Source organism: Pelomicrobium sp. (genome assembly GCF_036803785.1).
Classification (GTDB): Bacteria; Pseudomonadota; Gammaproteobacteria; order Burkholderiales; family UBA6910; genus Pelomicrobium.
Genome location: NZ_DAIRTR010000004.1, coordinates 1 through 50196, shown reverse-complemented (window position 1 = coordinate 50196; position 50196 = coordinate 1). Strand labels below are relative to the sequence as shown.

Sequence of the window (50196 nt, the reverse complement as noted above, 5' to 3'; positions counted from 1 at the left end):
CCCCCCAGCGTTCCCCCGGTCCCCAAGATGCAGGCCGAGGATGCTCCGCCGAAGCTCTTGCGTGAAGAGCGCCGGGCGCTCGAGCAGGCAAAAGAAGCCGCCCCCGTGCGGGAGGAGCGCGGGCGCGACATGCGCGAGCGAGTCGAGCGAGAGTCGCGCTGAGGCGGGACTTGGTCTATTTGACTGACTTGACGGCGGCCTGGCTCGCCTCCCAGGCGTGCTTGATGGCCGCTGCTTCGTCACCTCGGGCCGCGGCCTCCTGGGCCTGCTGGTAGGACTTGCGGGCGGCGGTCGTGTCGCCCTTGCGGCTTTCGGCGAACTTGATGTCCTGCTCCGCTTGAAGCAGGGCCATCTGGGCCTCTACAGAGAGCGCGGGCTTGTCCTGGGAGAGAGGGCTCGCGCACCCGGCTAGGCTCAGGGTGCCCGCCAACATCATCGCAACGAACGGCTTCTGCATGGTCTCCTCCTTAAGTCGAGATTGCCCGGGACGCCAGCCGTCCCGCGGGCGCCGGCGACGATAACCGCCTGCCGGCCAGCCGTCATTGACCTAGGTCAGGTGGGCGGTGAGAGGGCGGGTCAGCCTTTGACCCGGGTGATGCGGGCCACTTCGGGGATGCGGCGCAGGCTGCGCATCACCCTGGCCAGGTGGACGCGGTTCTTCACCTGTAAGGTGAAGTTCATGGTGGTGTAGGCCCCTTCCCCATCCATGCTCACGTTCTCGATGTTGCTGCCTGCTTCGGCGATCTCCGCCGCCACCTTGGCGAGCACTCCGCGCTGATTGGCCACCACCAGCCGGATGGTGACGCCGAAGGAGCGGGTGATACCGGGGTCCCATTGCACGTCCAGCCACTTCTCCGGGTCCCCCTTGGTCTTGCCGATCATTGGGCAATCATGGGTGTGGATGACCAGGCCTTGGCCCTTCTTGATCAGGCCGATGATGGGATCGCCGGGAATGGGCCGGCAGCAGCGGGCGTATTGCACCGCCATGCCCTCGGTGCCGAGCAGCGTGATGGCGCCGGCGGAAGACGTCTCTCCCCGCTGCGCTTCACCGCCAGGGGCGACCAGCATGCGGGCCACCACGACCGCCAGCCGCTTGCCGAGACCGATGTCGGCCAGGATCTCCTGCTTGGACTTGGCGCTGGTCTCACGCACCAGCTTGTCCCACTGCTGGTCGGTGATGTCCTCCAGCTTGCCGCCCAGGGCGGTCACGGCCTGAGCCAGCAGCCGCTCGCCCAGTTCAGCCGACTCCTCGTACTGCATGGTGCGCAGGAAGTGGCGGATCTCGAAGCGGGCTTTGCTGGTCACCACATAGTTGAGCCAGGAGGGATTGGGCTTGGCGTGGCTTGCGGTGATGATCTCCACCTGGTCCCCGTTCTTGAGCTCGGTCCTGAGCGGCATCAGCTCGTAGTTGATCTTGGCCGCAACGCAGCGGTTGCCGATGTCCGTGTGCACCGCGTAGGCGAAATCCACTGCTGTCGCCCCGCGCGGCAGCGCCAGGATTTTGCCCTTGGGAGTGAACACGTACACCTCGTCCGGGAAGAGATCGACTTTGAGATGCTCGAGAAATTCCACCGAGTCGCGAGACTCGGAGAGGGACTCCAGCAGGCTCTGCAGCCACTGGTGGGTCTTCTGGTGCAGCTCCTTGAATTCGGCATCCGAGGTTTTGTACAGCCAGTGGGAAGCCACCCCGCTCTCGGCGATGCGATGCATGGTGCGGGTGCGTATCTGCACCTCGATGGGGGTACCCAAGGGGCTGAAGACCGTGGTGTGCAGTGACTGGTAGCCGTTCGCCTTGGGAATAGCGATGTAGTCCTTGAACTTGCCGGGAATGGGCTTGTACAGACCGTGGAGCACGCCCAGGGCGAGGTAACAGGAAGGGATGTCCTTAACGATGATCCGAAGGCCGAGAATGTCCAGCACTTGGCTAAAGGACAGGGACTTCTCTCGCATCTTCTTGTAGATGCTGTAGAGGTGCTTTTCCCGTCCATGCACCTCGGCGTCGATACCGGCCTCCTTGAGTTTCTGCTGCAACGTGGCCTGGACCTTGTGCACCACCTCGCGCCGGTTGCCCCGGGCGGCCTTGACTGCCTTGGCGAGCACCTTGTAGCGGTTCGGGTACAGATGGCGGAAGGCGAGATCTTGTAGCTCTTGGTAGATGGCGTTGAGCCCCAATCGGTTGGCAATGGGGGCGTAGATCTCCAGGGTTTCGCGGGCGATGCGGCGGCGCTTTTCGGGCTCCACTGACTTCAGGGTGCGCATGTTGTGCAGCCGGTCGGCCAGCTTGATGAGGATCACGCGCACGTCCCGGGAGACGGCGAGCAACATCTTGCGGAAATTCTCCGCCTGGGCGTCCTCTGCGCTCTGGAACTCGATGCGGTCCAGCTTGGAGACTCCATCCACCAGCTCCGCCACCGGGTTGCCGAAGATGGAAGCGATCTCGGCCTTGGTGACCTTGGTGTCCTCCATTACGTCGTGCAGCAGCGCCGCGGTGAGTGCCTGGGCATCCAGGCGCATCTGCGCCAGGATCTGGGTCACCGCGAGGGGATGGGAAATATAGGGGTCGCCGCTTTTCCTGAACTGGCCGTGGTGGGCAGCCTTGCTGAAGTGGTACGCGGACTCGAGCTGAACCACGTCCTCCGGTTTGAGGTAGCCGGAAAGCTGCTTGAACAAGAGCTCCGCTTCCGCCATGTCAACGCCCGCCCATCGTCCTCAACCGCCCAGCCGCTGCGCAGCGTCCCCCCTGCGGCCCAACAGCCCTTGGCAGCCGCCAGGACATGGGAGCTGCAGCGTACCTTCCATGAAACCCTGCCGGGAGTCGGTCGAACCTTGCGCGGAGGAGGCTAGAGGGGGAACGTCGAAGTGCTCGGCGGGGTCTACAACTGCCCCTTGTTGAGAACCTCCAGCCCCACCTTGCCGGCGGCGATTTCCCGCAGGGCGATGACCGTCGGCTTGTCCTTAAGCCCCTCGATCAGCGGGGCGGCACCATGGGCGATCTGGCGCGCCCGATAGGTGGCGGCCAACGTCAATTCGAAACGGTTCGGGATGTGCTTCAAACAGTCGTCGACCGTGATGCGTGCCATTTCTCTTTTGTCCTCAAAGTCTTACTTCGTGAGCGCCTCGATCAGCGAGCGGTGGCGCTCAAGCTGCCGTTCCCTTTTCAGCCGCTCGGCCCGCACCACCGAAGCCAAATCCTCAAGGGCCTCGTCAAACCGGTCATTGATAATAACATAGTCAAATTCGCCGACGCGGCTCATTTCCTCCCGGGCAGCCTTTAGCCGCCGCTCGATCGCCTCGGGCGTTTCTGTCCCCCGTTTTTCCAGCCGGCGCTTGAGCACTTCCATCGAGGGCGGAAGGATGAAAATGCCCACCGCCTCCGGCATCAGCCGCCGTACTTGGGCTGCCCCCTGGCAGTCGATTTCCAGGAGCACGTCGGTTCCAGCCTCGAGCGCCCTGCGCACCCAGGCCTGGGAGGTGCCGTAGCGATTGCCGTAGACCTCGGCGCTTTCCAGGAATTCTCCCCGCTCCAGCATTTTCTGGAACGTGGGCGGGTCCACGAAATGGTAGTGGTGGCCGTTGACTTCTCCTTCCCGGGGCAGCCGGGTGGTGTAAGACACCGAAAGGCGTAGGTTGCGGTCCCGCGCGAGGAGGGCGGCCACCAGGCTAGTCTTGCCGGCTCCGGAGGGGGCGGTGACGATGAAGAGAATGCCGCTCATCGCGCTTCAGGACACTGCGGGGTGCTGGTGGGCTCCAGAGGTACTAAGCTTGGGAGGAATCGACGACATGGGCTGCACGGCTCGCGGCTTCGGGCTCACTCGATGTTCTGGATCTGCTCGCGCATCTGCTCGATCAGCACCTTAAGCTCCATGGCGATGCGGGAAACCTCCGCGTCCACCGACTTCGCGCCCAAGGTGTTGGCCTCCCGGTTGAGCTCCTGCATGAGAAAGTCGAGGCGCTTGCCCGCCGGGCCGCCGCTCGCCAGCACCCGCTTCACTTCTTGGAGATGGGCCGTGAGCCGGCTGAGCTCCTCGTCCACATCGATCTTGCTGGCGAACAGCATGAACTCCTGGCGGATGCGCTCGTCCTCCAGATTGAGCATCGCTTCGCGCAGCCGGTGGGACAGTCGCTCCTGGTAGGCGGCGATGAGGGCGGGGATGCGGGGTGTGACCTCTTCCACCAGTGCCTCCATCCGGGCGACCCGCTCTTGCAGGAGCGCTCCGAGCCGCTCCCCTTCCCGGCGCCGGGCCGCCACCAGATCGTTGAGCGCCTGCTCGAGCAGCGCCAGGCACGGCTCCCGTACCGTGTCGGCGGAGAGGACCGCCTGGTCGAGGACGCCGGGCCAGCGCAACACGTCGCTCACAGTGAGCCCGCACGCCTGGGGGAAGGCGGTCCGCACCGAAAGCTCCAGGCTTTTCAACCGCTCCAGTGCCTCGGCGTTGAGGGCCGCGCCGTGCTGGAGTGCGGGCTTGGGCGTCAAGCCGATCCGGCAGTCCACCTTTCCCCGGGAGAGCTGGGCGGCCAGCAGCGCTCGGACCTCCGGCTCCAGGCTACGCAGCTCGTCCGGGAGCCGGGTCTGGATGTCGAGAAAGCGGTGATTGACCGAGCGCACTTCCACATTGAGGGTCGCTTCAGGCAGCTCCCGGGAGACGACGGCAAACCCCGTCATGCTGGCGATCATGCTTTTGCCGCTTGCGCTTTACTGGAGGAGTAGAAAAATTCAGAATTTTCAGAGCGCAACGATACCACAAGTTGGGCTTCCCACCGACGCCCGCCTGGAATGCCTTCCGATGCACGGCCTGGCCACAGGAGAATGCCCAGATGAACGTGGAAGTCGCCCAGGCAAGCCGCCTGGGAGGGCGCCGAATCAACCAGGACCGGGCTGCCTACGCCCGCAGCGACACTTCCCTCCTGCTGGTCCTGGCCGACGGGATGGGGGGAATGCCCCGGGGCGAGGTGGCGGCCCAGCACGCGGTGGACCGTCTCCTCGCTGCCTTCCGCGCCGCCGCTCAGCCCCGGCTCGCCGATCCGGCCGGGTTCTTCCGCCAGGCCATGACCGCGGCCCACGAGGACATTCAGGCTTATGCCCGGAAGCATCTCCTAGGAAATCCTCCCGGAACCACCTGCGTGGCCTGCCTCTTGCAGGAGGGGACGGCTCGCTGGGCCCACGTGGGGGATTCCCGCTGCTACCTGTTGCGGAAAGGCTCGGTGGTGGCGCGGACCCGGGACCACTCCTTGGTCCAGGAGCTGCTCGACCAGGGCCTTCTTCCCGCTGTCGATCCGCTGCGCTTTGTCGAGCGGGGGGTACTCACCAACTGCCTCGGCGGTTGGGAAACTCCTTCCGTGGAAATCGGCCCCCCCCTCTGCCTCCAGTCGGGGGACGTGGTACTGCTCTGCAGCGACGGGCTGTGGGGCCAGCTGGCTGAGGCGGAGTTCGCCGCGGCCCTATGCGACAACCCCCTGGAGCAGGCAGTGGCGGCGCTCGCGCAGGCCGCCGAGTGGGAAGGCGGCGCTGCTTCGGATAATGTGACGCTGCTTGCCGCCCGCTGGCTGGGATAGCGGCCCTGGCACGAAAGCTATAATGCGAGCTTTGCCAGTTGCGCGCCGGCCCATTCCGGTGCCTGCTCGAAGGCGATCGGAGACATTGCTGCCCCATGCGACCCAGTCAGCGCCGACCCGATGAGCTGCGCCCAGTGCGCATCACCCGCCGCTTCACCAAGCACGCCGAAGGGTCGGTACTGATCGAATGCGGCGACACCAAGGTGGTGTGCACCGCCAGCATCGATGAAAAGGTGCCGGCCTTCCTCAAGGGGCAGGGCCAGGGCTGGCTCACCGCCGAGTACGGAATGCTGCCCCGCTCCACCGGCACCCGCACCGATCGGGAGGCGGCTCGGGGCCGCCAGTCGGGGCGCACCCAGGAGATCCAGCGGCTCATCGGGCGGGCGTTGCGGGCGGTGGTGGATCTTTCCCGGCTCGGCGAGCGCACCCTCCAGATCGACTGCGACGTGCTCCAGGCCGACGGTGGCACCCGTACGGCCAGCATCACGGGGGCTTTCGTCGCCCTGTGGGACGCGATGGAGTACATGCGGGCGAAGGAGATGATCGATGCCTGGCCCATCAAGGACCACGTGGCGGCGGTGTCGGTGGGCATCTACCAGGGCGTGCCGATCCTGGACCTGGATTACATGGAAGATTCCGCCTGCGACACCGACATGAACGTGGTCATGACAGGGGAATTGAAGCTGGTGGAAGTCCAGGGCACTGCGGAGGGCGAGCCCTTCACCCGGGGACAACTGAACGAGCTCCTGGACCTGGCCCAGTCGGGCATCGAGCAGCTGGTTGCGCTTCAGAAAGAGGCGCTGCAGCAGGGTTGACGGGTCGCATCAGGCAAGGTGCATGGCCACGGCGCCCGCCGCCACCAGCCCCACCCCAGCCAGCGCCGGGGCGTCAACGGCTCCCGCAGCCAGCGGGCGGCCATCGCCACCCCGAACAGGATGGAGGTCTCCCGCAGGGCCGCCACCAGGGCGATGGGAGCCCGGGTCATGGCCCAGAGGGCGATGCCGTAGGCACCCAGAGTACAGGTGGAGCCCAGCAGGACTTGCCACTTGCGGGCCGCCAGCGAAGCAGAATTGCGGCCCCGCATGAGGCCTGCGTACAACGGCAGGAGGGCTGTTCCCGTCAAGGCGAAGAGCCAGGCAGCATAGCTCATGGCATTTCCCGAGGCGCGCACGCCGGCCCCGTCCACCAGGGTGTAGGCCACGATCACCACCACATTGGCTCCCACCATCGCCAGGCCGCGGCCGGAGGCAGCCCGCGCCTTAAGTCCCTCGCCGCTCAGCATGAGCACGCCCAGCACGATGGCGAGCACTGCCCCCCAACCGGCTGCCGACAGGGTTTCGCCATGAAAGAGGGCGGCTCCCGCCGCCACCACCGCGGGCGGCACACCCCGCATGAGGGGGTAGGCGATGCTGAGCGCCCCCGAGCGGTAGGCCAAGGCTACCAGGACGAAATAGGCCACATGCAGGGCGGTGGAGGCGGCCAGCATAGGCCAGCTCTGCGGCCGGGGCAGCGGTAGCGCGGCGAGGGCCGGCAGCGCCAGCAGCCCCGCTCCCATGACCACTGCCAAGGCCTCTGGCAGGGGATCGGCGCTCGCCTTGAGCCGGGCGTTCCACGCCGCGTGCAAGGCGGCGGCGAAGAGCACCGCCACCATGACGCCCAACGGCATTCGCGACTCCCTTGGCGCAGGCGGTCAGGCTTTCTCGCCCGCTTTTTTACTGGCGCCTCCCGGCGAAGCGGGCTTGTGCAGCTTCACCGGCTTTCCTCGGCGCGCCCGCACTCGCAAGTTGAGCATTTCCACGGCCACCGAGAAGGCCATGGCGAAATAGATGTAGCCCTTGGGGATGTGGAACTCGAAGCCCTCGGCAATCAAGGCCACGCCCACCAGCACCAGAAAGGACAGGGCCAGCATCTTGAGAGTGGGGTGCCGGTCGACAAAATCGCTGATGGGTCCGGCGGCCAGCATCATCACCAAGACCGCTAGCACGATGGCGATCACCATCACCGGCACGTGCTGGGCCATGCCCACGGCGGTGATCACCGAGTCGAGGGAGAACACGATGTCGATCAAGGCAATCTGCAGGAGCACTCCGCCGAAAGTGGCCGCCGCGATCTTTTTCTCCCCCTCCTCCGGCCCTTCCAGGGCGTTGTGAATCTCGTGCACGCTCTTCCACAGCAGAAATAGCCCCCCGCCCACCAGGATCAGGTCCCGGCCCGAGATTTCCTCCTCGAAAACCGTGAAGAGGGGGGCGGTGAGGGACATGACCCAGGCGAGGGACAGGAGCAGCCCGATGCGCATGCCCATGGCAAGCGCAAGCCCCAGGAACCGGGCCTTGCCCCGTTGTTCTGGAGGGAGTCGGCCCACCAGGATGGAGATGAAAATGATGTTGTCGATGCCCAGGACAATCTCCAGGGCGGTCAAGGTGACCAGGGCGATCCAGGCTTGCGGGTCGCTGATCCACTCGAACATGGCGCGAGAGCCCTCCCTTTGCGCAACGGCCCGGTTTCACCGGACCTGATTTTTAGGCATGGGGAGGGTATCATAGCCGCCCGAAATCCGCCTTTTGGAACCTGCCTTCCCCGCCGGGAAAACCCATGCAAAGGATCGTCCTCGCCAGCAACAACCCGGGCAAGATCCGGGAGATCCGGCGCTGGCTTGCGCCGCTCGGCTTCGAGATCCTGCCCCAGTCCGATCTGGGCATCCCCGAGGCGGAGGAGCCCTACGGCACTTTCATCGAGAACGCCCTGGCGAAAGCCCGGCAGGCGTGCCGCGCCGCGGGGCTGCCTGCCCTCGCTGACGATTCCGGCATCTGCGTGACTGCCTTGAATGGGGCGCCCGGGGTGCACTCGGCCCGCTTCGCGGGCGATCCCTGCTCTGACGAGCGCAACAACGCGAAGCTTTTGGCGTTAATGGAAGGAGTGACCGATCGCCGTGCCCACTATTACTGCGTCATGGTGCTTCTCAGGCATGCCAACGATCCCCAGCCCCTCATCGCCGAGGGGGAGTGGCACGGAGAGATCGTCCATGCGCCCCGGGGCACCGGGGGCTTCGGTTACGATCCGCTGTTCCTGGACCCCCGCCTGGGCCGCACGGGGGCGGAGCTGGCGCTCGAGGAAAAGAACCGGGTAAGCCACCGAGGCAAGGCCTTGGCGCGGCTGGCGGAGAGGCTGAGCCGCAGCGCGCCGGAGTGAGGCCGGGATCGTCTCACGCCGTCCCCTGGCGCAGTAATAACGCCCAGGCTTCTTCCTCCGGGACGTCATGCCAGCGGCGGTAGGCGTCCGCCACCGCGAAGCGGCGGCCAGCGCGCAGGTTGGCACAGTAGAGACGGTCCACGCGGGAGGCCAGTCGCTCGACGGCCTGGGCATGTCCCGTGGGCACCGCCACCGCGATCTCGGCCGCCGCGGCGCGCCTCAGGGCCTCGACAGCGCTCATTAGGGTGAAACCAGAGGCGAGCCCGTCGTCCACCAGGATCACCGGCCGCCCGGCAAGGGGGGGAGGCGGCCGTTCGGCGCGCAGACGGGCGAGTCGGCGCTCCACCTTGGCCCGGGTCTCGGCCACCCCCTGGGCCACCTCTTCTGCCGTCAGCCCCAACTGGTCCACCAGGGTCCGGTTCAGGCAAACGGTGCCGTCGAAGGCCACCGCCCCGTAGCCGGCTTCCGTGTTCCAGGGAAGGAGGATTTTGGACACCACCGCCACGTCCAGGGGCAGCCCCAAGGCGCGGGCCACTTCTGCCGCTACGGGCACGCCGCCGGCGGGAATGGCGAGCACCAGCGCGTCGCTCCCTCGGTAACCTTCCAACAGGCCGGCGAGCACCCGTCCTGCCTCGGCCCGGTCGGCGAACACCGGTGCCCGGTCCCGCAGGGATTCCAGCTCGACGATGGGGGCGGTCATAATCAGATGATCTGTAAAAGTCGAAAGGTGTTTGCCATGGCGCTCGAAGTGGAACGCTGGGACGAGGCGCGGGATGGGCCCCTCACCGAGGCGCGGCTGCGGGCCAAGATGGAGTCCCGGGGCTACCGGGTGACCCGCTACGTCTACCCTGCAGGAACTTATTTTCCACCTCATACCCACGAGGTAGACAAGATGGATGCGGTCCTTTCGGGTCGTTTTCGCTTGACGGTCATGGGGCGCGAGGTGGTGCTGGGACCAGGCGACCTGCTGTCCGTGCCGCGGGGGGTCCTGCACGAGGCGAAAGTGCTGGGAGACGAGCCGGTGGTGAGCCTGGATGGGGTAAAGGGCGCTCCGGAGCCTCGAGGCTCTGCCGTATAATGGGGGCGTCTACTTCGCCTGCGTCGTCTCTTCCCCATGTTCGCCGAGGATTCCGTGGCCGCCCGCGGGCTCACCATGGCCCCCCGGCCGCGGCTCGAGGCGCTCCCGCCCCTCGCCCTCTACATCCACGTACCCTGGTGCGTGCGTAAGTGTCCTTATTGCGATTTCAACTCCCATGCGCTGCGCGGCAGGATTCCCGAGCGGCGCTATATCGATGCCCTCCTTCGGGACCTGGGGCTGGCGCTGCCCGAGGTCTGGGGTCGGCGCGTCCACAGCGTGTTTTTTGGCGGTGGGACACCGAGCCTGCTTTCTGCCGAAGCGGTAGACGCGATCCTGTCCGCCATCCGGGCCCGCGTGCCCCTGGACGCCCACGCTGAGATCACCCTGGAGGCCAACCCGGGCACGGTGGAGGCGGAGAAGATTGCCGGACTGCGTGCCGCGGGCGTGAACCGCCTCTCCCTGGGTGTCCAGAGCTTCGACGACCGGATGCTGCAGGCCATCGGGCGGGTGCACGACGGGGCTCAGGCGTGCCGGGCCCTGGAGCTGGCCCTCGCGGTCTTCGACAATGTTAATCTGGACCTCATGTACGGGCTGCCCGGACAGACGCTAGAGGGGTGTCGGCGCGACGTCGAGACGGCGGCCGCCTTCGGGGTACCCCATGTCTCGGCCTACCACCTGACCATCGAGCCCAATACCTATTTCCACCGCCATCCCCCGGTGCTGCCCGACGAGGACACGGCTGCAGCCATGGAAGAAGTGGTAGAGGAAAGCCTGGCCGCCCGAGGCTACGTGCATTACGAAACCTCCGCCTACGCCCGGCCCGGCTGGGAATGTCGCCACAACCTCAACTACTGGCGCTTCGGGGACTATCTGGGCATCGGCGCCGGCGCCCACTCCAAGGTCTCGTTCCCCGACCGGATCGTGCGCAGCTGGCGCTGCAAACAACCCAAGGCGTACATGGAGCGGGTGGAACAGGGCGCGCCGGTGGAGGCGACCCAGGAAGTGCCGGTGGACGAATTGCCCTTCGAGTTCATGATGAACGCCCTGCGCTTGCACCAGGGCTTCGAGGCGGCCCTCTTCGAGGCGCGCACCGGGTTGCCCCTCGCCGTGGTGCTGCCTGTGCTGGGCCTGGCCGAATCGAAGGGCTTGGTGATATGGGACCAGGGCCGCTTTGTCCCGACGTTGCTCGGCCGCCGGTTCCTGAACGACTTGCTGGCCCTGTTTCTCCCCGGCAAGGCCCCCGAGGGCAAGCGCCATGGGCGCCCTCCACCCGGAGGAGGCATCCATGGAAACCAGGAACGCCTAGCTCCAGCGGCTTCAGACCCCGTGGGACCCGTGGGTGGCCGAGATCGACCGGCTCAAGGAGGAGCCGGGCCGGGCGAGCGAGGGCGCTCGGCACACACCGAAAGCCGGCATGGACAAGGGGTGGAATGAGCTGCACGGGGCTCTCAAGTCTTCCCTCCACCGCTTCAAATCACCGGTGGTCTGTGCCCGCGCGCAGCCGCGCCGGCGTTTGGCTGGCCGCGGCGGGCTGTGTCGGGGTGATGGCCTGCGCTCCTTCCCTCGGCATGGTGGACAAGGGGCAAACGATACGGGTCTACAGAGCCGACGGCTCGCGCCAATGCGAGCCGGATTCCGGCGCCCCGCCGACGGCGGGGCAGCGGACGCTCGCGGCTGCCGGCATTCCCGTGTTGGGTAGCGGGTGCGGCCACGACGGCCGGGTGCGAATAGCCCTGTGCGGCGTGGAAACCGGCGTCATCCACCTCTATGACATCCCAGCGAATCGCCTGGAGGAAGCCCTCGCCTTGGGGTTTAGGCCCCTGTCGGAGCTACCCGCGGCTACCGTCGGGCCCTGTCCCGAAGGACGGCGATGATCGGAGTGCTCGGGGGTTTAAGTCTTGCCGCTTTGGGCAATCAAGCGAGGCGTCACGCCGTCGTTGCCTCCGGGCGCGTCGCTAACGGTGCGCGGTTGCTGGACAACAGGGCCCCGATGTCCATCGCAATCGGCCCGGGGCCATTCGATGGGCGGCAGCCGCTTGCCGTCCCGCGAGGCGGCGAAGATCCGCAGGGTCAAGGGGCAGGCCACCGGGTCGACCGCTCTCGCAGGTCTCTTGGCCGAGGTGAACGGGGGGAGAGGGCAATGGAAATGAGTGCAGCCCGCATTCGAACCGCCAGGCTAGAGGACGCGCCATCCCTCGCTGCGCTCCTGCGAGCGCTGGGATGGTTTGCCGAGCTCGAAGAAGAGCCGCGAGAGAGCACCGAGCGGCGGGTGCGCCGCCACCTCTCGGCCTGCCTTGCGGACAACAGCCACTCGGTGTACGTGGCCGAAGCCGAGGAACGGGTGGTCGGCTACGCCGCGGTGCACTGGCTACCCTGCCTGTTCCTGCCCGGTCCGCAAGGCTATGTCTGCGAGCTCTTCGTGGAAGAGGCGTACCGGGGCCGGGGCGTGGGGCGCTCCCTGCTGGAGGTCATCGTCGCCGAAGCCCACGGGCGGGGCTGCGCTCGCTTGATGCTGCTCGCTGATCGAGACCGGGAAGCGTATCGACGCGGCTTTTACACGAAGGGCGGCTGGACGGAGCGCCCGGAGCTGGCCCACTTCATCCTCCGGCTGGGTTGAGAAAGGCGCCCGCAAGCGCGACGGGCCGGGTGCAGGAGGAAGGTGTAGCATATTCGAGCGGTTGCGCCCCTCCGCGGTCCGGATTGACCCATGGACATTCTCTTCAGACCCGCAACGCCCAAGGACAGCGCCGAGATCGCTGCCATGTCCCGCGACTTGATCGAAATGGGGTTGGGCTGGTCCTGGACGCCGGCCCGGGTCGCCGCCAGCATCCGCCACCGGGAGACCATGGCCCTGGTGGCGGAGGCGCAAGGCCGGATGGTGGGCTTCGCCCTCATGGAGTTCGGCGACGAGACGGCGCACTTAAACTTGTTGGCCGTGCGGCCCAGGTTCCAGCGCCGAGGCATCGCGCGCCGCCTGGTGCAATGGCTGGAAGCCTCCTGCCGCACCGCTGGGATTCAAGTGGTTTATCTGGAGCTCAGGGCGGTGAACCGGGGGGCGCGTCAGTTCTACCAGTCCCTAGGCTACCGGGAAATCGCCCGCGTGCCCCGCTACTATGGGGGGCGGGAGATGGCGATCCGCATGGCCCATGACCTGCTCTGCGAGGTTGCCCCCGATCGCTAGCCCGATGGAAACCTTCAAGGACGTCCTCGCCCGTCACCTGGTCCTGTCCCTGGCCAAGCAGCAGGTCCTGGCAGAGTACCTGGGGGAGCACCGTGGCCGGCTTCACCTGGAGCGGGGGGTCGTGGATTTCGGCCGCGGCCGGGTGTTTCCACTGCAGCTCCTCGGGACCGAAGTGGAGCAGGACAATACCTGGATCTGGGCCTGGGCTGATCCTTTGGGCGAATTTCCCGAAGAACTCCTGCTCGATGCGCAGCGACTGCGCGAATACGGCTTGCGGCAAGACATTCCCATGCTGATCGAGCCCCGACTGCCCCTGGCGGACATCGCCGGCCACGCCCTGGCTCTGGCCGCTTCCGGTGTGTGCGGGGCGGATGCCTATTACCGGGCCCCGGGCGCGGGCGGCGCCGTCTATTTCTTGCTCCACGAGGTGCCCCTCGACTTGGATTTCACCCGACGCCCCGATCTGATCGGGTCGTGCTTGAGGCGCGCGGTCCAGCTCTTCGAAGTGGATCATCGCGCCGTCACCCGCGCCTGGATGACAACCTTGTCTCAGGAGGTGGAGGAACTGCCCTCTCGCTTGCTCGCCCGTCGGCAGGGACGGCCCTTTCTCCTGGTGCGCTTCGACGAGGCGGGTCGCATTGTGGACATCGAGAGCATGGCCAGCGAATCCTAGCCTGGCCATTTCCCGGAGCACTCGGCCGCTGGTGCATGCCGATGGAGCACTTCAGACCGGTGCTGCCGGTAGGCCGATCCCTCCCAGGCTGCGATAGAGCAGGGATGCGCCGCTCACGAAAAGGACGACGGCGACGATGCGGGCGAGGACCCCCGGGGGCGCGCCCAAGTGGATCCGGTGCCCAACCCAAAGACCCAACCAAGCCACCGGCAGCAGGGCCGCGGCTGCCATCGCCAGGCCCCGGGCGGCGAACAGACCGGCCGTGGCGAAAGCGATCACCCGCAGGCCCACGCTCACAATGACCATCAAGACGATGGTGGCGCGCTGGGCCGCGGGCTTCGGGACGCGCCCGGTCACGTAGACGACATAGGGCGGGCCGCCCACGCCGAACAAAGCGCCGAAGAGGCCGCCCGCCAGCCCGAGCGGCGCGGCCCAGGCGCGGCTTAACGTGCGCGCAAAGGGCCGGCGGGAGGCCGCGTAGAGCGCATAGCCGCAGACGAAAAGGCCAAGTCCAGCGAGCGTGGCCTCCCGCGGCAGATTCACCAGCAGGGTGACCCCCAGAGCGACACCCGCCAGGGTAAAGGGCAGGAGCGCCAGCAGTTCCCGCTTCTCGGCCTCCCGGCGGGTGCGGTAGCCGAGTAGCGTGGCGGTGGTGAGATCGAGCACGCTGCACAAGGCGAGCACGAAGGGCAGGGGAAGGAAGTGGGCCAGGACCGGGATGGTAATGGGCGATGCGCCGAAGCCCGTCATGCCGAAGATCACGTAGCCGGCGAAGGTCACCAGCATTATCAGCGCAAGAGTTTCGAGCGGCACGTGCATAGGGCGTCCGCGCGCCCCGGGGCAGCGCGCGGCGCCCAGTATAATGCTCTTTCCGGCCTGGGCCTCTATGCAGCTGCCCGAATCCCTCGACGTCATCCGCGTTCTCGCCGATCAGGCATTCTCCCGCTCCGCGGGAGCACCCCTGGTGGCCGGAAACCGGGTGCGCGTGCTCTGCGACGCGACGGAGAACTACCCGGCGTGGCAGGCGGCCATTGAGGACGCCCGTCGCCAGGTGTGTCTGGAGATGTACATCATCGACGATGACCGCATCGGCCGCCGTTTCGTGGATCTCCTGGCGCGCAAGGCTCGCGAGGGCGTGGCGGTGCGCGTGCTCTACGACTGGTTCGGGTCCCTGCGCGCCGGCTGGAGCCGCCTGTTCCAGCCCCTCACGGAGGCGGGGGGCGAGGTTCGAGCGTGCAATCCGCCCCGGCTCACGGCAGCCTTCAGCGTCCTGTCCCGGGACCACCGCAAGCTCCTGGTGGCGGACACCGAAGTCGCTTTCGTCTCCGGTCTATGCATCGGGGAATCGTGGATGGGGGATCCCGCCCGGGGTCGGGAGCCGTGGCGCGACACGGGGGTGGAGATCCGCGGGCCCGCCGTGGCCGACCTTCTCTGGACCTTCGCCGAGGCCTGGGAGGACGCGGGCGGCAGCATCCCCGAGTCCCTCATTCCAGCGCGGGAATCGATCCCGGCCCGGGGCGAGGTGGCCCTGCGGGTGATCGGCGCCACCCCCACCACTGCCAACCTCTATCGTCTGGACCTGTTGGTGGCGGCCCTCGCCCGCCGCAGCCTGTGGCTCACCGACGCCTATTTCATGGCCACCCCCGTGTACCTGGAAGCCCTGCGGGAAGCCGCCCGGGACGGGGTCGATGTGCGCCTGCTGGTGCCGCGCTCGAGCGACGTGCCGGTCATCGCCACCCTGTCCCGTACCCAGTACCGGCCGCTGCTGGAGGCGGGCATCCGCGTCTTCGAGTGGGACGGCCCCATGATCCACGCCAAGACCGCGGTGGCCGACGGACGCTGGGCACGGGTGGGCTCCACCAACCTGAACTTTTCCAGTTGGTTCGGCAACTGGGAATTGGATGTGGCCATTGAGGACGCAGGCGTGGCGCAGGAGATGGAGGCGCGCTTCCTGCAGGATCTGCGCCGCGCGACGGAGATCGTTCTCTCGCCCCGGCAGCGGGTGGTGCTATCCAGTCCCCGCCAGCGGCTCAAGGCCATGCGCGAGCGGGCCCGCTCCAGCGCCCGGGGCGCAGTGCGCTATGCGGCCCACCTGGGCGGCGCGGCGGCTGCGGCGGTGCGCGGGCGACGCCCCCTGGACGCGGCCGAGGCCCGGGCCCTCGCCACCATCGGCGCCGTGCTGATGGCCCTTTCCCTCCTCGCCTGGCGCTATCCATACGTCATTGCGGCACCCGCGGTGGTAGTGCTCTTTTGGATCGGCCTCACCGCCGCGGCGCGCGCTGTGGGCCTGCTGTGGCGTCGCCGCACCGAGACCGGGCGCGGCGCGGACGGGGTTGCCTCCCGTCGGGCGGGAAACCCATGAGCCGGCCGCGGGTGGTGCTGGTGGGCGCCGGCCATGCTCACCTGCACGTGGCGCTGAACGCCCAGGCCTTCCGCGCCCGAGGGGCGGAGCTCATCCTCGTCGATCCTGGCCGGCTGTGGTATTCCGGCATGGCCACCGGCATGCTGGGCGGCCAGTACGCGCCGGAGGACGACCAGATCGATCCTTGCCCGGTGATCGAGGCGAACGGCGGCCGGTTTGTACTGGATCGGGCGGCGGGCCTGGACCGTACCGGCCGGGCGGTGATCCTCGCCTCCGGCGCGCGTCTCCCCTACGATTGGGTGTCCTTCAATGTGGGGAGCGAAGTGGCGGCCGATCCCGACTGGATGAGGTTCCACGACGTCTGGACGGTGAAGCCCATCCTGGGATTGGTGCACCTCAGGCGACGGCTGGAGGAGGCTTTCCGCTCTTCCTCCTCCAGGCCCCTGCGGGTGGTCGTGATCGGCGGCGGCGCGACCGGCGGGGAAGTCGCCGCCAACGTGGATGCGCTCGCGCGGCGCCGCGGCGGGCGGGTGCGGATCACCCTGGTGGAGCGGGGTAGGCACCTCCTTCCAGGCTATCCGCCCGGTGCCGGGCGGCTGCTATATCGGGTGCTCACCCAGCGGGGCATCGAAGTGCTGTTCCGCTTCCATGTGCGCACCGTGCGGCAGGGGCAGTTGGAGTCCGAGGACGGCCACAGGGCGGAATGGGACGTGCTGGTGGTGGCGACCGGCTTGAAACCCGCCGCCCTGGTTTCCCGGCTGGGGCTCCCGGTGGCGGACGACGGCGGGCTTCGAGTCTCCGCTTCCCTATGCTCCGTCGCCGATGGACGGGTGTTCGCCGCGGGCGACTGCGCCACGCTGGAACATCACCGGCTGCCCAAGCTGGGCGTATACGGCGTGCGCCAGGGCCCCGTGCTGCTGAAAAACCTCCTGGCGAGGGTGACTGGCGGCGCATTGCACCGCTACCGCCCGCAAGCCTTCGCCCTCTCGATTCTCGACCTGGGGGAGGGGGAAGCCCTCGCTGCTTGGGGTCCCTTGTACGGAAAAGGGCGCTGGTGCATGGGCTGGAAGGCGTGGCTGGACCGCCGCTTCATGGAACGGTACCGGCGCTACGCCCCTTAATGGGAGGCGGCCGCCTCCTCCCGTGCCCACCATGCCTTGCCTGCGGGGCTCAGGCTGTACGGGTCGTCGGTCCCGTCCAGGTTAAGCGGCATGGATGAGGCCTGCCACCTCCAGCCGGGTCAGGGCCTTCGTCACGGTTTCGCGCGGCAGCGTCAGGCGCGCTGTCAGTGCCCCCGCAGGAGCGGCTTGGAGGTGGGCAATCGTCGCTAGGAGCCGCTGCGCTTCCATCGCCGGTTTTTTTTTTGCCGATGTCGCCATTGTCCATGGCGTCGTGGCGCCCGAGGCGCGGCGCAGGCGAGGCTACCTTGGACCGCGGGGTGGGCGGTTGCCCCATCGCTGCCGCAGACGCCTCCATGCCGGGCCCAGCCACAGCTCGGCCCGGTCCAGCGCCCGCGCCACCGTAAGGGAAGTGCTGCCGAGCAGGGTGAGGCCCACGAGCGCCACCAGTAGGCCGGGTCCTGGCATCGCCATGAGGAGGAGCCCCACGAGGACCAGCAGCAGGCCGAGGAAGGCCGTCAGGACCCGGCCCCAGCCGTCGACCCGGCGGCGCTGAGAGCGGTGCCACTCCTGGAAGCGGTGGCCGGGCCTGCCCCGGCGCAATGCTTTCAAGCTTTCCATCCAGCGCTTCATCGCCCAGCCCTGCAAACCGCTTCGACAGGATACGGCAGAAGACGCGGGGAGCAAACCAGGCAGGAGGCAGCCGAGCGGGCTTCCTTCCTCAGAGCCGGTCGAGGGCGGCGGCGAAAGCCCACTGCAGCTCTTCGTAGTTGTGGGCAATGGGAAACTGGGGAAATTCCCGGGCCACGTTCTCGGGTGGGCGGTAGAAGATGCCGACGTCCGCTTCCGCCAGCATGGCGGTGTCGTTGTAGGAATCGCCGGCGGCCACCACCTTGAAGTTCAGGCCATGGAAAGCCCTGACCGCTTCGCGCTTGGCGTCTTTTTGCCGCAGCCGGTAGTCGACCACGCGTCCGTGGTCGTCCACCACCAGGCGGTGGCACAGCAGGGTCGGGTATCCCAGGCGACGCATGAGGGGCAGGGCGAACTCGTAATAGGTGTCCGAAAGGATCACCACCTGGCAGCGCTCCCGCAGCCAGTCCAGGAACGGACGCGCCCCGGGCAACGGCTCCAAGGTGGCGATCACTGCCTGGAGGTCGGGCAGTCCCAAGCGGTGTTGGTGGAGGAGCCGCAGGCGCTGGCGCATGAGCTGGTCGTAGTCGGGCACGTCCCGGGTGGTGGCGCGAAGCTCGGGAATGCCCGCGCGCTCGGCGAGACCCACCCAGATTTCGGGGACGAGAACGCCTTCCAGATCGAGGCACGCGATGTGCATGCAAGCGGCTCCCAAGGCGAAAAAACGGCCAGTATAAGCATTCGTGGTTCCTGCTCCAAGGCATTTACCCGACCGCCCGATGGCCTTCGGTGGGCCCATGGGGGACCGGCAGGGCCTCGATCCGCTCGCAGCTCACCACGTAGCGCAGCGCCCCGCCGGGGCCCGGGCTTGCGAAGGGATAGGGGCAGACCAGGGTAAGCCCCCGGGCGAAGGGGGCCAGATGCAGGGGCAGCATGCGCCGGTCGGCGATGAAATGCGCCTTGACCCGATAGCGTCTGCCTTCGCCCCCTGGGGTGTCCAGCCGGATCTCGTCTGCCGGCTGTAATGCCTGAAGGAAACGGAAGTGGTCACCGCCCCGGACCGTGAGCAGGAGATGGAGGCGGCGAGCGCCGGAACGGACGGCGTTTGGCGAGCCCCCCGCCTCTAGGCCCCACGCACCCATGTCCGCCAGGAGCAGAAGCCTTACGCCGAGGCGCGGGACGCTCAGTTTCGCGACAGGCCAAGCCTTGACCCAGGACCAGGGTTTCATGTTCCGGCCTCCCTTGCGAAGCGTTGCCGTGTGGGAGTGGCAGGGTGTGTTCCGCCGCCGGGCGGAAGGGACACCCTGCGAAAGCACGCACCCCCATTCGGTCGAACGACGGGCACACACCGTCGGCGGGGCCCGTACACAGCCGGTTCAGAGGGGTCCCGGAAGCAGGGTGAAAAGCAACACCAGGGTCCCCAGGACGAAGCTGACGGCGAGGCCGGCGAGAACGCTCAAACCCAAGGCAGACAAGGCATCGCGCAGGATCTCCGACCGCGGGAGCCGGCGGGTGGGAGGCAACGGTTGCATGGCGCTCATGGTCTTTTCCTCTTCCATTGATGGGGGCCGGCCGGGATGGCCACCGGCAGTAGATTCAACGCTGCCGGCATGGCGGCGCGGGGGAAGTAAAAATGGAATTCCCGGGGGCGATTGGGGCAAAAAAATGGCAAACCGCTCACCGGGATTTCCCGCGCTTGCGGGCCGCGCTATAGTCCCTGCAGACTTTCCCGAGTCATTACTGCCATGAGCCGACGCATCGCCATCGTGGAGGATGAGCCCGCCATCCGAGACAACTATGCGGACGCGCTGCGCCAGCGCCACTACGAAGTGGCTACCTACGCCAACCGGCGCGAGGCGCTGGAGGCGTTCCGGCTGCGACTGCCGGATATGGCCATCATCGATATCGGGCTCGAGGACGAGCCCGACGGCGGCTTTACCCTGTGCCGGGAGCTGCGCGCCCTGTCGGCCACCCTGCCCATCATCTTCCTCACGGCTCGGGATAGCGATTTCGACACAGTGGCGGGGCTGCGCCTGGGCGCCGACGACTATCTCACCAAGGACGTGAGCTTGCCCCATCTGCTCGCCCGCATCGCGGCCCTGTTCCGACGCAGCGACCTGGCGGGCAAGATGGCCGAGGCGGAGGACGTGCTGCGGCGCGGCCGACTCACCCTGGACCTTAAGCGCATCATGGCGCGCTGGAACGGGGAACCGGTGGACCTCACCCTCACCGAGTTCTGGATGGTGCATGCCCTCGCCAAGTTTCCCGGCCATGTGAAAAGCCGGGATCAGTTGATGGCAGAGGCGCGCATGGTGGTGGACGACAGCACCATCACCTCCCACGTGAAGCGCATCCGCAAGAAATTCGCGGCGCGCGACCCCGCCTTCGACTGCATCGAGACCGTCTACGGCATGGGTTACCGCTGGAACGACCCGCACGCCGCCGAGTGATCCCCTTCGCACCCACCCTCTCCATCCGCGCCAAGGTGCTGCTGGTGGCCGCGGTGCTGTTGACCATCCCATGGCTCGGCTACCGCTACGTGGTGGAGATGGAGAAGTTCCTGCGGGAAGGCCAGGAGCGGGCGGTGGCGGGCCTCGCCCGGGCGGTGGCCACCGCTCTCCACGACCGGCCGCGGCTGTTCCTGACGGGGCCGGTGGGCGAGAAGTCGCCAGCCGGGCTCATGGTGACCAATCTCACCGCGGCAATGCGGCTGGACGGCCAGGCCTCCGACTGGGAGCGTCAGGTTGTGCCTCTCCATCAGCGCAGCCTGGGAGAGCTATCCGCCGCGCCGGGAGGGCTGGTCTTCTATTCCCTGTCGATCGACCTGCGGGCGGGAAGGTTCGGCCGGCACCTCTATCTTTTCGTGCGCGCCACCGATGACCGGGTGGTGCGGCCCGCTGGCCGTGGCGATGACCTGGGGCGGGCGGATCATCTGTTGCTCGAGATGGAAGGAGTCGCCGGTGAGCTGCGCCGCTGGCGCCTGACCGGCGATCGGGGCGGGGAGCTTCGGGCCGAAGGGGAGCAACCCGGCGGCCGATGGGTGGCCGACCCGGGCGTGGAAGGCGTGTGGTTGTGGAGTGAGACGGGCTATACCGCGGAGCTGCGCCTGCCCTTCGACTTGGGAAGCGAGCGGGTGCGGCTTCTTGCCGTGGACGTGGATACAGGCCGCGGCGCCCGAGCGGGGGAATCGCCGGTGGAAGTGGCGAGCCTCGCTTTTTCCGACACGGAGATCGATCTCATCATCAAGGGCCTTGCCCGGTCGAGCTCCCGCATCTGGGTGCTCGACACCGCCCGTCGCGTTCTGGCCCAGGCCGGCAGCCTTCAGCCGCCCGCGCCTTCAGCGAGCGAGGACGCGACCGGCCTAGGGGCGCGCCTGCAGGAGCACCTGCTGCGACCCCTCTACGCCCTGCTGCTACAGCAGCCGGGCGGACCCCAAACCGAAGATTGGCTTGCGGAAGGCGGGCTCGAGGGACCCGAGGTGGAGGCGGCCCTTTCTGGCATCGCCACCACCGGTTGGCGTCACCTGCCCGACGAGCGAGCCGCCGTGGTCTCGGCGGCTCACCCGGTGTGGAACGAGGACCGGGTCATGGGGGTGGTGCTGGTGGAGGAAAGCACCCGGCCGATCTTGAGCGTGCGCAACGCGGCGCTGGAGGCCCTTTTCAACCTGACGCTCGCCGTTTTCATCCTGGGGGCGCTTGCCCTCTTTGTCTTCGCGCGCCATGTGTCGGTGCGCATCCGGCGCCTGCGAGACGCGGTGGACCGGGCCATCGATCCCCAGGGCCGGGTGCGGGGAGAAATCGAGACGCCCGCCTCCGGGGACGAGATCGGCGATCTCGCCCGCAGCTTCGTCGCCATGCTAGCGCGGTTGCGTCAATACACCGGATACCTGGAACAGATGGCGAGCCGCTTGTCGCACGAGTTCCGCACGCCCATCGCCGTGGTGCGCTCTTCCCTGGAAAACCTGAAGGGGCAATCCTTGCCCGCAGAAGCCCAGGTCTATCTCCACCGGGCCGAGCAGGGGCTCGCGCGCCTGTCCACCCTCCTCACCCGCATGACCGAGGCGACGCGCCTCGAGCAGGCCCTCGCCCGGGCGGAGCGGGAACGTTTCGATCTTGCCCAGGTGGTTTCGGGCTGCGTGGAAGGCTACCGCAGCGCCTATCCCGGACGCGAGCTCACCTTTTACCTGGGGGCGAGCGGACCGATGGGATTGATGGGAGTACCGGACCTGATTGCCCAGCTGCTCGACAAACTGGTGGTCAACGCCATGGACTTTGCCCGGCCCGGGACGCCCGTCACGGTGCGCCTGGAGCAGGAGGGAAACCAGGCGCTGTTGCGGGTGCTCAACGAAGGCCCGCCTCTGCCCGCCGAAATGCAGGGCCGGCTGTTCGAGTCCATGGTGTCGGTGCGGCCCAATACCAAGGAATCCGGCGAGCCCCACCTGGGGCTGGGACTGTACATCGTGCGCCTGATCGCCGAATTCCACGGCGGTGCCGCAACGCTAGCGAACCGGCAGGACGTGGACGGGGTAGTAGCCACGGTGAGGCTGCCCCTTGCCTGACGGGGCGCATGTGGCTACCGGCGGGCCAAAAGCCGGCGTACAATGCCCTGTCCTTTCGGAGTTCCTTCCCATGGGCCTTGGGGAGCGCATCCGCCAGCTTGGCTTCAGGCGCTGGTACGAGCGCCAGCTGATCGAGAGCCACGCCTATCTCGTGACCTGTTTCCTGTGCATGCTGGTGGTGGCGGCGACGCTGGAAGGCGTGAGCTTCCGAGAGCCGGGCGTGGAACCCTTCGCCCTGCTCACTCTGGCCTTCGGCGGTGGCGCCCTGAGCCTCTTCTCCTGGGGACGCTACAAGATCACCATGAGCCTGGCCGAGCGGCTGGCGGATCACGCGACCTGTCCCCGCTGCCGCGCCTATGGTGCGTTTACCGTCACGGCGTGGGGGCCCCACGGGGATTCGGCCTCGAGCGGAGAGCCAGAGGCCGAGGCGGCGCAGGCCTGGCTGCAGGTGCGCTGCCGCAAGTGCGGCCGCGAGTGGACCATGCACTGAGGGGCGTTTCATAGCCCTGCGCCGTGCTCACCCGCCCAGCCATTCCTTGAGCCGCCCAGCGAAGCGGGTCGAGGCCTCCAGAGTGAGATAGCACGTGTCGAGGGGCGCGGCACCGAGGGTTAAGCGCCGCACGAACAGCTCGTCGCGGCGAAAGCCGGTCACTTCCACGGTGTCCCCGGGCCGGTAGCGGGCGAGGCGCGCTTCCAAGTTGGAAGGGGTGATGCGCAAGCCATCCAGGGCGAGGAGGATATCGCCGGCGGCGAGGCCCGCCGCCTGGGCGGGCCCGCCGTCCAGCACGTGGGTGAGCGTCACCTCGGCCCCATTGCCGCTCGTGCGCGCCCCCAGGGTGACCCGCTCCTTGAGTTCGTTGGCCGGCTTCCCCGCCGGCTTGCCCCCCTTGTCCGTCGCCGACTCCGCAGGGCGCAGCGCCATCTTTACTCCGAAGCGGGCGAGCAGGTTTTTCAGGGGCAGCTCCTCGGTGGAGCGTAGCGCCCGGTCGAAGAAGGCCCCCAGCTTGAGCCCAGTCACCTCTTCTGCGAGCCGCTCGATCCCGTCTTCGGGCACAGGCACCCCAGTCAGGCCGTGCCTGCGCCACAGCGCCCGCATGACCTCGTCCAGACTCTTGCGACCGCGGGTGCGGTCGCGAATCAACAGATCCAGGCACAAGGCGATGAGGCTTCCCTTGGTGTAGTAGCTCACCACCGCATTGGGCGTGTTCTCGTCCTGGCGGTAGTACTTGATCCAGGCATCCCAGCTCGATTCCGCCACCGTCTGTTTGTGGCGGCCAGGAGTGCGCAGCAGTTGAGTGATCGACTGACCTAGGAGCTCCAGGTAGCCCTGGCGCGGAATCAACCCGCAGCGCACGAGGGCGAGATCGTCGTAGTAAGAGGTGAAGCCTTCGAACGCCCAGAGCAAGGTGGTGTAACACTCCCTGTCTAGGTCGTAAGGGGAGAAAGCGGATGGCCGGATGCGCTTCACGTTCCAGGTATGGAAGTACTCGTGGCTTGCGAGCCCCAGGAACCGACGGTAGCCTTCGGTCACTTCCCTGGCACCGGCGCGGGGCAGATCGTCCCGGGCGGTGAGCAGCGCCGTGGAAGCCCGATGCTCGAGTCCTCCGTAGCCTTCGCCCACCGCTGTCACCAGGAAAATATAGTGGTTGAAGGGAACCGGCTCGCCGAAAAAGCGTATATGATATTCGCATAAGCGCTGCAGGTCCCGAGTTAGCCGCTCCAGGTCCACGTCGCTCACTCCGGTGAGGGCCACCTCGTGGGGCACGCCGCAGGCGCGAAAGCGGGCGAGCCGGAATTCGCCCATTTCCACAGGATGGTCGATCAGCTCGTCGTAGTCCCGGGCTGCGTAGCGGCCGAAACCGTGCGCTTCGGCGCCGTCCCGGGCGAGGGAGGTGGCCACTCGCCAGCTCCGGTAACGGGCGCCTCGGGGCGGCGCGATCTCTACCCGGCAGGGTCGCCCTTCCTTTCCCAGCACCCGCAGAAACACGCACGGGCCGTTGAAAAAGCCATGGGTGGTGTCCAAGTGGGCGCCCCGCACCGACAGATCCCAGGCGTACACCTCCATGGTCACCGTGACCGGGCCGGGCGCACAGTCGCAGCGCCAGGTGTGCTTGTCCACCTTCTCGATGGTGAGGGGTTTGCCGCCGCTCGTGGCTCGGATCGTCACTACGTGTTTGGCGAAATCCCGGATCATGTAACTGCCGGGGATCCACGCCGGCAGGGCGAAATGCTGGCCCTCCGGATCGGGATCGTCCACCGTGCAGCTCACCTCGAACAGGTGGGCTTCGGGAGACTTGGGAAAGATGCGGTAGGCGATGGGTCGGGAGCGCGTCATGGTGCCGTAGCGGTGTAGGAGGTTCGCCGCATTGTAACTTCGGGGCTTGCGCGAGCCTACCGCGCAGGGGAATAAATCCCCATCCGGGTCTGTTTACGCTCATGAACTCGTTTTCGTGCGGGGGCGAGGCAGCGGGTGCCAGGGGCCCGCAAGCAGCCGGCGTGCCGCCAAGGCGAGGGACCATCGATGAACGAAACGGAAAAAATCGCGGCCCTCATTCCCCGGCTGCGGCGCTACGCCCGGGCCTTGCTGGGCGATGCCGTCGCGGCCGATGACCTGGTGCAGGACACGCTGGAGCGGGCCTGGCGTAAGGCGGCCTTGTGGCGGCCGGGCAGCGACCTGCGGGCGTGGCTGTTCGCCATCATGCACAACCTGTTCGTCAATCAAGTGCGGTCGCGGCGTCCGGATAAGGAGGCGTCCCTCGACGAGGGGGCCCTGGAGCGACCCGCCGCCGCCGATGCCTCGGCCGGGGTGCAGCTGCTCGATCTCGCCTCCGCTCTGGCCCGACTGCCCCCCGAGCAGCGGGAGGTGCTGTTGCTGGTGGGATTGGAGGAGTTGACTTACCGGGAGGCGGCCCAAGTGCTGGGCGTGCCCGTCGGCACGGTCATGTCCCGACTCGCCCGGGGACGGGAACGGTTGCGGCAACTGATGAACGGCGAGGGCGGCGCCCCTTCGTTGCGAGTGGTGAAATGAAGCACGATCCTGTCGTCGAAGCGGATTTGCACGCCTACCTGGATGGGGAGCTTCCCCCCGAGCGGCGCTCGGAGGTGCAGGCGCACCTCGCCGCCCACACCGAGGACGCGGCGCGGCTTACCGCCTATGCCGAGCAGAAGCGGGCGCTCCATACTTTGTACGATGGCGTAATGGACGAGCCCGTTCCGCAGCGGCTACAGCCACCTGCGGCCGGCGGTCGGCGCATCCTGGCGTGGCGGCCTGCGGCGGCCGCGGCCTGGTTGGCCCTGGGCGGGGTGCTCGGCTGGAGCCTGAAGCCCCCCTCCCCACCCGTCGCCTCGGCGCCGGAAATCCTGGCCCGACGGGCGGCGGTGGCCCATGCCGTCTACACTCCCGAAGTCCGCCATCCTGTGGAAGTGGGGGCGGATCAGGAACAACACCTGGTGGCCTGGTTGTCGAAACGACTGGGGGCGCCGGTCAAGGCTCCATCCCTGGTGGAGGAAGGCTACGCCCTGGTGGGCGGGCGGCTCCTCGCCGATGAGGCGGGGCCGGCGGCGCAGTTCATGTACGAAAACGCCGAGGGGCAGCGTCTGACCCTGTACGTGCGGCGGCGGGCGGAGGCGGCAGAGACGGCGTTTCGTTTCGCCCAGGAAGGAAGTGTGAGCACTTTCTACTGGATCGACCGGGATTTTGGCTACGCCCTGTCGGGCCATCTCGCCAAGGAGCCGCTGCAGCGGCTCGCCTTCGCGGTCTATCGCCAGCTGAGCGAATGAACCCTTCGGCCTTTTGTCTGGCAGGCGTGAGTAGCCGTCACGCTGCCGCAAGGGGCAGAGGGACGAGAACGACTCAGGCAGCAAGGGAAAGAGTGCCATGGTGATCAAACGACCGAGCGACGTTTTACCTTCAGAGATCACCCCCAAGGAGGTGTATCTGCGGCGCCGGGAATTCCTCAAGGCTGCCCTCGCCCTGGGCTTGGGTGAAGCCGTGGCGGTGCGCGCGGCGGAAAGTCGTGGCGCGCGGCTCCCCGAGGTGCGTCGATCCCCATTGAGCACCTCGGAGCCGCCCACTTCGTACAAGGACATCACCCGCTACAACAACTTCTACGAATTCGGCACGGACAAGAGCGACCCTGCCGAGCGCGCCCACCTGCTCAAGACCCGCCCCTGGACGGTGACGGTGGAGGGGCTGGTGCGCCGGCCCCGGGTATACGACATCGACGAGCTGCTCAAGCTCGCCCCGCTGGAGGAGCGCGTCTATCGCCTGCGCTGCGTGGAGGCCTGGTCCATGGTGGTGCCCTGGATCGGCTACTCTCTGTCCGAGCTCATCCGGCAGGTGGAACCCCTGGGCAGCGCCAAGTACGTCGAATTCACCACGCTACTGCGGCCCGCGGAGATGCCCGGGCAGCGCCTGCCCATCCTCGCCTGGCCCTATGTGGAGGGGCTGCGCCTGGACGAGGCTCTCCATCCCCTCACCCTCTTGTGTGTGGGCCTGTACGGTGAAGTGCTGCCCAACCAGAACGGGGCCCCGGTGCGCATCGTGGTGCCGTGGAAATACGGCTTCAAGAGCGGGAAGTCCATCGTGAAGATCCGCTTCACCGAGTCGCAACCCAGGACCTCCTGGAACCTGGCCGCGCCCCACGAGTATGGTTTCTATGCCAACGTCAACCCCACGGTGGACCATCCGCGCTGGAGCCAGGCCAAGGAGCGGCGCATCGGCGAAGGGTTTTTCGCCCCCAAGCGAGACACCCTCATGTTCAACGGCTATGCCGAACAGGTGGCCCACCTGTACGCCGGCATGGACCTGCGCCGCTATTTCTGAGCCCCCGGCACCATGGCGACCACCCTGGCCTACCTCCCGCTCGAGCGCGTGCGCCGCTTGAAGCGCGTCGTGTTCTTCCTTGCGCTCGCGCCTCTCGCGCGCTTGCTTTGGCTGGGATTCCATGACGGCCTGGGCGCCAATCCAGTGGAATTCATCACCCGCTCCACGGGCTTCTGGACCCTCACCTTTCTCACCCTCACCCTGGCAGTGACCCCGCTGCGGCGACTGCTCGGGTGGCCATGGCTGTTGCGGCTGCGGCGCATGCTGGGCTTGTACGCCTTCTTCTACGCCTGCCTGCATTTCTCCACCTATCTGGTCTTGGACCAGTTTTTCGACCTAGCGGCCATCGGACAGGACGTGGTGAAGCGCCCCTACATCACGGTGGGCTTTACCTGCTTCCTGCTTCTGATTCCCCTGGCGGTCACCTCGAGCGACCGCATGATCCGCCGGCTCGGTGCCCGCCGCTGGCAGCGGCTGCACCGGCTGGTCTATTTGATCGGCATCGGCGGGGTGATCCACTTCTGGTGGCTGGTCAAGGCGGACGTGACACAACCGGCGCTCTTTGCCGCGACGCTCCTCGTCCTATTGGGCAGCCGCGTGGTGCACGCCTTGCGCAGCCGCGCGCTTTCCCTGTGGCGCACGGGCGTCGAGGCGGAATGAAAAGGATGGGAGGCTGAAAACGACCCGGCAGACCGGGCAAGGGTCGAGGCTTGCCCCGGGCCGCCGGGGGACAGCCGTCAGGCGCCGAGCGCGCCGCTGGCGGCCACGCGCCTGCGCGCTCGGCTTTTCTTGACGGATTTCCTCGCGCTCGCTTTCCCCGCCGCGGGCTTTTTTCCGACTGCCGCTGCTTTCCTGGCGGGTGCCTTTTTCCTGGCGGCTCGTCGCTGCGGGTTGTTGCGGACCTTTTTCGCTGCCGGCTTCCTCACCGTCTTGCGGGCGGTGGGAGAGGTGGCTTTTCTCGCGGGCTTGTTGCGCGCGCCTTTCTTGGGTGCCGCTTTCCGGGGCGCTGCCTTGCGGGCGCTCTTTCTAGCGCTTGTCTTGCGCGCAGCAGGCTTGGGCGCGGGCTTCTTCTTCACGGCGCTTTTCTTCGCCGCAGGTTTCTTTCTGCTCACTGCCATCTCCATGCTCCTTTCTTCGGTCCAGGCTCCAGGTTGGGATGAATGCTGCGGGCTGCGCCGCACTTCCGAGCCCGCTGCGTCGCATTCGCTAGCGTCGAAGGACGCCCAATGGTGAATGAAAACGATCGACGCTCCAGCTCGGTAACCCGATTCTATGGGCTTGAGCAGCGACGCACAACAGCCAGCGCCGGCACAAGCGCTTGGAGCGCGCCACGACGTTGCATTTTCCCCACACCCACTGGATCAATCTGGCAGACGTCTTTCCAGAGCGATCAGCTGCTCGACGGTTTCGCGGCGGCGAATCAGGTGCACCTGATCGCGGTCTACCATCAACTCCGCTGCTCGCGGGCGCGTGTTGTAGTTGGAACTCATGCTCATGCCGTATGCACCGGCGGAGCCGATCGCCAGCAGATCGCCTTCCTCCAGGGCAAGTGTGCGATCGCGGGCGAGAAAATCGCCGCTCTCGCACACCGGCCCGACCACGTCGTAGGTGGCGCTCGCCCGGGCAATCTTCCGCACGACCGGCTGGACCTCGTGATAGGCGTCGTACAAGGACGGGCGCATGAGGTCGTTCATGGCCGCATCCACCACCGCGAAGTTCTTGGTTTCCCCGTGCTTCAGGTATTCAACCCGGGTCACCAGCACGCCGGCATTGCCCACCAGGGCGCGGCCTGGCTCGACAATGAGCCGCTCCCGGCGTCCGCGCAGCAGTCCGGTAAGCGCGCGCCCATACGCCTCGATCGACGGCGGCTGCTCGTCGCGGTAGCGGATACCGAGCCCGCCGCCCAGATCGATGTGAGCGAGGGCTATGTCTTCCGCGGCGAGTCGATCCACGAGCTCGAGGATCTTTTGTGCCGCTTCCACGAAAGGGTCCAGCTCGGTGAGCTGGGAGCCGATGTGACAGCTGATGCCTGCTACCGCGAGATGGGGCATGCGCCGCGCCTCCCGGTACAGGAGCAGGGCCTCGGCGAAGGGAACGCCGAACTTGTTCTCCTTGAGCCCGGTGGCGATGTACGGATGGGTCTTCGCATCCACGTCCGGGTTCACTCGCAGGCTTATGCTCGCTTGCGTACCCAGCGCTGCTGCGACCCGGTTCAGGCGCTTGAGCTCACTCTCCGATTCGACGTTGAAGCACAGCACGCCGGCGGCGAGGGCCTCCCGCATCTCCGTCTCGCTCTTGCCGATGCCGGAAAACACGACCCGGCGCGCGTCGCCGCCGGCTGCTAGCACGCGCTTGAGCTCGCCACCCGAGACGATGTCGAAGCCGCTGCCCAGGCGAGCCAGGAGATCCAGGATGGCCAGGTTGGAACTGGCCTTGACCGCGTAGCACACCAGGTGGGGATGCCCCGCCAGGGCCTCATCGAAGGCGCGATAGGTTTCGGTGAGCTGCGCGCGGGAATAGACGAAGCACGGCGTGCCGAAGCGGGCCGCAATTTCGGTGAGCGGCACATCTTCGGCATGCAGCACGCCGGCGCTGTAGTGAAAGGCGCTCATTCTTGCCGAGAGGGCGTGTCCTTAACAACGGGCGGCGCAGGCTTGCTCTTCTCTTCCGGCAGGTAGAGCGGTCCCTTGAAGCCGCAGCCGTTCAGCAACGCGAGAAAGAGAAGCAAGGGCAACAAAAAACGCCTGACCGGCGAGCGCATCATGACGGCAATGATAGCGGAAGATCGAAAGCGCGGGCTAATCCGCGAGCTAGCCGTACTGCCGCAGCGCCCGGCGCGCGTCGCGCCAGCCGGGGTAGACCTGCTCCACCAGACGCCAGAACGCAGGGGAATGGTTGAGCTCGATCAAGTGGGCAAGCTCGTGGACCACCACGTAATCCACCAAGGACGGGGGCAGTTGGATCAAACGCCAGTTGAAGAGAAGGCGGCCGCGGGAAGAGCAGCTGCCCCACTCGCTGCGGGAAGAAGAAAGGGCGAAGGGGGGCGGCGCCAAGCCCAGGGCGGGGGCGAGAGCGCTCACCCGGTTTGCCAGGTGGCGCAAGGCCTCTTCCCGGTACCAGTCCATGACCAGGGTTTCCATCACGGCGGGGTCATGACAGCGGGGATCTGAGACGAGGAGCCGGTCGGCGACCCGCTCCACCGGCCACAGCCGGGCTTGGGCCTCCACCGCCAGAATGAGAGAGATGCCCAGGTAAGGAAGCCGCGCGCCGGCGCGCCAGTCGGGTCGCCACATCACCCGCGCCGCCAGCGTCTCCAGTCGCTTCAGGATCCAGCGCGCTTTTTCTTGCAAAGTGGCCTCGATCCAAGCGGAGGAGACGCCATAGGGAGCGCTCACCCGCAGCCCCTCCCCGTCTACCCGCATTACCAGATGGCGCATACGCCGCCGACGCCGCAGGCGGTAAGGCACCGGCCGCCCCAGGAGCTGGGCGACCCGGAATTGATCCGCGGCCTGCTTCTGCCGGGCCATCTCTTTAGCGTTCCTGCGGTGCCGCGTCGATGCGCCGCATTTCCGCCTCGATCCATTCCTCTGCCCGGCGCAGCACCTCTTCGGGCTTCAGTCCCCGGGGGTCGATGGGCTCGCCGATGCTCACGGTCACTCGCCCGGGACGCTTGAGGAACGCCCGCCGTCCCCACAGGCGGCCTGCGTTTACCGCCACCGGAACCACGGGCGCGCCGGCGTGCACGGCGAGCCATGCTCCACCCACCTGATAGCGGCCCCGCTCGCCCGGATCGACCCGTCTTCCCTCTGGATAAACGATGACCCAGAATCCGGCGGCGAGCCGCGCCATGCCCTGGCGCAGCAGCTGCTTGAGGGAAGTGCGCAGGGACGTGCGGTCGACGACGATGGGGGAGAGCATGGCCAACCCCCAGCCGAAGAACGGGATGTAGAGCAAACTTTTCTTTACTACGATCACTTGGGGCGGGAAGATTTCCTGGAAGGCCAGGGTCTCCCACGCCGACTGGTGCTTGGAGAGCACCACCGACGGCCGCGTCGGCAGGCGCTCCCGTCCTAGCACCTGATAGCGGATGCCGCAGATCACCCGGGCAAGGAAGATGGTGATGCGCGACCACTGGGTGATGATCCGGTAGCGGGTGAGGGCGTCGAAGGGAAATGTGGCGAGCGCGATGAAAGAAAAGACCGGGGTGGTGATGGCGAGCGCCGCGGCGAAGAGGGCCGAGCGCAGCCAGATCATGGGAGGGCGTCGGCCGGGTGTGTGCCTTGCCCCGTCATCAGGACGAAACCAAGGCGTCCACCGCCGCCGCGAGATCGGGGAACACGGCGGTGCGGGGCGGCAGCTTCCCCTCCAGGCGAGTGCGCTCACCTTTGCCGGTGAGCACCAAGAGCGGCAGGGCGTCCACGGCGGCGGCCGCTTCCAGGTCCCGCAGGGAATCGCCGACGGCCGGCACGCCCTCCAGGGGCACGTTGTAGCGCTGGGCGATCTCCAGCAGCAAGCCCGGGGCGGGCTTGCGGCAGGGGCAGCGGGCTTCGGCGGTGTGGGGGCAGAAGAATAAGGCGTCGATGTGGCCGCCCACCGCGGCCAGCGCCCGGTGCATCTTTTCGTGGACTGCGTTGAGGGTGGTCATGTCGAGCAGCCCCCGCCCGATGCCCGACTGGTTGGTGGCCACCACGACCCGGTAGCCCGCCCGGTTCAGCCGGGCGATGGCCTCCAGGCTGCCGGGAATGGGCCGCCATTCCTCGGGGGACTTGATGAAGTTGACGCTGTCGTAGTTGATGACGCCGTCGCGGTCCAGGATGACCAGTTTGGGGGTGGGCAAGGCTTGCGCTCCTCGATAGCGGAGGTCATTTTAAAACTGGATGCCTCACGCAGCCAGTTTGGAGATGTCTGCCACCTGATTCATCACGCCTGCCAGTTGCCGCAGCAGGGCGAGGCGATTTGAGCGGATGGAGGCATCCTCGGCCATCACCAGCACCTGGTCGAAGAAGCGATCCACCTGAGGCTTGATGCTTGCCAGCGCCGCCAGAGCCTGGGTGTAGTCCCCCCGCTCTATGAGAGCCTCCACCCGAGGCGCGAGCTCCCGGGTGGCCAGGTAGAGCTGCTTCTCCGCCGGCTCTTGCATCAGGGAAGCCTCCGGTGCCCGGTCCTCGGCGTCTGCCTTCTTGAGAATGTTCTGGATGCGCTTGTTGGCCGTGGCCAGGCTCTCCGCCTCTGGCAGGCGGCGGAACGCTTGCACCGCTTGGATGCGGGGCACCACCCGGTCGATGCGGCTCGGCCGCTGGCTCACCACGGCCTCCACCTCGTCAGCCCCGTAGCCCTGGCCCCGCAGGTAATGTCGCAGCCGCTCCAGCATGAACTCGAACACCTCTTCCGCCACGTCGGAGGCGATGATGCCCGGCGCGAAGCTCTCGCGGGCGGCGGCCAGTAGCGCCCGTAGATCGAGGGGCAGGGTGCGCTCGATCAAGAGGCGCAGCACCCCCAGCGCATGGCGCCGCAGGGCATAGGGGTCCTTGTCCCCGCTGGGGGCGAGGCCGATGCCGAAGATACCGATGAGCGCGTCCAGCTTGTCGGCCAGGGCCACGGCCATGGAGACCGGATCCTCGGGCAGCGTGTCGTTGGCGAAGCGCGGGTGGTAGTGCGCCTCGATCGCCCGGGCTACCGCTTCGGGCTCGCCGTCATGGCGGGCGTAGTACATGCCCATGACGCCCTGCAGCTCGGGGAACTCCCCCACCATGTCGGTCAGCAGATCGGCCTTGGAAAGATAGGCGGCCCGCTGCGCGAGGCTTCGATCCGCCCCCAGCGCCTGCGCAATCTCTCCGGCGAGTCTCTGGATGCGGCCCACCCGCGCGAGCTGGCTGCCCAGGCGGTTGTGGTACACCACCTCCGCGAGCCGCGGCACCCGGTCTTCCAGCCGGATTTTGCGGTCCTGGTCGTAGAAAAACCTGGCATCGGCGAGCCGGGCTCGCAACACCCGCTCGTTGCCGTGAACGATTTCCCGGGGATCGTCTACCTGGAGGTTGGACACGATCAGGAAGCGGGGCTGAAGCCTTCCCGTCCCCGGCTCGAGCAGGGGAAAGTACTTCTGGTGCTGCTTCATGGAGAGGATCAGGCATTCCTGGGGCACGGTGAGGAAGGCCGGATCGAAGCTTCCCGTGTACACCACGGGATACTCCACCAGGGCGGTCACCTCGTCGAGCAAGGCCTCGTCTAGGTCCGGCGTGAGCGGACCCGCCGCTTCCACGAGCAGGGTCTCGATCCGGCCTCGACGCTCGTCGAAGGAGGCGATGACGTAGCCTCGGGTGGCAAGCCGCTCGGCGTAGGCTTCGGCGTGGGGGATCTCCAGCACGCCCGCACCCAGGAAGCGGTGGCCGCGGGTCGTGCGCCCGCTCGCGACACCCATGACCGTGCCCGGGATCAGCCGCTCGCCGTGGAGCAGGATGACGCCGTGCACCGGGCGCACGAACTGGGCCTCGCCTGCGCCCCAGCGCATCATCTTTGGCACAGGCAGCCGGGCGGCTGTCTCCTCCACTGCGGGGGCGAGTACCACAGCGAGGCGATGGCCGCTTTCTTTCTTGCGGCAGACGAAATACTCCCCCTTGGCATCCGTTGCGCGCACGAGCTCTTCCGGCCCGACCCCGTGCTTGCGACAAAACCCGAGGAGGGCCGGGGTGGGCCGGCCCGACGGGTCCAGGGCGCTGGCGAGAGAGGGGCCCTTCACTTCCACCCACTTGTCGGGACCCTGATCCCGCACCCGAGTAATCACCACCGCGAGCCGGCGCGGCGTGGCGTAGCCGGCAGCCCGGCTCTCGGGCGCCAGCAGATCCAACGCCCCAAGCCGCCGGACGAGCCCCTCGGTGAAGGCTTCTCCCAGGTTTCGCAACGCCTTCGGCGGCAGCTCCTCGGTGAGGATTTCGACCAGCAGGGTCTCCGTCATGGCTCACGCCGCTTTGGCTTGCTGGAGCATCGGGAAGCCCAGCGCCTCCCGGGACGCGTAATAGGCCTGGGCCACCAGGCGCGCCAGGGTGCGGATGCGCCCGATGTAGGCGGCGCGCTCGGTGACCGAGATAGCGCCCCGGGCGTCGAGCAGATTGAACGTGTGGGAGCACTTGAGGACCATCTCGTAGGCGGGCAGGGGCAAGCCCGCCTCGATGAGCCGCTTGGCCTCCGCCTCGAAGCCCTCGAACTGGGAGAGGAGCCAGGGCACGTTGGATTGCTCGAAGTTGTACCGGGACTGCTCCACTTCGTTCTGGTGGTAGACGTCGCCGTAAGTGACCCCGTCGGTCCACACCAGGTCGAACACGCTCTCCTTGCCCTGGAGGTACATGGCGAGCCGCTCCAACCCGTAGGTGATCTCCCCGGTGACCGGACGGCAGGGAAGACTGCCTACCTCCTGGAAATAGGTGAACTGGGTCACCTCCATGCCGTTCAGCCACACCTCCCAGCCGAGCCCCCAGGCGCCCAGGGTGGGGTTTTCCCAGTTGTCCTCGACGAAGCGCACGTCGTTCCTGCGGGGATCGATGCCCAGATAGGCGAGGGAGTCCAGGTACCGGTCCTGGATGTCGAGGGGGGAAGGCTTCAGCACCACCTGATACTGGTAGTAGTGCTGCAGGCGGTTGGGATTCTCGCCGTAGCGGCCGTCCTTGGGCCGCCGGGAGGGCTGGACGTAGGCCGCGTTCCAGGGTTCAGGCCCCAGGGCCCGAAGGAAAGTGGCCGTGTGGGACGTGCCCGCCCCCACCTCTAGGTCGTAGGGTTGCAGCAGCACGCAACCCTGCCGGTCCCAATAGTCCTGGAGCTTGAGGATGAGCTGCTGAAAAGTGAGCATGGAAGCCGCGAAAAAGCCGTCATTTTACGCGGTTCGGCGCTTTTTTATGAAACCCGCCCAGGGTCAAACCGGCGCCTGCCCAGACCGGGGCCGGGCGAGCAGGGCCGCGGCGCAGGCGGCCAGGGCGAGGAGAAGCGCAGGCGCGTTGCCCCAGCGCACGTAGGGGGTCTCGCCCCCATAGCCCCGGACTTCGGCTTCCACCACGGCTTCCTCGTGTACGGGCGCCTGGGCCAGCACTTGCCCGCGGGGATCGATCACCGCGGTCACGCCCGTGTTGGTAGCCCGCAGCATGTAGCGGCCGGTCTCCAGCGCTCGGGTCTGGGACATCTGCAGATGCTGCCACAGGGCGAAGGAATCGCCGAACCAGGCGTCGTTACTCACGTTGGCGAGCAGGGTTGCCTCGGGAAGCTGGCGGATGATCTCCTCCCCGAAGGCGTCTTCATAGCAGATGTTGACCGCTACCCGCTGGCCGGCCACTGTGAGCGGCTGCTGCCACGGATCGCCGCGGGCGAAATCGGTGAGCGGGATGTGCAGGGCTTTCATCGCCCAACCGAAACCCGGGGGAATGAATTCCCCGAAGGGCACCAAGTGGGATTTGCGATACGCCTGGACTGGGGAGCTGCCCCGGCTCACCACGCTGTTGTAATAGACGCCCCCTTCGGGGTCGGACATCTCCGGTACCCCTACTAGCAGGTCGCCGCCGCGGCTTACCACGGAGGCGGTGAGCTCGTTCCAGTAGGCCTGCGGCACCTGGTGGTAAAACAGGGGCAGCGCGGTCTCCGGCAGGATGACCAGGGTGCCGGATGCCTTCCGCGTGAGCGCTAGGTACTGGCGCAGGGTGGCCTCCACCCGGTCCTCCCGCCACTTGAGCTCCTGGGGCACGTTGCCCTGGATCAGGCTCACTTTCACCGGTTCTGTGACCGGCCAGGTAAAGGTGAGGCCCTTCAACGTCCCGCCCGCGAGCCACAGGAGGCCGCCCGCCGCCACGCCGAGCGCGAGCCCGAGGGAGGGCCGAAGTCGCCGGGTGGCGGCGAGCAGCAGCGCCGCGGCGAGCCCCGCGCTGAAGGCCACGGCGAGCCCGACGCCATAAATGCCAACCGCCGGCGCGTAGCCGGCCAGCGGGCTTGCGGGAATCTGGGAGTAGCCCACCGCCAGCCAGGGAAAGCCGGTGAAGAGCCAGCCCCGCAACCACTCGGCGGTCACCCACAGGCCTGGGATCAGGAGGGTCATGCGCAGCAGCAGCGGGACCGACACCTTGGCCTGCAGCCAGCCCACCAGCGCGGGGAACAAGGCGAGCACCGCGCAGAAGAGCAGGGTGGCGAGGGCGGCGAGGGGGGCCGGCATGCCGCCGAACACATGCAGGCTCACCCACACCCAGCTGACGCCCACGCCGAAGAGCCCCAGCCCGAAGGCGAAGCCCGCAGCCGCGGCGGCGCCCGGGCGCGGCAGCACGCCCCACAGGGCAAACAACAGGGCGAGGGCAAGGGGCGGGAGAAAGAAGGCGTGGAACGGGGCGTAGCCGGCGACGGCCGTCGCCCCCAGGACAAGGGCCCCAGCCAGCGTCCCCAAGATACGGGCGCGGGAAGCCGAGCGCAAACGGGGAAGCGACCGGTGCGCCGCCGTCATGCCTCGTCCTGAACTCGCTCCACCAGCAAGGTGTGCAGCCGGCGGCTGTCGGCGCGCAGGACCTGGAACCTGACCCCGTCGGCGGTCACCGACTCGCCGCGCCGGGGCAGGCGCCCAAAGAGGGACAGCACCAGCCCGCCCACGGTGTCGTACTCCTCGTCACTGAAGCGGGTGCCCAGGGCGGCGTTGAAGTCCTGGATCTCCGTGGTGGCCTTGACGCGGTAGCGCCCATCCTTGTCGCGGATGATGTTGTCGCCGGCCTCCTCGTAGTCGTACTCGTCCTCGATCTCACCGACGATCTGCTCCAGCACGTCCTCGATGGTCACCAGCCCCGCCACGCCCCCATACTCGTCCACCACGATGGCCATGTGGTTGCGATTGCTGCGGAAATCTTTGAGCAGCACGTTGAGCCGCTTCGACTCGGGGATGAACACCGCCGGGCGCAGCATGGCGCGCACGCTGGATTCTTCCCCAGCATAGAAGCGCAGCAGATCCTTGGCGAGCAGGACGCCGATCACATTGTCCTTGTTGCCGTCGTAGACCGGGAAGCGGGAATGGGCGGTCTCGATGGCAAAGGCGGTCATCTCCTCCGGCGTCGACTCGATGTCGATCATCTGCATCTGGGAGCGCGGGATCATGATCTCGCGCACGGGCATCTCCGAGACCTGGATCACGCCCTCGATCATGCTGAGGGCATCGGCGTCCAGGAGGTTGCGTCGGTAGGCCGAATGGAGCAGTTGCACGAGCTGTTCGCGGTCCTCCGGCTCGCGCATGATGAGCGCGGACAAGCGCTCGAGCCAGCCGGGCTTATCGACTTCTTCCATCCATCTCCCCATGGGCTGTTTCTGGCTTGTGGTTGGGCGCCTGGGACCCGTAAGGGTCGGCGTAGCCGAGCGCCCGCATGATTTGCGATTCCAGGCGCTCCATCTTGGCGGCCTCCGCCTCGTCTTCGTGGTCGTGGCCCTGCAGGTGTAGTACGCCGTGGACCGTGAGGTGGGCGTAGTGGGCCAGCACCGGCTTGCCCGCCTCCCGTGCCTCCCGCGCCACCACCGGCGCGCACAGCACGATGTCGCCCCGGAGCGGCTTGAACTCGGGGTAGGGGAAGGTGAGGACGTTGGGAGCGTAGTCCTTGCCGCGGAAGCGCTGGTTGAGCGCCCGGGCCTCGGGCTCGTCCGTCACGCGGATCACGATGGCGGCGGGCCGCTGCAGCGCGCGGCCGACCCAGCGGCGGAACTGGCTGCGGCTGGGCACCCCAGGCTGGACGGTGGCGTACTGGACCGAGAGAGAGAACGGCGCCGGGCGCCTACTGCCGCTTGGCATATTCGTCGTAGGCCTGGACGATGCGCTGCACCAGGGGATGGCGCACCACGTCCTCAGCCTGGAACACGGTGAAGGCGATGCCGCGCACGCCGGCGAGCACCTCCTGAGCTTCCACTAGCCCGCTTTTCTGTCCCCGGGCGAGGTCAATCTGGGTCACGTCGCCAGTGATTACCGCCTTGGTGGCGAAGCCGATGCGGGTGAGGAACATCTTCATCTGCTCGGGGGTCGTGTTCTGGGCCTCATCCAGGATGATGAAGGAGTGGTTCAGGGTGCGCCCCCGCATGTAGGCGAGGGGCGCGATCTCGATCGCTCCCCGCTCGAAGAGTTTTGCCACCCGGTCAAAGCCCATGAGTTCGTACAGGGCGTCGTAGAGGGGCCGCAGGTAGGGATCGACCTTTTGCGCGAGATCCCCGGGGAGGAAGCCCAGCCGCTCCCCCGCCTCCACCGCCGGCCGGGTGAGCACGATGCGCTTGACCCGGTCCCGCTCCAGGGCGTCCACGGCGCTTGCCACCGCGAGGTAGGTCTTGCCCGTGCCCGCCGGGCCGATGGAGAAGGTGATGTCGTGTTCCTGGATCTGGCGCAGGTATTGCACCTGGCGCGGGGTGCGGCCGTGTAGATCGGAGCGCCGGGTCACCAAGGGCGGCGATTCCAGGGGCCGCGCCGCCCCCGGAGCCGGGTTCATCACTTCCACCAGCCCCAGCTGGATGTCTTCCGCGCTCAGGTGGTGCTGGGCCTGGTCGTAGAAGGTGCGCAGCGCCCGCGCCGCCAGATCGGCCCGCTCCGGCGCGCCGCTCAGCTTGAAATGCTCGCCGCGCCGGGCGATGGTCACGTCCAGGGCCACCTCGATCTGGCGCAGGTTTTCGTCCAGGGCGCCGCACAGGTTGGCCAGGCGCTGGTTGTCGGGCGGGGAGAAGGACAGTTCGAGGACGGCGGACTTCAATTCGGTAATGAGGCGAGCCTGCCGCGCAAGGAATGGGGCAGGGCGGCCGTGATGCTTACGTTGACGAATTGCCCGATCAGGCGGGCGGGGCCTGCGAAATTCACCACCCGGTTGTTTTCCGTGCGACCCTGGAGCTCTGCGGGGTCCTTCTTGGACGGGCCTTCCACCAGGACGCGCTGTTGCGTGCCCACCATGGCGCGGCTCAGGGCCTGGGCCTGGGCATCGATCAGCGCCTGCAGCCGGGCCAGGCGCTCGAGTTTCACCGCCTGCGGGGTGGGGTCCGGCAGCTCCGCCGCGGGCGTTCCCGGCCGCGGGCTGTAGACGAAGCTGAAGCTCGCGTCGAAGCCCAGCTCCTCCACCAGCCGCAGGGTCGCCTCGAAGTCCTCCTGCGTTTCGGTGGGAAAGCCCACGATGAAATCCGAGGAGATGGAGATGCCCGGACGCGCGGCCCGCAGGCGCCGGACGATGGACTTGTACTCGAGCACCGTATAGCCCCGCTTCATGGCGGCCAGCACCCGGTCCGAGCCCGACTGCACGGGCAGGTGCACGTGGGCGGCCAGCTTGGGAATCTGGGCGAAGGCGTCGATCAGCCGCTGCGTGAACTCCCGCGGGTGGGACGTGGTGAAGCGCAGGCGCTCCAGGCCGGGAAGCTCGGCGAGATAGCGCAGGAGCAGGGCCAGATCCGCCGTGTCCCCGTCGTCCATGGCCCCCCGGTAGGCGTTCACGTTCTGGCCGAGGAGGGTCACCTCCCGCACCCCCCGGTCCACCATGGAAGCCACCTCCGCCAGCACGTCCTCGAAGGGGCGGGACACCTCGTCCCCCCGGGTATAGGGCACCACGCAGAAGGTGCAGTACTTGCTGCAGCCTTCCATGATGGAGACGAAGGCGCTTGCCCCCGTCACGCCCGCCGGCGGCAGGGCGTCGAACTTCTCCACCTCCGGAAAGGACACGTCCACTTGGGGCCGTCCGGTCTCCCGGCGCGCCCGGATGAGCTGGGGCAGCCGGTGTAGGGTCTGGGGCCCAAACACGAGATCCACGTAAGGGGCCCGGGCGATGATGCGCTCGCCTTCTTGACTCGCCACGCATCCGCCCACCCCGATCAGCACCCCGGGCCGGGCGCGCTTGAGGTGTTTGACGGTGCCCAGATCGGAGAACACCTTTTCCTGAGCCTTCTCCCGCACCGAACAGGTATTGAATAGGATGAGGTCGGCTTCGGCCGGATCATCGGTCGACTGGTATCCTTCCGCCGCCCGGAGCACGTCGGCCATCTTGGCCGAGTCGTACTCGTTCATCTGGCAGCCGAACGTCTTGATGTAGACCTTACCGCCCACGGGAATCGAAGGATTACCGGCGCCGCTTGAGCTCCTCCCGGGCGAGCTCCTCGGGAGTGAGCAACCACACACGGGACAAATCCCCGTTGCCATCCACCCGGTAGAGCACCCGGGCGTCCGCCGGAAGGGCGGGGGGCATCACAACACGGTTCCAAGTGTCGAAGATTCTGGCACCTGGCGCGAGGCGATAGGTCTTGCCGGCGATTTGGGCGTAGGGATATTCGAAGGCGTCCACTTTCCCCAGGGCGGCCTCTTGCGGCAGCAGACGCTGGGCCGCGGCGCCCCCGGCGACGAAAAAGAACAGGATAAACAGAAAGATAGAGCCTGACCGCATGGGGTTTACGATAGCACGCCCCCGGGCCTCTCGCAATCGGCATGGGCTCGGCGCGGAAGAAACCGACGCCCCTTGGGGCGCGCGATCCCCAAGGGAGACGGTTGCGGGCCAGGCGAGGAGCAAGGCAATGTGAGGGGCTTGAGACGGAGGCGCTGGTGGCGAATCAGGGATTCGAACCCCGGACCAACGGATTATGATTCCGCTGCTCTAACCACTGAGCTAATTCGCCACGGAGGGCCGAAACTATGCCAGCGGCCCTCGACGGCTGTCAAGGAAGGCCCCCCAGGCAAGGGCGGAGGCAAAGCGCAAGGATAAGCTTCAATGATGAAATCCATAAGGATTATCTATTTTCACTGATATGAAAAATTGACCGCGGTCAATTTCCGGGGGGGACCGCCTCCCCCACACTCCCTTCCGCTTCGAGTCTCGCAGGAAGAAGGAGATTCCCAGGGGACCCCCTCGGTCCCAGAGGGGCGGGCGAGCCTGGGCATGTCCTCTCTCCGGTCTTCGAAATTTCCTGAACAACAGCCGTAACGGGGGATGTCATGAAGATTTGCGTTGTGGGTGCCGGCGCCATTGGCGGCTATCTGGGCGTCAAGCTGGCCCTGGCGGGCGAGGATGTGACCCTCATCGCCCGCGGCGCCCATCTGGAGGCCATCAAGAAAAACGGCCTCAAGCTCGTCATGCACGACGGCACCGAGCACGTGGCGAGGAACGTGAAAGCCACCAGCGTCATGGCCGAAGCGGGGATCCAGGACCTGGTGATCCTCGGCATGAAAGCCCACCAGCTTCCCCCGGTGGCCGCGGAGCTGCGGGCCATGTTCGGGCCCCAGACCATCGTGGTACCGACCCAGAACGGCATCCCCTTTTGGTACTTCCAGCGCCACGGTGGGCCCCTGGAGGGACGCATCGTGGAATCGGTGGATCCGGGAGGGGTGTGCGTGAAGAACATCGAGGCGGAGCGCATCCTGGGCTGCGTCGTCTATCCCGCCAGCGAGATCGCCGCCCCCGGGGTGATCCGGCACATCGAGGGAGATCGCTTCCCCATCGGCGAGCTGGACGGCTCGGAGACCGAGCGGGCGCGGCGCGTGTCCGAGACCTTCATCCGGGCCGGCTTCAAGTCCCCGATCCTGCCCGACATTCGCTCCGAGATCTGGCTCAAGCTGTGGGGCAACCTCACCTTCAACCCCATCAGCGCCCTTACCCATTCCACCCTGGTGGACATCTGCCAGTACCCCCTCACCCGGGATCTCGCGGCCAAGATGATGACCGAGGCCCAGACGATCGCCCACAAGCTCAACATCCACTTCCGGGTACCTTTGGAGAAGCGCATCGCCGGCGCCGAGAAAGTGGGCAAGCACAAGACCTCCATGCTCCAGGACCTGGAGGCCGGCCGGCCCTTGGAGGTAGACGCCCTGGTGGGGGCGGTGGTGGAGCTTGCCCGCATGACCGACACGCCCTCGCCCCACATCGACGCGGTGTACGCCCTCACCAAGCTCCTCGACAAGACCGTGCAGGAAGAAAAAGCCTGCGTGCGGGCCCTCAAGCTCGCCTAGGCGAAGAGCCGGGCGAGCTCGGCGCCCGGATCCTCCGCCCGCATGAAGGCTTCTCCCACCAAAAAGGCGTGAACGCCCCGGGCCCGCATGCGAGCGACATCCTCGGGGGTCAGAATCCCGCTTTCGGTGATCACCGTCCGCTCGGGTGGGATCTGATCAAGGAGCCCGAGGGTCGTCTCCAAGCGGGTTTCGAAAGTGCGCAGGTCCCGGTTGTTGACGCCGATCAGGGGCGTGGCGAGGGTGAGGGCCGCCGCCAGCTCCTGCCCGTCGTGGACTTCCGCGAGCACCGCCATCCCGAGGGAGTGGGCGAGGGACTCGAGCGCTTGCATGCGGGCAAGATCGTAGCTGGCAGCTGCGGAGCAAGGACCCTCTGCTCCCGCAGGCAAGCGCTGGCCGTCTGCCGTGGGCAGACGAAACGCCGCCACGATGAGCAGGAGGCAGTCCGCGCCCATGGCCCGCGCCTCGAAGACCTGGTATGGATCGATGACGAAATCCTTGCGCAGCACGGGCAGCTCGCAGGCGGCGCGGGCCGCCCGCAGGTGGTCCGGGCTTCCCTGGAAGAATGTCCGGTCGGTGAGCACCGACAGGCACGCCGCGCCATGGCGGGCGTAACTGCGGGCGATCGCGTCCGGGTCGAACCGCTCCCTCAGCACCCCTTTGCTGGGGCTCGCTTTCTTGATCTCGGCGATGACGGCGGGCTGGCCTGCGGCGATGCGCCCGCGCAGGGCGCCGGCGAAGTCCCGCGCCGGGGGCGCGGCACGGGCCTGGACCTCGACTGCCTCCCGGGGCAGCGCCGTGCGGGCCGCGGCCACCTCCTGCGCTTTCGCGGCGAGGATCCGGGCTAGGATGTCGGCCATCGGTTTTCGTGAATGTCCGAGTTCAGGCCCTGAATCGGTTGGTCAGCTCGACGAAGGCGTCCAGCTTCCGCCGCGCCGCGCCGCTTTCCAGCGCCGCGGCCGCCCGCTCGATGCCCTGTTCCAGGGTCTTCGTGACTCCGGCGAGGTACAGGGTCGCGCCGGCATTGAGCAGCACCATGTCCCGGGCCGGTCCGGGGACATTGTCCAGCACGCCGAGCAGCATGCCTTTTGCCTGGGCCGCGTCCTCCACCCGGATGGCGGCGGGCTCGCCCAGCTTCAGGCCGAACTGGGCCGGGTGCAGGGTGTACTCGGAGACCTCCCCGTTTTTGAGCTCCCCCACCAGGGTCTCGGCGCAGATGGAGATCTCGTCCACCCCGTCCAACCCGTGCACCACCATCACGTGGCGGCTGCCCAGGCGCTGGAGCACCCGCACCTGGATGCCCACCAGGTCCGGGTGAAACACGCCCAAGAGCTGGTTCCTGGCCCCTGCTGGGTTGGTGAGGGGCCCCAGGATGTTGAACAGGGTCCGCACCCCCAGCTCCCGCCGCACCGGGGCGGCGTGCCGCATGGCAGCGTGGAAATTGGGCGCGAACATGAAGCCGATGCCCACCTGCTCGATGCACTGGGCGACCTGCTCGGGGCTGAGCTGCACCCAGGCGCCCAAGGCCTCCAGCACGTCGGCGCTGCCGCTTTTGGAGGACACCGACCGCCCCCCGTGCTTGGCTACCCGGGCGCCGGCGGCGGCGGCGACAAAAGCGGAGGCCGTGGACACGTTGAACGTGTGGGCGTTGTCCCCCCCGGTGCCGCAGGTGTCCACCAGGTGGGCGCTGTCCTCCACCGGCACCGGGGTGGCGAACTCCCGCATCACTTGGGCCGCGGCGGTGATCTCGCCGATCGTCTCTTTCTTGACCCGCAGGCCCATGAGGATGGCGGCGATCTGGGCCGGCGTCATCTCGCCGCTCATGATCTGGCGCATGACCGAGAGCATCTCGTCGTAAAAGATCTCCCGGTTGTCGATCAGACGGTTTAACGCTTCCTGGGGTGTCATGCCTTGCTCCTTTTGGCGCGTGCCTCTGCCGCCGCCGCTGGTCCCGGCGGCCCTTCCGGCCAGAGAAAATTACCGAGCAGCGCGTGCCCGTGCTGGGTCAGGATGGACTCCGGATGGAACTGTACGCCTTCCACCCGAAGTTCCTTGTGCCGCACCCCCATGATCTCCCCGTCGTCGGTCCAGGCCGTCACCGCAAGGCAGCTAGGCAAGCTCGAGCGTTCGATCACCAGGGAGTGATAGCGGGTCGCCTCGAACCCATCGGGCAGCCCGCGAAACACGCCTTCTCCCGTGTGGTGGATGCGGGAAGTCTTGCCATGCATGAGGGCTTGGGCGTGCACGATGCGCCCGCCGAAGGCCTGCCCGATCGCCTGGTGCCCCAGGCACACTCCCAGGATGGGGATCTTTCCCGCAAAGCGCTGAATCAGCGGCACCGACACCCCCGCCTCGTTGGGCGTGCACGGTCCTGGGCTGATGACGATGTACTGGGGCGCGAGCGCCTCGATCTCCTCCAGGGTGATCTCGTCGTTGCGCACGACCTTCACCTCCTGCCCCAGCTCACCCAGGTACTGCACCAGGTTGTAGGTGAAGGAATCGTAATTGTCGATCATGAGGAGCATAATTGCAGCACCCAATTGATTTAATTAATTATATTGTGCCGATGGGCAGCCTCGATACCCGCTCGAATACCTGCTTTTTCCCGGTGGGTTCACGGGAGCCGGCTGCGCAGCTCCTCGGCGACCTTGCGCTTCTTCTCCTGCTGGCGCGCAGGCTTCTCGCGGAATTCTTCATCGTCGATGCCGCGCATCATGTACTCGCGCCGCTCGCCCTTTCATTCAGCGCGACAATGGCTCTGCGCCTCTGCGCCTCTGGGGCTCATCCTGGATCTCGAGCCTCGTATCGAGTCCCCCATGGGCCAGCTCGGAAGCGCGCAGGATCGCGCGGGCCTTGTTCTGGGTCTCGATCCATTCGCTGCGCGGCACCGAATCGGCCACGATCCCGGCGCCCGCCTGCACGTAGAGGGTGCCGTCTTTGACCAGGGCGGTGCGAATGGCGATGGCGAGGTCCATGTCTCCGTTGAACCCCAGATAGCCCACCGCGCCGGCGTAGACCCCCCGCTTGCAGGGCTCCAGCTCGTCGATGATCTCCATGGCCCGCACCTTCGGCGCGCCGCTCACCGTGCCCGCCGGGAAGGTGGCCTTGAGCACATCCAGGGCCCCGAGCCCCGGGCGCAGCCGCCCCTCCACATTGGACACGATGTGCATCACGTGGGAGTAGCGCTCGATCACCATGTTCTCGGTGACTCGCACGGTTCCAGTGCGGGCCACCCGCCCCACGTCGTTGCGGCCCAGGTCCATGAGCATCACGTGCTCGGCGCGCTCCTTCGGGTCGGCGAGGAGCTCCGCCGCGAGCCGGGCGTCTTCCTCCGGCGTCTTGCCCCGGGGTCGGGTGCCGGCGATGGGGCGCACCGTCACCGTCTCGCCTTCCAGCCGCACCAGGATCTCGGGGGAGGCTCCCACCACGTGGAAGCCGTCCAGATCGAAATAGAACAGGTAGGGCGAAGGATTCAATCCCCTGAGCGCCCGGTACAGGGCGAGGGGGGAGGCATGGAACGGCTGGCGCATGCGCTGGGACAGCACCACCTGCATGATGTCGCCCTCGAAGATGTAGCGCTTGGCCCGCTCCACCGCCGCGATGAAGGCTGCCTCCGCGAACTCGCAGGTCGTGGGCCCGCAAGGGCAGGGGTCGCTCGCCGGGATCTTCAGCGGCTCGCGCAGGCGCGCGAGCAGCTCCGCCAGGCGCCGGCGCGCGCGGCCGTAGGCGTCCGGCTCCCGCGGGTCGGCGTACACCACCAGGTAGAGCTTGCCCAGCAGGTTGTCGATCACTGCCAGCTCCTCGGAGAGGAGCAGCAGGATGTCTGGCGTGCCCAGCGCGTCCGGCTTGTTCGTGCGGGCGAGCCGGGGCTCGATGTAGCGCACCGTGTCGTAGCCGAAGTAGCCCACGAGTCCACCGCAGAAGCGGGGGCCCGCCGCGAGGGGCGCGGCGCGAAAGCGGGCGAGATACGCTTGGAGGTAGCCGAGAGGATCGGGGGTTTCGTGCTCTTCCACGGTGGCCCCCCGCCGGCACAGGGCGACGCGCTGGCCCTTCACCTCGATGCGCAGCTCGGCGGGCAGCCCGATGATGGAGTAGCGGCCGAAGCGCTCGCCCCCGATCACCGACTCCAGCAGGTAGGAGTGGGGCTCGGCGGCCAGCTTCAGATAGAGGGAAAGGGGCGTGTCCAGGTCGGCCAGGGTCTCGAGGACCACGGGCACGCGGTTGTAGCCGCGCGCGGCCAGCTCATTGAATGCCTGTTCAGTCACGGAAATCTCCACGAAAGGACTTGAAACCGGAAACGGCAGGCGCGAACGCCTGGATACGCTTTAGGGGCGCCAAAGGCGCCAGGGGCGGATCGCGAACCGTTCGATTTCAATCCTTTTGGAGCTCACGGCTGAACGTGTCTGACGATTTCTCTACAACGTGCCCCCGGCGGCCGGTCGGGCTTTGCGCACCAGCCGGGGCACTTCGTGCACGCCCGCTACTATAGCATCGCAATCGAGTTCCTGCACCTGGGTGCCCTCGTTGTAGCCGTAAGGTACGCATACCACCGGACAGCCGGCCGCCCGGGCCGCCTGGGTGTCGTTGGGCGAGTCCCCCACCAGCAGGAGCTGCGCCGGGGCGAGCCCGAAATGCTGGGCCGCATAGAGCAGGGGCATCGGGTCCGGTTTCTTGCGCGGCAGGGTATCGCCCCCGATCACCAGGTCGAAGTAGCGGGCGAGCCCCGCCTGGGCGAGCAGCGGCCGGGTGAAGCGCTCCGCCTTATTGGTCACGCAGGCAAGCGGCAGCCCCTGGCCTTGGAGCGCCGTCAATCCCTCCACCACGCCGGGATAGGGGCGGGTGCGCACGCACAGGTTTTCCACGTAATGGGGCTCGAACACAGCGAGCGCCCGCTCCACCTCCGCGGGCGTGGGCGCCCGGCCGGTGGCATCCGCGAGGCAGCGGGTGATCAGGTTGTGCAGCCCCTTACCGATGTAATTGCGGATGGCCGCCTCGGGTAAGGGCTCGAGTCCCAGCGCCTGCAGCATGCCATTGGCCGCCACGGCGAGATCCTCGGCGGTGTCGAGCAGCGTGCCGTCTAAGTCCAGGACCACGGCCCCCACGGGAATGGGAAAGCGGGGGGGCATGGGCCTAGACCTTCTCCAATTCCGCCCGCATGGCGGCGATGGTGGCCTGGTAGTCCCGGGTCCCGTAGATGGCCGAGCCAGCGACGAAGGTATCTGCCCCGGCCCGGGCGATCTCGGCGATGTTGTCCACTTTCACGCCCCCGTCCACCTCCAGCCACACCTCGCGGCCGCTCGCGTCGATGCGCCGGCGCACCTCCCGCAGCTTCTCCAAGGCCGTGGGGATGAACTTTTGCCCGCCGAAGCCCGGGTTGACCGACATGATCAGCACCAGGTCCAGCTTCCCCAGGGTCCAGTCCAGGTAATGGAGCGGTGTCGCCGGATTGAACACCAGCCCCGCCTTGCAGCCGCAGTCGTGGATCAGGCCGATGGTGCGGTCCACGTGCTCCGAGGCTTCGGGATGGAAGGAGATGATGTTGGCCCCTGCCTTGGCGAAGTCCGGTACGATCCGGTCCACGGGCTTCACCATCAGGTGCACGTCGATGGGCGCTTCGGTGAGGGGCCGGATTGCCTCGCACACCAGGGGTCCGATGGTGAGGTTGGGCACGTAATGGTTGTCCATCACGTCGAAGTGGATCAAGTCGGCCCCGGCGGCGATGACCGAGGTCACTTCCTCGCCCAGGCGCGCGAAGTTGGCCGAAAGGATACTGGGGGCGATCCGGTACGTGGGCATGGACCCTCCACGGGTGACAAAGCACGGATTTTAGCGGGATTGCCTTCCCGCCTGCATAACGGGCGCTGATTGCCGGAAAAAGCCGCCGTTATGCGCGGGCGCTTGTGCTCACCGCGCCTTTGGTGTGCAATAAAATGGACTTCGATGGCGAGTGATCCATTGAGCGCCATCCATCTCTCGCCCCCTTAGGGGGCGCGGGAAGGGGAGAGGCGGACGGAGCCGGGCGCCGTCAAACGCTTCTATAGCGCCCGGCAGATTCCTTCCCTTGCGAGGCTCCCATGACCGAACGCAGAATTTACCGCATCGACGTGAAGGCGCGCACCACCTACCTCCCCGATCAGTCGGACGAGGCGGAGAGCCGCTACGTGTTCGCCTATACCATCACCATCACCAACACCGGCACGGTCACCGCCCAGCTCGTGAGCCGCCACTGGATCATCACTGACGCCGACAGCCGCGTGCAAGAAGTGCGAGGCCTGGGAGTGGTGGGCGAGCAACCGGTGCTGCGTCCCGGTGAGAGCTTCGAATACACGAGCGGCGCCGCCATCGCCACCCCCGTGGGCACCATGACCGGCCGCTACCACATGCGGGCCGAGGACGGGGTCACCTTCGAAGCCCCCATCCCCGAGTTCACCCTGAGCGCGCCCCGCATACTCCATTGAGGGCGGGCCCGCGGCGCGGGGCCCTGCGCCCGTGGCTGCCCTTCCCCCGCCGGGGTGCCCCTGCGGCGCGCTGGCCCTGGGGGCCCAGGCGCCGAGAAAGGGGGCAGTTCGGGTTCTCCTGAACGTCGCGCGGTCAAGGCATGCCGCGAGAGGGTCCCCGGACGGACCCTGCCCCGCGGGAGAGGGCAGCGGCCAGGGCGCGCGCCGGTCGGCCCGTTTTCGCTTCCCTTGGAGAGAGGGCCGGCAAGGCCCGCCTATTCCTTCCGGTCCTCCCCCCCGTCGCGCCGCTCCTTTCGCGGCAGGGTCCACCACACGATGAAAATGACCAGCCCAAGAGCGAGTGCGGTTTCCAGCAATACCACCCACATGGCGCCGCCTCAGGCGGAGGCGCCGGACTGCGCCGGCGAGCCACCGGGATGGAGCAGGCGGCGTTGCCTCATCGCCCCGCTCCGCTCGCGCTCTTCGCCTCGTTGAGGGCTTGCTCCAGGGCTTGTGCGGTGCGGGGACCCGTGTATTCGGTGCCGTCGGCGAGAAAGAGGGCGGGTGTGCCCTGCAGGCCCAGGCGCCGGGCCATCTCGTGCACAGGCTCCGCCCGGTACTCGCAGCCCGCTTTCTCGACGGGGGGCACCTGCTCCCGCAGCATCAGGTCCTCGAACGCCTTGCCCGGGTCCTTGGCGCACCAGACCGCCTGGGACTTGGTGAGGGAGCTTTCGGCGAGAAACGGCCACAGGAAGGTGTAGATGGTCACGTCGGTGAGCTGCACGAGCTCCTTCTGCAGCGCCTTGCAGTAGGGGCAGTTGGGATCCTCGAAGGTGATGAGGGTGCGCTTGCCGTTGCCCTTCACCCGCTTTACCGCCAGCTTGAGCGACCCGTTGATCAGGGCGGCGTTGAGCCGGCTCACCGTCTCCCGGGTGAGGTCCTTGTAAGGGGTGGTGCGCACGTCGAGCAGTGCGCCGCCAGCGAACAGGAACTGGGCCTTCTCGTCGGTGTACATCACCAGGCTTCCCCGGGGGCTCGCCACGACCACTTCATAGAGCCCGGCGAACGGGGTGGGCTTCACGCTTTCGATGCGCTCCCCCTTCAGGCGCGCTTCCAGCGCCTTCTTCGCCGTCTCGGCGTCGGCGCGGGCGAAGGCGCCAGGCAGCATCACGAGGAAAGCCGCCATCCAGGCGGTCAAGAAGAATTTCGGCACGATAGGATCCTTTTCACCGTTATCTATGCGCTCTCGAGATTCGCGGCGAAACCGTTGGGTGCGCCTAGGCGCACCGCATCGGAGGCCTTTTCGCCCCCCCTTTGTCGGTGCGTTTCGCCTTACGGCTCAACGCACCCTACGCTCGAGGCCCCCTTCCTCCTCGGCCGTCGGGCGCGCCCTTCATTCGACACTTTCCCCCAGCGCCTGTTGCGCCAGGCACCCTTTCACGGGGGCGAGGGTGTCCACCAGCTTGAGCCCCGTGTTGCGCAGCCACCCGATGCCCCAGGCACGGGCGCTGAACAGGCGCTGCAACCCATCGGTGGCGAGTTGCATGAGGGCCACCTCCTCCCGGCGGGCCCGCTCGTAGCGCCGCAGCAGGTAGTAGTCACCACAATCTCCCACCGGCCCCCGATGCCTGAGAACCTCCGCCAGCAC

At 67.3% G+C, this 50196-nt stretch carries 54 protein-coding genes, 1 tRNA gene and 2 pseudogenes; 21 read left to right on the top strand and 36 right to left on the bottom strand.

Annotated features, from left to right (window positions below; translation table 11 throughout):
• Window positions 1-175 precede the first annotated feature (175 nt).
• The 5 genes from V7Q81_RS01190 to V7Q81_RS01170 form a co-directional block, all read right to left on the bottom strand.
• Window positions 176-457, bottom strand: a complete 282-nt coding sequence (locus V7Q81_RS01190) for a hypothetical protein (RefSeq protein WP_333839546.1) — start codon at window positions 455-457, stop codon at window positions 176-178.
• Window positions 458-576: 119 nt separating this feature from the next.
• Window positions 577-2688, bottom strand: a complete 2112-nt coding sequence (locus V7Q81_RS01185) for a RelA/SpoT family protein (RefSeq protein WP_333839543.1) — start codon at window positions 2686-2688, stop codon at window positions 577-579.
• 185 nt (window positions 2689-2873) lie between these two features.
• A complete protein-coding gene (rpoZ, locus tag V7Q81_RS01180) occupies window positions 2874-3080 on the bottom strand; it encodes a DNA-directed RNA polymerase subunit omega (RefSeq protein ID WP_333839540.1) in 207 nt (68 codons plus the stop codon).
• 21 nt (window positions 3081-3101) lie between these two features.
• The gene (gmk, locus tag V7Q81_RS01175) at window positions 3102-3713 is read right to left on the bottom strand and encodes a guanylate kinase (RefSeq protein ID WP_333839535.1); all 612 of its coding nucleotides are present in this window, start codon (window positions 3711-3713) and stop codon (window positions 3102-3104) included.
• A gap of 95 nt (window positions 3714-3808) precedes the next feature.
• Window positions 3809-4663 carry a YicC/YloC family endoribonuclease gene (locus V7Q81_RS01170; protein ID WP_333839532.1) on the bottom strand — a complete coding sequence of 285 codons (855 nt, stop codon included), beginning with the start codon at window positions 4661-4663 and terminating at the stop codon, window positions 3809-3811.
• Window positions 4664-4815: 152 nt separating this feature from the next.
• On the opposite strand from V7Q81_RS01170, the gene V7Q81_RS01165 reads away from it, so the two are divergent.
• Both V7Q81_RS01165 and rph read left to right on the top strand, forming a co-directional pair.
• Window positions 4816-5553, top strand: coding sequence for a PP2C family protein-serine/threonine phosphatase (locus V7Q81_RS01165; RefSeq protein ID WP_333839530.1), 738 nt, complete (start codon window positions 4816-4818; stop codon window positions 5551-5553).
• A gap of 95 nt (window positions 5554-5648) precedes the next feature.
• Window positions 5649-6368: a ribonuclease PH gene (gene rph, locus V7Q81_RS01160; protein ID WP_333839527.1), complete on the top strand. Its 720-nt coding sequence runs from the start codon at window positions 5649-5651 to the stop codon at window positions 6366-6368.
• Here rph and V7Q81_RS01155 read toward each other — a convergent pair.
• Window positions 6341-7219, bottom strand: coding sequence for a DMT family transporter (locus tag V7Q81_RS01155; RefSeq protein WP_333839524.1), 879 nt, complete (start codon window positions 7217-7219; stop codon window positions 6341-6343). The two genes, rph and V7Q81_RS01155, sit on opposite strands and share 28 nt — an antisense overlap.
• Before the next feature lie 24 nt (window positions 7220-7243).
• Window positions 7244-8020 (bottom strand): TerC family protein, encoded by a 777-nt coding sequence (locus V7Q81_RS01150; protein WP_333839522.1) that lies wholly within the window; start codon window positions 8018-8020, stop codon window positions 7244-7246.
• Between the two features lie 125 nt (window positions 8021-8145).
• Here V7Q81_RS01150 and rdgB point away from each other — a divergent pair, with 125 nt between their 5' ends.
• Entirely contained in the window at window positions 8146-8742 is a 597-nt protein-coding gene (gene rdgB, locus V7Q81_RS01145; RefSeq protein WP_333839521.1) for an RdgB/HAM1 family non-canonical purine NTP pyrophosphatase, read from the top strand.
• Window positions 8743-8755: 13 nt separating this feature from the next.
• Here the strand turns inward: rdgB and V7Q81_RS01140 are convergent, their stop codons facing one another.
• Window positions 8756-9442: a phosphoribosyltransferase gene (locus V7Q81_RS01140; RefSeq protein WP_333839519.1), complete on the bottom strand. Its 687-nt coding sequence runs from the start codon at window positions 9440-9442 to the stop codon at window positions 8756-8758.
• 36 nt (window positions 9443-9478) lie between these two features.
• Between V7Q81_RS01140 and V7Q81_RS01135 the strand changes: the two genes are divergently transcribed.
• From V7Q81_RS01135 to V7Q81_RS01110, 6 genes and pseudogenes are all read left to right on the top strand, one after another.
• Window positions 9479-9820 (top strand): cupin domain-containing protein, encoded by a 342-nt coding sequence (locus V7Q81_RS01135; protein WP_333839516.1) that lies wholly within the window; start codon window positions 9479-9481, stop codon window positions 9818-9820.
• 36 nt (window positions 9821-9856) lie between these two features.
• A pseudogene (hemW, locus tag V7Q81_RS01130) lies at window positions 9857-11047 on the top strand (radical SAM family heme chaperone HemW); the annotation flags it as partial.
• 260 nt (window positions 11048-11307) lie between these two features.
• Complete coding sequence (locus V7Q81_RS01125) at window positions 11308-11694, top strand: hypothetical protein (protein WP_333839514.1); 387 nt, start codon at window positions 11308-11310, stop codon at window positions 11692-11694.
• A 266-nt stretch (window positions 11695-11960) separates the two neighbouring features.
• Window positions 11961-12437 (top strand): GNAT family N-acetyltransferase, encoded by a 477-nt coding sequence (locus tag V7Q81_RS01120; RefSeq protein WP_333839512.1) that lies wholly within the window; start codon window positions 11961-11963, stop codon window positions 12435-12437.
• A gap of 90 nt (window positions 12438-12527) precedes the next feature.
• The gene (locus V7Q81_RS01115) at window positions 12528-13001 is read left to right on the top strand and encodes a GNAT family N-acetyltransferase (RefSeq protein WP_333839509.1); all 474 of its coding nucleotides are present in this window, start codon (window positions 12528-12530) and stop codon (window positions 12999-13001) included.
• A gap of 4 nt (window positions 13002-13005) precedes the next feature.
• Window positions 13006-13674, top strand: a complete 669-nt coding sequence (locus V7Q81_RS01110) for a DUF6882 domain-containing protein (protein WP_333839507.1) — start codon at window positions 13006-13008, stop codon at window positions 13672-13674.
• Between the two features lie 51 nt (window positions 13675-13725).
• Here V7Q81_RS01110 and V7Q81_RS01105 read toward each other — a convergent pair whose 3' ends face one another.
• Entirely contained in the window at window positions 13726-14493 is a 768-nt protein-coding gene (locus tag V7Q81_RS01105) for a sulfite exporter TauE/SafE family protein (RefSeq protein WP_333839505.1), read from the bottom strand.
• Window positions 14494-14560: 67 nt separating this feature from the next.
• On the opposite strand from V7Q81_RS01105, the gene V7Q81_RS01100 reads away from it, so the two are divergent.
• On the top strand, window positions 14561-16036 hold the full coding sequence (locus V7Q81_RS01100) for a phospholipase D-like domain-containing protein (protein WP_333839502.1): 1476 nt from the start codon (window positions 14561-14563) through the stop codon (window positions 16034-16036).
• Window positions 16033-17157 carry an NAD(P)/FAD-dependent oxidoreductase gene (locus V7Q81_RS01095; protein WP_333839500.1) on the top strand — a complete coding sequence of 375 codons (1125 nt, stop codon included), beginning with the start codon at window positions 16033-16035 and terminating at the stop codon, window positions 17155-17157. Before V7Q81_RS01100 ends, V7Q81_RS01095 begins: the two co-directional genes overlap by 4 nt.
• Before the next feature lie 300 nt (window positions 17158-17457).
• Here the strand turns inward: V7Q81_RS01095 and V7Q81_RS01090 are convergent, their stop codons facing one another.
• From V7Q81_RS01090 to V7Q81_RS01075, 4 genes are all read right to left on the bottom strand, one after another.
• Complete coding sequence (locus tag V7Q81_RS01090) at window positions 17458-17775, bottom strand: PGPGW domain-containing protein (RefSeq protein ID WP_333839498.1); 318 nt, start codon at window positions 17773-17775, stop codon at window positions 17458-17460.
• 100 nt (window positions 17776-17875) lie between these two features.
• Entirely contained in the window at window positions 17876-18484 is a 609-nt protein-coding gene (thrH, locus tag V7Q81_RS01085) for a bifunctional phosphoserine phosphatase/homoserine phosphotransferase ThrH (protein ID WP_333839495.1), read from the bottom strand.
• 64 nt (window positions 18485-18548) lie between these two features.
• Window positions 18549-19013 carry a sortase domain-containing protein gene (locus V7Q81_RS01080; protein WP_333839492.1) on the bottom strand — a complete coding sequence of 155 codons (465 nt, stop codon included), beginning with the start codon at window positions 19011-19013 and terminating at the stop codon, window positions 18549-18551.
• A gap of 147 nt (window positions 19014-19160) precedes the next feature.
• Entirely contained in the window at window positions 19161-19325 is a 165-nt protein-coding gene (locus tag V7Q81_RS01075; protein WP_333839490.1) for a hypothetical protein, read from the bottom strand.
• Window positions 19326-19529: 204 nt separating this feature from the next.
• Here V7Q81_RS01075 and pdsR point away from each other — a divergent pair, with 204 nt between their 5' ends.
• From pdsR to V7Q81_RS01060, 3 genes are all read left to right on the top strand, one after another.
• A complete protein-coding gene (gene pdsR / locus V7Q81_RS01070; protein WP_333839488.1) occupies window positions 19530-20234 on the top strand; it encodes a proteobacterial dedicated sortase system response regulator in 705 nt (234 codons plus the stop codon).
• Window positions 20231-22342, top strand: coding sequence for a proteobacterial dedicated sortase system histidine kinase (gene pdsS, locus V7Q81_RS01065; protein WP_333839486.1), 2112 nt, complete (start codon window positions 20231-20233; stop codon window positions 22340-22342). The genes pdsR and pdsS overlap by 4 nt, the downstream gene beginning before the upstream one ends.
• A gap of 70 nt (window positions 22343-22412) precedes the next feature.
• Window positions 22413-22832, top strand: a complete 420-nt coding sequence (locus V7Q81_RS01060) for a hypothetical protein (protein WP_333839485.1) — start codon at window positions 22413-22415, stop codon at window positions 22830-22832.
• A gap of 27 nt (window positions 22833-22859) precedes the next feature.
• Here V7Q81_RS01060 and V7Q81_RS01055 read toward each other — a convergent pair whose 3' ends face one another.
• Window positions 22860-24677, bottom strand: a complete 1818-nt coding sequence (locus tag V7Q81_RS01055) for a M61 family metallopeptidase (protein WP_333839483.1) — start codon at window positions 24675-24677, stop codon at window positions 22860-22862.
• Window positions 24678-24863: 186 nt separating this feature from the next.
• Here V7Q81_RS01055 and V7Q81_RS01050 point away from each other — a divergent pair, with 186 nt between their 5' ends.
• The 5 genes from V7Q81_RS01050 (at window position 24864) to V7Q81_RS01030 (ending at window position 28400) form a co-directional block, all read left to right on the top strand.
• Window positions 24864-25370: an RNA polymerase sigma factor gene (locus V7Q81_RS01050; RefSeq protein ID WP_333839481.1), complete on the top strand. Its 507-nt coding sequence runs from the start codon at window positions 24864-24866 to the stop codon at window positions 25368-25370.
• A complete protein-coding gene (locus V7Q81_RS01045) occupies window positions 25367-26122 on the top strand; it encodes an anti-sigma factor family protein (protein WP_333839479.1) in 756 nt (251 codons plus the stop codon). The genes V7Q81_RS01050 and V7Q81_RS01045 overlap by 4 nt, the downstream gene beginning before the upstream one ends.
• A 97-nt stretch (window positions 26123-26219) precedes the next feature.
• Window positions 26220-27167: a protein-methionine-sulfoxide reductase catalytic subunit MsrP gene (msrP, locus tag V7Q81_RS01040; protein ID WP_333839477.1), complete on the top strand. Its 948-nt coding sequence runs from the start codon at window positions 26220-26222 to the stop codon at window positions 27165-27167.
• Between the two features lie 12 nt (window positions 27168-27179).
• Window positions 27180-27827, top strand: a complete 648-nt coding sequence (locus V7Q81_RS01035) for a sulfite oxidase heme-binding subunit YedZ (protein WP_333839475.1) — start codon at window positions 27180-27182, stop codon at window positions 27825-27827.
• Between the two features lie 129 nt (window positions 27828-27956).
• Window positions 27957-28400, top strand: a complete 444-nt coding sequence (locus V7Q81_RS01030) for a hypothetical protein (RefSeq protein ID WP_333839473.1) — start codon at window positions 27957-27959, stop codon at window positions 28398-28400.
• A 128-nt stretch (window positions 28401-28528) separates the two neighbouring features.
• Here the strand turns inward: V7Q81_RS01030 and lysA are convergent, their stop codons facing one another.
• The 14 genes from lysA to V7Q81_RS00960 form a co-directional block, all read right to left on the bottom strand.
• On the bottom strand, window positions 28529-29779 hold the full coding sequence (lysA, locus tag V7Q81_RS01025; RefSeq protein WP_333839471.1) for a diaminopimelate decarboxylase: 1251 nt from the start codon (window positions 29777-29779) through the stop codon (window positions 28529-28531).
• A complete protein-coding gene (lptM, locus tag V7Q81_RS01020; RefSeq protein WP_333839549.1) occupies window positions 29776-29928 on the bottom strand; it encodes an LPS translocon maturation chaperone LptM in 153 nt (50 codons plus the stop codon). Before lptM ends, lysA begins: the two co-directional genes overlap by 4 nt.
• A 49-nt stretch (window positions 29929-29977) precedes the next feature.
• Entirely contained in the window at window positions 29978-30694 is a 717-nt protein-coding gene (locus tag V7Q81_RS01015; protein ID WP_333839468.1) for a M48 family metallopeptidase, read from the bottom strand.
• A gap of 4 nt (window positions 30695-30698) precedes the next feature.
• Window positions 30699-31421 (bottom strand): lysophospholipid acyltransferase family protein, encoded by a 723-nt coding sequence (locus V7Q81_RS01010; protein ID WP_333839466.1) that lies wholly within the window; start codon window positions 31419-31421, stop codon window positions 30699-30701.
• Between the two features lie 37 nt (window positions 31422-31458).
• Window positions 31459-32004 (bottom strand): D-glycero-beta-D-manno-heptose 1,7-bisphosphate 7-phosphatase, encoded by a 546-nt coding sequence (gene gmhB / locus V7Q81_RS01005; RefSeq protein WP_333839464.1) that lies wholly within the window; start codon window positions 32002-32004, stop codon window positions 31459-31461.
• Between the two features lie 45 nt (window positions 32005-32049).
• Window positions 32050-34119 carry a glycine--tRNA ligase subunit beta gene (gene glyS / locus V7Q81_RS01000; protein WP_333839462.1) on the bottom strand — a complete coding sequence of 690 codons (2070 nt, stop codon included), beginning with the start codon at window positions 34117-34119 and terminating at the stop codon, window positions 32050-32052.
• 3 nt (window positions 34120-34122) lie between these two features.
• Window positions 34123-35007, bottom strand: a complete 885-nt coding sequence (gene glyQ, locus V7Q81_RS00995) for a glycine--tRNA ligase subunit alpha (protein WP_333839460.1) — start codon at window positions 35005-35007, stop codon at window positions 34123-34125.
• A gap of 63 nt (window positions 35008-35070) precedes the next feature.
• On the bottom strand, window positions 35071-36633 hold the full coding sequence (lnt, locus tag V7Q81_RS00990) for an apolipoprotein N-acyltransferase (protein WP_333839458.1): 1563 nt from the start codon (window positions 36631-36633) through the stop codon (window positions 35071-35073).
• Window positions 36630-37457 (bottom strand): HlyC/CorC family transporter, encoded by an 828-nt coding sequence (locus V7Q81_RS00985; RefSeq protein ID WP_333839456.1) that lies wholly within the window; start codon window positions 37455-37457, stop codon window positions 36630-36632. Before V7Q81_RS00985 ends, lnt begins: the two co-directional genes overlap by 4 nt.
• Window positions 37441-37953, bottom strand: a complete 513-nt coding sequence (gene ybeY, locus V7Q81_RS00980; RefSeq protein WP_333839454.1) for an rRNA maturation RNase YbeY — start codon at window positions 37951-37953, stop codon at window positions 37441-37443. The genes V7Q81_RS00985 and ybeY overlap by 17 nt, the downstream gene beginning before the upstream one ends.
• Window positions 37937-38893: a PhoH family protein gene (locus V7Q81_RS00975; RefSeq protein ID WP_333839452.1), complete on the bottom strand. Its 957-nt coding sequence runs from the start codon at window positions 38891-38893 to the stop codon at window positions 37937-37939. The genes ybeY and V7Q81_RS00975 overlap by 17 nt, the downstream gene beginning before the upstream one ends.
• Window positions 38890-40317, bottom strand: coding sequence for a tRNA (N6-isopentenyl adenosine(37)-C2)-methylthiotransferase MiaB (gene miaB / locus V7Q81_RS00970; RefSeq protein WP_442954726.1), 1428 nt, complete (start codon window positions 40315-40317; stop codon window positions 38890-38892). Before miaB ends, V7Q81_RS00975 begins: the two co-directional genes overlap by 4 nt.
• The gene (locus V7Q81_RS00965; protein ID WP_333839448.1) at window positions 40238-40558 is read right to left on the bottom strand and encodes a hypothetical protein; all 321 of its coding nucleotides are present in this window, start codon (window positions 40556-40558) and stop codon (window positions 40238-40240) included. Before V7Q81_RS00965 ends, miaB begins: the two co-directional genes overlap by 80 nt.
• A gap of 153 nt (window positions 40559-40711) precedes the next feature.
• Window positions 40712-40787 (bottom strand) — tRNA-Met (locus V7Q81_RS00960).
• 316 nt (window positions 40788-41103) lie between these two features.
• Between V7Q81_RS00960 and V7Q81_RS00955 the strand changes: the two genes are divergently transcribed.
• A complete protein-coding gene (locus tag V7Q81_RS00955; protein WP_333839446.1) occupies window positions 41104-42114 on the top strand; it encodes a 2-dehydropantoate 2-reductase in 1011 nt (336 codons plus the stop codon).
• Here the strand turns inward: V7Q81_RS00955 and V7Q81_RS00950 are convergent.
• The 6 genes from V7Q81_RS00950 to rpe all read right to left on the bottom strand — a co-directional run bounded on the left by V7Q81_RS00950 (window position 42111) and on the right by rpe (window position 47907).
• Window positions 42111-42971: an indole-3-glycerol phosphate synthase TrpC gene (locus V7Q81_RS00950; RefSeq protein ID WP_333839444.1), complete on the bottom strand. Its 861-nt coding sequence runs from the start codon at window positions 42969-42971 to the stop codon at window positions 42111-42113. The genes V7Q81_RS00955 and V7Q81_RS00950 overlap by 4 nt on opposite strands.
• A gap of 22 nt (window positions 42972-42993) precedes the next feature.
• Window positions 42994-44019 carry an anthranilate phosphoribosyltransferase gene (gene trpD / locus V7Q81_RS00945; RefSeq protein WP_333839442.1) on the bottom strand — a complete coding sequence of 342 codons (1026 nt, stop codon included), beginning with the start codon at window positions 44017-44019 and terminating at the stop codon, window positions 42994-42996.
• Window positions 44016-44636, bottom strand: coding sequence for an aminodeoxychorismate/anthranilate synthase component II (locus V7Q81_RS00940; protein ID WP_333839439.1), 621 nt, complete (start codon window positions 44634-44636; stop codon window positions 44016-44018). The genes trpD and V7Q81_RS00940 overlap by 4 nt, the downstream gene beginning before the upstream one ends.
• A gap of 216 nt (window positions 44637-44852) precedes the next feature.
• Window positions 44853-46376, bottom strand: a complete 1524-nt coding sequence (gene trpE, locus V7Q81_RS00935) for an anthranilate synthase component I (protein WP_333839438.1) — start codon at window positions 46374-46376, stop codon at window positions 44853-44855.
• Window positions 46377-46526: 150 nt separating this feature from the next.
• Entirely contained in the window at window positions 46527-47237 is a 711-nt protein-coding gene (locus tag V7Q81_RS00930) for a phosphoglycolate phosphatase (RefSeq protein ID WP_333839436.1), read from the bottom strand.
• Between the two features lie 4 nt (window positions 47238-47241).
• Window positions 47242-47907, bottom strand: coding sequence for a ribulose-phosphate 3-epimerase (gene rpe / locus V7Q81_RS00925; RefSeq protein ID WP_333839435.1), 666 nt, complete (start codon window positions 47905-47907; stop codon window positions 47242-47244).
• A gap of 278 nt (window positions 47908-48185) precedes the next feature.
• Between rpe and apaG the strand changes: the two genes are divergently transcribed.
• Complete coding sequence (gene apaG / locus V7Q81_RS00920; protein WP_333839433.1) at window positions 48186-48569, top strand: Co2+/Mg2+ efflux protein ApaG; 384 nt, start codon at window positions 48186-48188, stop codon at window positions 48567-48569.
• 436 nt (window positions 48570-49005) lie between these two features.
• Here apaG and V7Q81_RS00915 read toward each other — a convergent pair whose 3' ends face one another.
• Window positions 49006-49761 carry a DsbC family protein gene (locus V7Q81_RS00915; protein ID WP_333839431.1) on the bottom strand — a complete coding sequence of 252 codons (756 nt, stop codon included), beginning with the start codon at window positions 49759-49761 and terminating at the stop codon, window positions 49006-49008.
• 180 nt (window positions 49762-49941) lie between these two features.
• Window positions 49942-50196, bottom strand: a pseudogene (locus V7Q81_RS00910) (UbiH/UbiF family hydroxylase); the annotation flags it as partial.

Excerpts from the sequence above, each read along its gene's own strand:
- V7Q81_RS01190 (WP_333839546.1), bottom strand. The coding sequence starts at position 457 with ATGCAGAAGCCGTTCGTTGCGATGATGTTGGCGGGCACCCTGAGCCTA.
- V7Q81_RS01185 (WP_333839543.1), bottom strand. The coding sequence starts at position 2,688 with ATGGCGGAAGCGGAGCTCTTGTTCAAGCAGCTTTCCGGCTACCTCAAA.
- rpoZ (WP_333839540.1), bottom strand. The coding sequence starts at position 3,080 with ATGGCACGCATCACGGTCGACGACTGTTTGAAGCACATCCCGAACCGT.
- gmk (WP_333839535.1), bottom strand. The coding sequence starts at position 3,713 with ATGAGCGGCATTCTCTTCATCGTCACCGCCCCCTCCGGAGCCGGCAAG.
- V7Q81_RS01170 (WP_333839532.1), bottom strand. The coding sequence starts at position 4,663 with ATGACGGGGTTTGCCGTCGTCTCCCGGGAGCTGCCTGAAGCGACCCTC.
- V7Q81_RS01165 (WP_333839530.1), top strand. The coding sequence starts at position 4,816 with ATGAACGTGGAAGTCGCCCAGGCAAGCCGCCTGGGAGGGCGCCGAATC.
- rph (WP_333839527.1), top strand. The coding sequence starts at position 5,649 with ATGCGACCCAGTCAGCGCCGACCCGATGAGCTGCGCCCAGTGCGCATC.
- V7Q81_RS01155 (WP_333839524.1), bottom strand. The coding sequence starts at position 7,219 with ATGCCGTTGGGCGTCATGGTGGCGGTGCTCTTCGCCGCCGCCTTGCAC.
- V7Q81_RS01150 (WP_333839522.1), bottom strand. The coding sequence starts at position 8,020 with ATGTTCGAGTGGATCAGCGACCCGCAAGCCTGGATCGCCCTGGTCACC.
- rdgB (WP_333839521.1), top strand. The coding sequence starts at position 8,146 with ATGCAAAGGATCGTCCTCGCCAGCAACAACCCGGGCAAGATCCGGGAG.
- V7Q81_RS01140 (WP_333839519.1), bottom strand. The coding sequence starts at position 9,442 with ATGACCGCCCCCATCGTCGAGCTGGAATCCCTGCGGGACCGGGCACCG.
- V7Q81_RS01135 (WP_333839516.1), top strand. The coding sequence starts at position 9,479 with ATGGCGCTCGAAGTGGAACGCTGGGACGAGGCGCGGGATGGGCCCCTC.
- V7Q81_RS01120 (WP_333839512.1), top strand. The coding sequence starts at position 11,961 with ATGGAAATGAGTGCAGCCCGCATTCGAACCGCCAGGCTAGAGGACGCG.
- V7Q81_RS01115 (WP_333839509.1), top strand. The coding sequence starts at position 12,528 with ATGGACATTCTCTTCAGACCCGCAACGCCCAAGGACAGCGCCGAGATC.
- V7Q81_RS01110 (WP_333839507.1), top strand. The coding sequence starts at position 13,006 with ATGGAAACCTTCAAGGACGTCCTCGCCCGTCACCTGGTCCTGTCCCTG.
- V7Q81_RS01105 (WP_333839505.1), bottom strand. The coding sequence starts at position 14,493 with ATGCACGTGCCGCTCGAAACTCTTGCGCTGATAATGCTGGTGACCTTC.
- V7Q81_RS01100 (WP_333839502.1), top strand. The coding sequence starts at position 14,561 with ATGCAGCTGCCCGAATCCCTCGACGTCATCCGCGTTCTCGCCGATCAG.
- V7Q81_RS01095 (WP_333839500.1), top strand. The coding sequence starts at position 16,033 with ATGAGCCGGCCGCGGGTGGTGCTGGTGGGCGCCGGCCATGCTCACCTG.
- V7Q81_RS01090 (WP_333839498.1), bottom strand. The coding sequence starts at position 17,775 with ATGGAAAGCTTGAAAGCATTGCGCCGGGGCAGGCCCGGCCACCGCTTC.
- thrH (WP_333839495.1), bottom strand. The coding sequence starts at position 18,484 with ATGCACATCGCGTGCCTCGATCTGGAAGGCGTTCTCGTCCCCGAAATC.
- V7Q81_RS01080 (WP_333839492.1), bottom strand. The coding sequence starts at position 19,013 with ATGAAACCCTGGTCCTGGGTCAAGGCTTGGCCTGTCGCGAAACTGAGC.
- V7Q81_RS01075 (WP_333839490.1), bottom strand. The coding sequence starts at position 19,325 with ATGAGCGCCATGCAACCGTTGCCTCCCACCCGCCGGCTCCCGCGGTCG.
- pdsR (WP_333839488.1), top strand. The coding sequence starts at position 19,530 with ATGAGCCGACGCATCGCCATCGTGGAGGATGAGCCCGCCATCCGAGAC.
- V7Q81_RS01060 (WP_333839485.1), top strand. The coding sequence starts at position 22,413 with ATGGGCCTTGGGGAGCGCATCCGCCAGCTTGGCTTCAGGCGCTGGTAC.
- V7Q81_RS01055 (WP_333839483.1), bottom strand. The coding sequence starts at position 24,677 with ATGACGCGCTCCCGACCCATCGCCTACCGCATCTTTCCCAAGTCTCCC.
- V7Q81_RS01050 (WP_333839481.1), top strand. The coding sequence starts at position 24,864 with ATGAACGAAACGGAAAAAATCGCGGCCCTCATTCCCCGGCTGCGGCGC.
- V7Q81_RS01045 (WP_333839479.1), top strand. The coding sequence starts at position 25,367 with ATGAAGCACGATCCTGTCGTCGAAGCGGATTTGCACGCCTACCTGGAT.
- msrP (WP_333839477.1), top strand. The coding sequence starts at position 26,220 with ATGGTGATCAAACGACCGAGCGACGTTTTACCTTCAGAGATCACCCCC.
- V7Q81_RS01035 (WP_333839475.1), top strand. The coding sequence starts at position 27,180 with ATGGCGACCACCCTGGCCTACCTCCCGCTCGAGCGCGTGCGCCGCTTG.
- lysA (WP_333839471.1), bottom strand. The coding sequence starts at position 29,779 with ATGAGCGCCTTTCACTACAGCGCCGGCGTGCTGCATGCCGAAGATGTG.
- lptM (WP_333839549.1), bottom strand. The coding sequence starts at position 29,928 with ATGCGCTCGCCGGTCAGGCGTTTTTTGTTGCCCTTGCTTCTCTTTCTC.
- V7Q81_RS01015 (WP_333839468.1), bottom strand. The coding sequence starts at position 30,694 with ATGGCCCGGCAGAAGCAGGCCGCGGATCAATTCCGGGTCGCCCAGCTC.
- V7Q81_RS01010 (WP_333839466.1), bottom strand. The coding sequence starts at position 31,421 with ATGATCTGGCTGCGCTCGGCCCTCTTCGCCGCGGCGCTCGCCATCACC.
- glyS (WP_333839462.1), bottom strand. The coding sequence starts at position 34,119 with ATGACGGAGACCCTGCTGGTCGAAATCCTCACCGAGGAGCTGCCGCCG.
- glyQ (WP_333839460.1), bottom strand. The coding sequence starts at position 35,007 with ATGCTCACTTTTCAGCAGCTCATCCTCAAGCTCCAGGACTATTGGGAC.
- lnt (WP_333839458.1), bottom strand. The coding sequence starts at position 36,633 with ATGACGGCGGCGCACCGGTCGCTTCCCCGTTTGCGCTCGGCTTCCCGC.
- V7Q81_RS00985 (WP_333839456.1), bottom strand. The coding sequence starts at position 37,457 with ATGGAAGAAGTCGATAAGCCCGGCTGGCTCGAGCGCTTGTCCGCGCTC.
- ybeY (WP_333839454.1), bottom strand. The coding sequence starts at position 37,953 with ATGCCAAGCGGCAGTAGGCGCCCGGCGCCGTTCTCTCTCTCGGTCCAG.
- miaB (WP_442954726.1), bottom strand. The coding sequence starts at position 40,317 with ATGGCAACGGGGATTTGTCCCGTGTGTGGTTGCTCACTCCCGAGGAGC.
- V7Q81_RS00965 (WP_333839448.1), bottom strand. The coding sequence starts at position 40,558 with ATGCGGTCAGGCTCTATCTTTCTGTTTATCCTGTTCTTTTTCGTCGCC.
- V7Q81_RS00955 (WP_333839446.1), top strand. The coding sequence starts at position 41,104 with ATGAAGATTTGCGTTGTGGGTGCCGGCGCCATTGGCGGCTATCTGGGC.
- V7Q81_RS00950 (WP_333839444.1), bottom strand. The coding sequence starts at position 42,971 with ATGGCCGACATCCTAGCCCGGATCCTCGCCGCGAAAGCGCAGGAGGTG.
- trpD (WP_333839442.1), bottom strand. The coding sequence starts at position 44,019 with ATGACACCCCAGGAAGCGTTAAACCGTCTGATCGACAACCGGGAGATC.
- V7Q81_RS00940 (WP_333839439.1), bottom strand. The coding sequence starts at position 44,636 with ATGCTCCTCATGATCGACAATTACGATTCCTTCACCTACAACCTGGTG.
- V7Q81_RS00930 (WP_333839436.1), bottom strand. The coding sequence starts at position 47,237 with ATGCCCCCCCGCTTTCCCATTCCCGTGGGGGCCGTGGTCCTGGACTTA.
- rpe (WP_333839435.1), bottom strand. The coding sequence starts at position 47,907 with ATGCCCACGTACCGGATCGCCCCCAGTATCCTTTCGGCCAACTTCGCG.
- apaG (WP_333839433.1), top strand. The coding sequence starts at position 48,186 with ATGACCGAACGCAGAATTTACCGCATCGACGTGAAGGCGCGCACCACC.